Raw genomic sequence first — 41,854 nt, 5'->3', positions numbered from 1 at the left:
ACATGGATCCGCGCCCCCATCCCAGGGCCATGAGGGCTCCGCCCGTGGGACTACTGGTCCCGGTACATCTCCGCGACCAGGAACGCCAGGTCGAGCGACTGGCTGCGGTTGAGCCGGGGGTCACAGGCGGTCTCGTACCGCTGGTGGAGATCGTCGACGAAGATCTCGTCGCCGCCGCCGACACACTCGGTGACATCGTCGCCGGTCAGCTCGACATGGATGCCGCCCGGGTGGGTGCCGAGGGCCTTGTGGACCTCGAAGAAGCCCTTGACCTCGTCGAGTACGTCGTCGAAGCGCCGGGTCTTGTGGCCGGAGGCCGCCTCGAAGGTGTTGCCGTGCATCGGGTCGGTGACCCAGGCCACGGTGGCACCGGAGGCGGTGACCTTCTCCACCAGCTGGGGGAGCTTGTCGCGGATCTTGTCCGCGCCCATCCGGACGATGAAGGTCAGCCGGCCGGGCTCACGGTCCGGGTCCAGCCGGTCGATGTAGGTCAGCGCCTCGTCGACGGTGGTCGTCGGGCCGAGCTTGATCCCGATCGGGTTGCGGATCCGGGAGGCGAACTCGATATGGGCCCCGTCGAGCTGCCGGGTGCGCTCACCGATCCAGACCATATGGCCGGAGACGTCGTAGAGGTGGCCGGTGCGGGAGTCGATCCGGGTCAGGGCCGACTCGTAGTCCAGCAGCAGCGCCTCGTGGGAGGCGAAGAACTCGACCGTACGGAACTCCGCCGGGTCGGTGCCGCACGCCTCCATGAAGTTGAGCGCGTTGTCGATCTCCCGGGCGAGCTGCTCGTAGCGCTGGCCGGAGGGGGAGGACTTCACGAAGTCCTGGTTCCAGGCGTGCACCTGGCGCAGGTCGGCGTAGCCACCGGTGGTGAAGGCGCGGACCAGGTTCAGCGTGGCGGCGGAGGCGTGGTACATCCGCTTCAGCCGCTGCGGGTCCGGAACCCGCTCCGCCTCGGTGAACGCGAAGCCGTTGACCGAGTCACCCCGGTAGGTCGGCAGGGTCACCCCGTCGCGGGTCTCGGTGGGCTTGGAGCGCGGCTTGGAGTACTGACCGGCGATCCGGCCGACCTTGACCACCGGCACGGAGGCCGCGTAGGTGAGGACGGCGCCCATCTGGAGCAGCGTCTTCAGCTTGGCCCGGATGTCGTCGGCGCCGACCGCGGCGAACGACTCCGCGCAGTCACCGCCCTGGAGCAGGAACGCCTCGCCCCGGGCGACCGCGGCCATACGGGCGCGCAGCTGGTCGCACTCACCGGCGAAGACGAGCGGCGGATAGCTTTCGAGCTCGGCGATCACATCGCGCACGGCCTCGGCATCCGGGTACTCGGGCTGCTGCGCTGCAGGCAGGTCTCGCCAGGTGTTGCCACCCAAGGTGGTCTTAGCGTTCAGGGTCACAGCGACCAGGGTACGGGGTCGGGGTGGACACACCTTCGACCGCCCAGAAAGTGAGACACACGGTCCAGACCCATGTCTCGCCGCGAACGGAGTGTTGTATGGTTCGCGCCATGTTCGCGCAACTCAACCAGAACTGGTGGTGGACCGCTCATCCGGCGGCCCACTGACTGCGCGTATCCACACTCGCGAAGGCCGCCCGAGGGGCGGCCTTCTCTCGTTCTCCGGAACGACGGCCGTTCCTCCCGCTCTCCGCCTCGGACCCGGAAGGAACCGCCCTGATGCCCCACGTACCGCAGCACGTCAGCCCGGAGCCGGTGAACTCGACCCCCACCGGTCGGGAGCCGGTCACGACAGACTCCGGCCCGGAATCGGAACCTGCCGCTACCCATCCCGGCCCGGCGACGCCCGCCACCGAGGGCGCCGGCCTGATCGCCGGGCTGCTCGCCGGTGACCGCCCCTTCGCCCTGCTCCACCGCCGTACCCCCGGCCACACCCCGGACACCGTCGAGGTGCTCACCGGGTCCGTGCACGAGGTCTCCACCCTCGCCGAGCTGCCCGTCGGTGACCGTCCCGCGCTCGCGCTCGTCCCCTTCCGCCAGATCCGTGAGCGCGGCTTCGCCGTCCGTGACGACGGCACCCCGCTGAGCGTGCTCGTCGCCGACGAGACGGCGGTGCTGCCGCTCGCCGAGGCCCTCGACCTCCTCCCCCGCCAGGACATCCGGGTCGCCGACGGCGGCTTCGACGTCCCGGACGAGGAGTACGAGGAGATCGTGCGCCGGGTGGTCCGGGACGAGATCGGCCAGGGCGAGGGCGCCAACTTCGTCGTCCGCCGCACCTACACCGGCACGATCCCCGGCTTCGGCCGATCCGACGCGCTGGCGCTGTTCCGGCGGCTGCTGGCGGGCGAGCGGGGCGCGTACTGGACCTTCGTCGTCCACACGGGCGCGCGCACCCTGGTCGGGGCCAGCCCCGAGGCCCATGTGCGGATGAGCGGCGGCACCGTCGTGATGAACCCGATCAGCGGCACCTACCGCTATCCCGCCCAGGGCCCGGACGCCGAGTCGCTGCTGCGGTTCCTCGCCGACCCCAAGGAGCGGGACGAGCTGTCCATGGTCGTGGACGAGGAGCTGAAGATGATGTGCGCGGTCGGCGACCGGGGCGGGGTGGTCGTCGGCCCCCGGCTCAAGGAGATGGCCCATCTCGCGCACACCGAGTACGAGCTGCGCGGGCGCTCCACCCTCGATGTCCGCGAGGTGCTGCGGGAGACGATGTTCGCGGCGACCGTCACCGGCTCCCCCGTCGAGAACGCCTGCCGGGTGATCCAGCGGTACGAGCGGGGCGGGCGCGGCTACTACGCCGGGGCCCTCGCCCTGCTCGGCCGGGACGCCAGCGGGGCCCAGACCCTGGACTCGCCCATCCTGATCAGGACCGCCGACATCGACCCGGACGGCGGGCTGCGGGTGCCCGTCGGGGCGACGCTGGTGCGGGACTCCGACCCGGCGAGCGAGGTGGCCGAGACCCACGCCAAGGCGGCCGGGGTGCTCAGCGCGCTCGGGGTGCGCCCCGGGCGGCCCGCGCGGGAGGACACCGCCCGGCCCCGGCTGGGCGACGACCCCCGGGTGCGGGCCGCGCTCGACGCCCGGCGGGGCTCGCTGGCGCCGTTCTGGCTGCGGATGCGGGAGACGGCCGTACCGACCGGCGCCCACGCCCTCGTGGTGGACGGCGAGGACACCTTCACGGCGATGCTGGCCCATCTGCTGCGCTCCACCGGACTGACGGTGAGCGTGGTGCGGCATGACGCGCCGGGGCTGGCCGAACGGGCGCTGGGTCATCAGGGGCCGGTGGTGCTCGGGCCGGGGCCCGGCGATCCCCGCGATCTCGCGGACCCCAAGATGCGGGTGCTGCGGAAGCTGACGACCGCGCTGCTGCGGGGACGGCGGCACGGAGTGCTGGGGGTCTGCCTCGGGCACGAGCTGCTCGCGGCGGAGCTCGGTCTTGAGCTAGTGCGCAAGGAGAAGCCGTGCCAGGGGACACAGGAGCGGATCGATCTCTTCGGGCGGTCTGAGACGGTCGGCTTCTACAACAGCTTCAGCGCGCGGTGCGACGACGCGACGGGGCGGGAGCTGGCGGCCCATGGCATCGAGGTGGCGCGGGCCCGGCCGTCCGGGGAGGTCCACGCCCTGCACGGGCCGGGCTTCGCGTCGGTCCAGTTCCATCCGGAGTCGGTGCTGACGCTCGACGGACCCGCGATCGTCGCCTCCCTCCTGCCGCACCTCCAGCCCGCGCCGCTGTAGGCCACCGGCCGCGTACCACGGGGGGCCGCTGTAGGCCACCGGCCCCGTGGTACGCCGGTGCCGCGGCCGACGGCGGTCCGGGCCCTGGGGGACAGGGCCCGGGCCGCCGGGGCGGGCGGTCAGCGGCGTACCACGGGCGGGAAGGGCGGTCGGCGGATCAGCCGAAGAAGACGCCGACCTCGTCGTAGAGGGAGGGGTCCACGGTCTTGAGGCGGGCCGTCGCCTCGGCGATCGGCACCCGGACGATATCCGTCCCCTGGAGGGAGACCATCATCCCGAACGCCCCCTCCCGTACCGCGTCGATCGCGTGCAGTCCGAACCGCGTCGCCAGCCAGCGGTCGAACGCCGTCGGGGTGCCGCCGCGCTGCACATGCCCGAGTACCGTCGTCCGCGCCTCCTTGCCGGTGCGGCGCTCGATCTCCTTCGCCAGCCACTCCCCGACCCCGGAGAGCCGCACATGGCCGAAGGAGTCGAGCGAACCGTCCTTGAGTACGGCGTCGCCGTCCTGGGGCATCGCGCCCTCGGCGACGACGACGATCGGCGCGTAGGTGGCCTTGAAGCGCGAGGTCACCCAGGCGCAGACCTGGTCGAGGTCGAAGCGCTGCTCGGGGATGAGGATCACGTTGGCGCCGCCGGCGAGGCCCGAGTGCAGGGCGATCCAGCCCGCGTGGCGGCCCATGACCTCCACCACCAGGACCCTCATATGGGACTCGGCGGTGGTGTGGAGCCGGTCGATGGCCTCGGTGGCGATGGAGACGGCGGTGTCGAAACCGAAGGTGTAGTCGGTGGCGGAGAGGTCGTTGTCGATGGTCTTGGGGACACCGACACAGCGCACCCCGTACTCGTCGTGGAGCCGGGCGGCGACACCGAGGGTGTCCTCGCCGCCGATCGCGATCAGGGCGTCGACCTCGGCCTTGGCGAGATTGTCCTTGACCCGGCGGATGCCGTCGTCCGCCGTGAGGGGGTTGGTGCGCGAGGAGCCGAGGATGGTGCCGCCGCGGGGCAGGATGCCACGGACGGCGGGGATGTCGAGCGGGATCGTGTCGCCTTCGAGGGGGCCGCGCCAGCCGTCGCGGTATCCCACGAACTCATACGAGTACTCCTGGACGCCCTTGCGGACGACGGCGCGGATGACCGCGTTGAGGCCGGGGCAGTCGCCGCCACCGGTCAGAACTCCGACGCGCATGGATCCTTCCCTTCGCCTGAATCCTTCGCCTGATGGGCCCCGGGACACGCCCTGCGGCTCGGTGGCCCCAGGGGGGCGCGCCAGATGACCCTGGCCTCACGCTAATGGTGATCCAGGTCACTTCAGGATGCCCGGGAAGGTCAATTCCCGTACGAGAAAAGTCCGTTGGGGTTCACGCGGCGAGGGAATTCCACCCATACGAGGGATGTGGGCGTCACCACGGGGGTGACGGTGATGACATGGCGTACGCCGAAGGGGTGTGCCCGTCCGAGACGCACGGGGAGGAACGCCAACGGGCCGGGCGGGGGTCGGCGGCCAGGGCGGCGCCGAAGAACGCTCACAAACGCCGACAAACGCTGCTGAGCGCCGACAAACACTGCCGAGCGCTGACGAACGCCGACGAGCACTGCCGAGCGCCGCCGGACGCCACCGGGTACCGGGCGAGCGGGCGGGAAGGCTCGTCACCCGCACACGGGGATCGGGGAAGGCGGTCGGCGAACGCCTCGGTACGGGACCGCCCGCGCGCCCGCTCCGGACCTCGGCCTCCCCGCGCCGGGGAGCATGCCTCGCGCCGGTCCTCACGCGTCGATGTCGTCCAGACCGCGCTCGATGGCGTAGCGGACCAGCTCGACCCGGTTGTGCAGCTGGAGCTTGCCCAGGGTGTTCTGGACATGGTTCTGCACGGTCCGGTGCGATATCACCAGCCGCTCGGCTATCTGCTTGTACGACAGCCCCTTGGCGACCAGGCGCAGCACCTCCGTCTCCCGGTCGGTGAGCCGGGGGGCCTTGGGCTCGCCGTCGCCGGGCGTGGCGGCGGGCTCGGTGGCCAGCCTGCGGTACTCACCGAGGACGAGCCCGGCGAGCCCCGGGGTGAAGACGGCGTCACCGACGGCGGTCCGGCGCACGGCGTCGACCAGTTCCTCCGTACTCGCGGACTTGAGCAGATAGCCCGTCGCGCCGGACTTCACCGCCTCCAGCACATCCGCGTGCTCCCCGCTGGCGGAGAGGACGAGCACCCGCAGCTGTGGCTGGGAGCCGACCAGCTCCTTGCAGACCTGGACACCCGGCAGCAGGGGCAGATTGAGGTCGAGCACCAGCACGTCCGGCACGGCGGCCTTGGCCCGGCGCACCGCCTGCTGGCCGTCGCCCGCCGTGGCGACCACCTCGAAACCGGCCGCCGCGAGGTCACGGGCGACCGCGTCCCGCCACATCGGGTGGTCGTCGACGACCATCACCTTGATCGACTGCTGCTCGCGCTGTTCATGCTGCTCGCGCTGCTCGCGCTGTTCGCGCTGTTCGCTCATCCTTCTCCGCCTTCCCCCGTGGGACCCCGTCGGCGCCCCTCACGCTGGCGGGCCCCGCGCTTACGGGACCCGTGGAACCTTCAACTCGACCTCGGTGCCCTGGCCGGGCACCGAGATCAGCTCGGCGGTGCCCCCCAGATCCCGCAGCCGCCCCCGGATGGAGAGGGCGACGCCGAGCCTGCCCTCGCCCTCGGCCTGCGCCAGCCGGCCCTCCGGGATACCGGGGCCGTCGTCGCGAACCGTGACGATCACCTCGTCGGTCCAGTCCTCCAGGAGGATCCAGGCATGGGCGTCGGGGCCCGCGTGCCGTCCCACATTGTCCAGGGCGGCACTGACAGCGGCCGCGAGCTCCCGCGCCGCCTCGGCCGGGAGCGGCACCGGGGCGCCCGGCTCGGAGAAGGTCACCCGCGCGCCCGCGTGCGGCGCGAGCAGGGCGCGCAGATCGACGGAGGCGGCCGTCTGGCCGGATCCGTCCCCATGGCCGGTCGCATCGGCCGTCCGGACGACCGCGCCGCGCGAGGCGTCCCCGGAGGCGCGGGTCGCCGGGACCAGCCCGCTGGACACCAGGGTGCGCAGGGCGATCTCCTGCTCTCCGGCCAGCCGTCCCAGCTCGGCGGCCTCGCCGCCGATCGCGGTACCCCGCCGCTGGACCATGGCCAGCACCTGGAGCACGCTGTCATGGATGTCGCGGGCCAGCCGCTCCCGCTCCCGGGTGGCGGCCTCGATCTCCAGGGCGCGGGCCAGGGTCCGCTCGGAGGCGCGGGCGACCTCGACGACATAGCCGATGGCGATGGAGGCCACCCAGACCAGCAGCACGTTGTGGAGGGTGTCCTGGCTGGGCTCGCCGCGCTCGACGATGTTGGCGACGGCGACGAGGGAGGAGGCGAACCCGGCCCAGCGCCAGCCGCCCTTGATGGCGAACGCCAGCACCGCCCCCGCCGTCCAGATCGACGGCAGGGTGGGGGCGTCGGCGGTGCGCGCCTGGGCGTCGGCGAGCGGGGTGATGAGGATGCCGGTGAGCGCGATCGTCAGATCGACGGCGAGGAACGGCTTGGTGCAGCGTTCCGCGCCCGAGACCTGGGGCAGGGTCGCCAGCGTCCACACCGCCAGGACGGCGAGGAAGACCATCGCCACCCAGGGGCGCTCGTACTGGTCGCGGGTGGCGAAGAGGAGTACCGCGTAGACCATCGTGATGACGCGGTACGCGGTGAGCGCGCGCCATAGTGGCTGCTCCACCGACATCCGTACGACGCGTTCGCGCTTCACCCTGTGTCCCCCCATGGTGATGTCGTCCCCGCGCGGCATGCGGCGCGGGGTCGCCGTGCGGTGGCCCGTCACCGCGCGGCGTGCTCGTGGCCCTCGGCCGTGTCGCCGGAACCCGGTCCGCCGGGCGTTCCCGCCGGGCGGGCGGCACTCTTCTGCCGGCGTTCTTGCGTCGGCGCTCCCCGGGCAGCGGGGCCCGCGTGTGCCCGGACCCCGGGTCCGTGGGCCGCCCGCCGTCCGGGGCGGGACCGGGCTCCCGTCGGCACAGTCGCTGTTGACTCCCGCCGACTTCTACCGACTCCTCCCGGCTCCCGCCGGTTCCCTCAGGCGGCCGGACGGTCCGTGGCCCCGGCGCCGCCGTCGCGCTCGGTGCCCGGCGTCCGTGTGCCCTGCTCGGTCCGTGCCGTCCGCCCGGCCGTGGCCACCGGCGCGCTCTCGGCCTGCTCGGCCTCGGCCCGCTCGGCCTTCTCCGCCTTCGCCGCGGCCTTCTCCGCCTTCGCGGCCTCGGCGATCTCCCGCTTGGCCACGGTGGCGTAGATGTCGACGTACTCCTGGCCGGAGAGCTTCATGATCTCGTACATGACCTCGTCGGTCACCGAGCGCAGGATGTACCGGTCGCCCTCCATACCGTGGTACCGGCTGAAGTCCAGCGGCTTGCCGATCCGGATCCCCGGGCGCATCAGCTTGGGGACGACCTTGCCAGGCGGCTGGATCTTCTCCGTGTCGATCATGGCGATCGGGATCACCGGCGCCCCCGTCGCGAGCGCCACCCGGGCCAGGCCGCCGGGCTTGCCGCGGTAGAGCCTGCCGTCCGGGGAGCGGGTGCCCTCGGGGTAGATCCCGAAGAGGCCGCCCTTGCGCACCACCTCGATACCGGCCTTGATCGCCGCCTCGCCCGCGCCGCGCCCGCCCGAGCGGTCCACCGGGAGCTGGCCCACGCCCTTGAAGAAGGCGGCGGTCAGCCTGCCCTTCACTCCGGGTGAGGTGAAGTACTCCGCCTTGGCGATAAAGGTGACCTTGCGGTCGAGGACCGCCGGGAGGAAGAAGGAGTCGGAGAAGGAGAGGTGGTTGCTCGCGAGGATCGCCGGGCCCTCGGCGGGAATGTTCTCCAGCCCCTCCACCCAGGGCCTGAAGGCAAGCTTCAGCGAGCCTCCCAGGGAGAACTTCATTGCGCCGTAGATCAACTCGAATGCCTCCTGTTGCTGTCGAACAGACCTTAACCCGAGGTGACCGGCGGGCCCCGCGCCGAGGGGCCTGCGGACCTGGTCGGTGTCAGTCCGGTCGCGTACCGTGAGATACGGGCTTCGGACATGTTCGAAGCCCTCCCCGAGTCCGGCACGCGGACGGGCCCGGCACGCCCGGCCCCGTCCGACGCGCACGAGCCCCAGCCGCACGCACGGAACAGGAGACCCCCGGTGCCCGTCCTTCCCGGAGCCGAGCCCTACCACCACGAGGGTGGAGAGACCGGCGTCCTTCTCTGCCATGGATTCACCGGATCCCCGCAGTCCCTGCGGCCCTGGGCCGAGTTCCTGGCGGAGCGCGGGCTGACGGTCTCCCTGCCGCTGCTGCCGGGCCACGGCACCCGCTGGCAGGACATGCAGATCACCGGCTGGCAGGACTGGTACGCGGAGGTGGACCGTGCGCTGCGGGAGCTGCTCACCCGCTGTGAGCGGGTCTTCGTCTTCGGTCTCTCCATGGGCGGCGCGCTCACCCTGAGGCTCGCGGCCAAGCACGGCGACGCGGTGCGGGGCATCGTCCTGGTCAATCCGGCGAACAAGGTGCATGGCCTGGCCGCCCACGCGCTGCCCGTCGCCCGCCATCTGGTCCGCACCACCAAGGGCCTGAGCGACGACATCGCCAAGGAAGGGGCCCACGAGCTGGGGTACGACCGGGTGCCGCTGCACGCCGCCCACTCGCTGCGGCGGTTCCTGCGCCTGGTCGACCACGAGCTGCCCCAGGTCACCCAGCCGCTGCTGCTGCTGCACAGTCCTCAGGACCATGTGGTGCCGCCGGTCGACTCGGCCCGGATCCTCGGCCGGGTCTCCTCCACCGATGTCCGCGAGATCCTGTTGGAACAGAGCTACCACGTTGCGACGTTGGACCATGACGCGGAGCGGATCTTCGAGGAGAGTCACGCGTTCGTCGGCCGCCTCGCTCCCAGTGTCACGCAGAAGGAGGGGAGTTCGACCGGTGGCTGAGCATGACGCGGACCGTGAGCCGCAGCCCATCGACGAGGAGGCCGCCTGGGCCGCCATCGTCGCGGGATACGGCGAGGAGCCCGTGGACCCGCCGGGCGCGAGACCGTTCCGCTCGGTCGAGGACCTCGCCCTCCTCGAAGACGACACGAAGGACGCCCACGATCTGACAGGGAGAGGGCCGGAGGCAGGGAAGAAGGAGAAGGAGAAGGAGGAGCGGCGCGCGGACTCCCCGGAGGCCACGCCCCCCGAGTCCAAGGACCCCGGGGAGAGCCCGGCGCTCGGCTCCTCCATCGCCTTCGCCCCCGGCGTCGGCGGGGCGGGCCCCCGGGACTACGGCCTGGCCCAGCCCAAGGAGGACGATCTCGACGAGAGCGACGAGGGCCACTTCGTACCGCCGGAGCCCCCGCCGCTGCCGGAGGCCGACACCACCGCCAAGTTCGCCTGGCTGTCGGTGATCGGAGGACCGGTCCTGATGCTGCTCGCGGTCCTCCTCGGCTGGGAGATGACCTGGTGGCTGACGACCCTGTGCGTCGGCGGCTTCATCGGCGGCTTCATCACCCTGGTGGCGCGGATGTCCCAGGGCGACGACGAGGACGACAGCCCGGGCCGGGGCGCCGTGGTCTAGGCAGTGGCCGAACGGCCCGGCCGAGGGGGGCCACCGGGCGGAGCCTGGGCGCCCTCCGGCGGCCGGGCCCTCAGTGGAGCGGGATACGCAGCGCGGCCAGGACCGGGAGATGGTCGGTGGCCGCCGACAGATCCGCGTCGCTGACGCCCGGCAGCCCCCGGGGCACACCGCAGCCGAGCACGTCCACCCCCTTGGAGGCGAAGACGGCGTCGATCCGGCGCCGGGGCGCACGGGCCGGGAAGGTGTGCTCACCGCCCCAGGGCGCCACGGCCCAGCAGTCCTGGAGCCCGGCGGCGATCCGGCCGAAGCCCGGCCCGTCCGCCTCCTCGTTGAGATCACCGGCCACGACGGAGTACGGGGTGTCCAGCGCGGCGACCTGGTCCAGCAGCGCCTCCGCGTGATCGCGGCGCTCCTCCCGGCGCAGGCCCAGATGGCAGCTGACCACACCGATCCGGGCTCCCCCGATCCGTACCACGGCGGTGGCGAAGCCCCGGCGGTGCTGGCCGGGGGTGAGCGGGAGCAGGATGTCCGCGGTCCGTTCGACGGTTACGCGCAGGGAGCACAGCAGCAGGGGCCCGGCGGCGGTGGCGCCGCCGCCCAGGACCACGAGATCGCTCTTGGCGGCGATCCGGGCGGCATGCTTGCGCCAGCGGAAGAAGCGGGGAGCCTCCTGGACGAGGACGAGGTCCGGTGCGCAGGCGCGGATCACCCGGACCAGGGCGTCCTCGTCGTCCCGGAGGGAGCGCACGTTGTAGCCGAGGACGCGGAGGGTGGGCGAACCATCCGTGTCGGTACCGGAGTTGGGGAGCGAGGTGGCCATGGGCGGCACCCTACGGCCCGCCCGGCGCACGGGGCTCGCCCGCCCCGTACGCCACGCCGCGGGCCCCCGGCCCGGCGGTGTCAGCCCTGGCGGGCCAGGTCCGCCGCGCCCACCATGCCCGCCTTGTTGCCCAGCCGCGCGGCCAGCACCTGGGCATGGGGACGCCACTGGCCGCCGATCAGCCAGCGGCGGAAGGACTTGCGGATGGGGTCGAGCACCAGATCGCCCTCGTCGGAGACGCCACCGCCGACGATGAACGCGGACGGGTCGAAGAGCGAGGCCAGGTCCGCCAGTCCCGCGCCCGCCCAGCGGGCCAGCTCGCGGAAGGAGTCGATGGCGACCGGGTCGCCCTGGCGGGCGGCCTCGCTGACATGCCTGCCCTGGATGCCGTCGGGGGTGCCGTCGCCGAGGCCGAGCAGGATGCCCGCGTGCTCGGGGGTGGCGTTGGCGCGCTGCCGGGCGTAGCGGACCAGGGCGCGGCCCGACGCGTACTGCTCCCAGCAGCCCTGGGAGCCGCAGCCGCAGAGCAGACCGTCGGGGACGACCCGGATATGGCCGAACTCGGCCGCCACTCCGAAGCGGCCCCGGCGCAGTTTGTTGCCGATGATGATGCCGCCGCCGAGGCCGGTGCCGAGGGTGATGCAGATGACGTCGCTGTGGCCCTGGCCCGCGCCGAAGCGGTACTCGCCCCAGGCGGCGGCGTTGGCGTCGTTCTCCACGACGACCGGCAGGCCGACGCGCTGCTCGACCTTGTCCTTGAGCGGCTCATGGCGCCAGAGGATGTTGGGGGCGAAGAGGACGGTGGCGCGCTTGTCGTCGACGTAGCCCGCCGCGCCGATGCCGACGGCCTCGATCTCCTGGCCCTTGCCCGCACCTCCCACGGCCGAACAGATCGCGTCCACGATGCCGTCCGGGGTGGCCGGAGTGGGCACGGTGTGTGTCTCCAGGATGGTGCCCTCTTCGTCGACCACTCCGGCGGCGATCTTGGTACCGCCGATGTCGACCCCGATGGTGAGTCCCATATGTCCCTCAGTTTTCGGTCAAGCCCCGCTGGGGGCCACCGTACCCGAGGGAGGGGGTCTCCTTGATCGACACAGACCCGGCGCAGAACCGGCGGAGGCCGGGACGAGAGCGCCGGAGAACATCCGGTGGGCGGCGGGTCCCGGGCGGCGGTCCGGGGCGGCCAAGCCGGAACGGACAGAAGGGGCGGAAGGGGGCAGAAGGTCCGGGTGGAGCGCCGTCCGGATCAGTCGAGGTCGATGCGCCCGTCGCCCGGGCCGGTGCCGTCATCACGGGGGTCGTCACCGCGCCGGCCGTGATCACGCGGGCCGCCGCCGGGACGGTCGCCGCCGGGACGGTCCTCGCTGGGGCGGCCGTCGTCACCACGGTCGGCGGAGGCGGCCTCGTCCGTTCCGGCCCGCCGGGGGCCCTGGTCGGTGGCGCGGTCGGGGTCGGTGGTCCAGCGGCGCTCATGGCCCTCGACCGCCGACCGGTAGGCGGCCAGCAGCTCTCCGCCCGCCGCCGCGAGGTGGTCGAAGATCTGAGGGTTGCGCTCGATGACCGGCTCGACGGCGGACTTCGCCTGGTTCACCAGGTTCTGTACGGCGCTCTGCGCGGCGATCCCGGGCAGCGAGGTCTGGAACTCGGTGACCTTGTCGGCGACGGCGCCGAACAGCTTGCGCAGCTCGTCGGCGGCGGAACCGGGCGGCGCGCCGTACTGGGCACGGCGGCGGGCCCGCTCCTCCGCGAGGTCCTCGGCGCACGCCTCGGCCCACGCGTCGGCGTCGGCGTCGGGACGCTGGGTGGCATCACTCATGGCGTACTCCTGCACGGGGGCGTTGGGTCGGCTCGGGGCTCTCGTACGCTCGACGTTACCCGAACGGGCGCGCGCCGTTCAGCGGCGCTGGAACGGGACGTGAGCTTCCCGCCAGGGTCGGCGGGCGCGGGGCCGGGCCTTCCGGGCGTCCACGGGCCGCGCCCCGGCCACCCGGGCACAGGACCGCGAGACCGCAAGGGCCCCGGACGCGGCCGTCAGGACTCCCGGGGCCACAGTCCCGGGTCCGGAGTGAAGCGGACCCTCAGCGTCCCATCGACCAGCCCCGCGCCGGTGACCGCGCAGCGCCGCAGCGCCGACGGCAAGGGCACGATCCGGCGGAACCGGCCCACCGTGAGTAGCAGTTCATCACCGCGCCGGACCAGCCCCACCTCCCCCTTGACGGCGCCGGGCAGCGGGATGGCCCAGACGAGGATGCCCTCGGCCGCCCGCCGGTCCTCGACCGGCCAGCCGGTGGCGGTCGCGTCGGTGGCGTCGGTGGCCGTGGCGGTCGCGTCGGTGGCGGAGTCAGTGCCGTCGGTGGCGGAGTCGGTGGCGTCGGTGGCGTCGGTGCCGTCGGTGGCGGAGTCGGTGGCGGTGGCGTCCCCCACCAGCGGGGCCAGCTCCGCCAGCGCGGCCCAGGTACGGGGTTCACGGCCCGTGTGCGGAACCTCGCGCAGCGCGGTGCCCGGCGACCAGCACGCGTCCCACTCGCCGACCGTCTTCTCCTGGCGGGCGGCGAGATCCGCGAGGAAGGGGTCGGCGGAGTGGCGTGGCAGCACCCGGTTGGCTATCAGCGTCTCCACCCGCAGCCCATGGAGGGCGAGCCCGGTGCGGGCGGTCCGCAGGGCGTCGGTGGCACCCGGTCCGGGTTCGGCGACCACCCGCAGGGTCAGCCCCGGCGAGCCGAGCAGCCGCTGAAGGTCCGCCAGCTCCTCATCGCGCCGCGCGGCCGTCTCGTACAGCCACCGCGCGGGCATCGGGACCCCGGCGAGCTGGGCGAGGACGGGCCGCAGGGCGCGGGCGGCCTGCCGTTCCGGCGGCAGGAGGCGGCGCAGATAGCGGCGGAGCTGCTCGGGCAGGGCGAGCAGCGCGATGGTCTCGGGCAGCGGCGGCAGATCGGCGACGACGAGGTCCCAGTCACCGGACCTGGCCCCGAGCAGGGCCCGGAGCAGGGAGAACTGGTCGCTCCCCGGCAGCGGGGTCAGCTCCTCGTCCGCGAAGGCGCGGGCGCCGAGCAGATCGAGCGCGGGCCCGGCGTGCTCCTGGAGCGAGAGGAACTCGGCGCGGAAGTCGGCGGCCGGGTCGATCCGGGCGGCCCACAGGCCCTCCGCGACCGGGGTGGGTACGGCGGTGAGCGGGGCGCCGCCGTCGGTGGCGGGCAGGGCGTCGGGGCTGAGCAGCAGGACCCGGCGGCCGGTGGTGTCCGTACCGCGATCACACGGCGCGGACGTACCGGACGTACCGCGAACGCGCGCGGCGGCGGCCAGCGCGGTCGCCGCCGCCATGGTCGTACGGCCCGCGCCGCCGAGGCCGGTGACGAGGACCGTGCGCATCAGACGGCGGGACGGCTCTCGACGCGCTTCTTCAGCCCGTCGAGGGCGCGGTCGATGATGACCTTCTCGGCCTTCCGCTTGATCATGCCGAGCATGGGGATCTTGACGTCGACGGTGAGCCGGTAGGTGACCTCGGTACGGTCGCCGCCGCCCACGGGCACGAGGGTGTACGAACCGTCGATCGCCCGCAGCATCTGCGACTTCACCAGGGTCCAGCTCACCTTGTTCTCGCCCTCCCAGGTGTAGGCGAGGGTGTGGTCGTCCTTGATCGCCCCGGCGTCGAGGACGAGCCGGACCTGCTCGGCGCGGCCCTGGCCGTCCCGGGAGACGATCTCGGCCTGCTTCACCTCGCCGGTCCACTCCGGGTAGCGGTCGAAGTCCGCGATGACCGTCATCACCTCGGCCGGGTCCGCCTCGATGGTGATGCTTGAGCTGGTGTGTTCCGCCATCGCTGCGGCTCCTCACAGTGCGGTACGACCGGGGCTGGTGTGGTGTGCAGGCTATCGCGCCCGGACGGGGCGCCGGGCGCGAGGGGCGGCCCCACGCGGGCACCGGCGGCGGACGCGCGGGCCGCTCACCACTCCAGCACCCACGGCCTGCCCGTCGAGGCGAAGTGCCCCACGTTCACGCACTCCGTCGCCCCCACCCGCATCCGTGACACCAGCGGCTGATGCACATGCCCGAAGAGGGCGTACCGGGGCCGGGTGCGGTGGATGGCCGCCAGCAGCGCCCCGCTGCCGCCCTCGAAGCGGCGGGCGACGGTGTCATAGGTCAGCTCGGGAACGTCCGGCGGGATATGGGAGCAGAGGACGTCGACCTCACCGAGCGCCTCGACCTTCGCCGCGTACTCCTCCTCCGGTATCTCGTACGGTGTCCGCGACGGCGAGGGCAGTCCGCCGCCGACGAAACCGAAGACCAGACCGCCGATCTCCACCCGCTCCCCGTCCAGGACGGTGGTGCCGGGCCGGGCGTACTCCGGCCAGAGGGCGGGGATGTCGACGTTCCCGTAGGTCGCGTAGGTCGGCGTCGGGAAGGCGGCGAACAGCTCGGCGTACTGGCGGCGCACGGCCGACTCGATCGCGGCGTCCCGGGGGATGCCCAGCTCGGCCCAGAGCCGCCGGCCCAGCTCCCGGGCCTCGCCGAAGCGGCGGTCGGTGCGCAGGGAGACGATCAGATCGGCGTTCTCGGCGCCGAAGAGGTCGGGGAAGATCCCCCGGGAGTGGTCGGCGTAGTCCAGGAAGAGGACGAGGTCCCCGAGACAGAGCAGCGCGTCCGCGCCCTCGCCCGCGCGGGCGAGGGCCTCGACATTGCCGTGCACATCGCTGACCACATGGACCCGGGTGCGCCGCTCACTCCGGGTGTCTCGGTTACCTCGCATGGCCGTCACCCTAGGTCGTGTCGTCAAAGTCCCGTCTGTCCGCCGTGCCCTGGCACGCACTCCCCCTGGGCCTCCGGCCCGGGGGTGCCCCCACGCCGCGTTGTCGTCAGTCGCCAATGGCCCCCTGTGCCCTTCGGGCACGGGTGGGGGTGCCCCCGGGCGGAGCCTGGGGGAGTACCCCCGCCGCAGTGACTCTCCCCCTGGACTTCGTCACAGGGGGCGGACGACGCTCCTTTGACGACACTCCCTAAGACGCCCGGATGGAGGGCGGACAGAGGGGTCAGACCGGTCGTTCTTCCAGCTTCGCGCACGCGTGGACTACGCTTCGCGATGCACTTGCCGTGGTGTGTGACGCGGGGAACATCTGGCCGGAACCCCCTACCCGGAACCAACTACCGGTGGGTAACGTCCGGGCAGTCCAACCCCAGCTCATCCCCGGGGGCACCCGCCCGATGGTGGACGGCGGCCGGTGCGCCCGACAGATCCGTGGCGCCGGCGCCCGATGAGGAGCAGCAGTCTTGCGCGAGTTCAGCCTTCCGGCCCTTTACGAGGTCCCCACGGACGGCAACCTGACGGACTTGATCCGCCGCAATGCCGCGCAGCACCCGGATGTCGCCGTGATGGGCAGAAAGACGGAGAACGGCTGGGAGGACGTCACCGCCACCCGCTTCCTCGCCGAGGTGCGCGCCGTGGCCAAGGGCCTGATCGCGGCCGGGATCGCCCCCGGTGACCGGATCGCGCTGATGTCCCGCACCCGGTACGAGTGGGTGCTGATCGACTTCGCCATCTGGAGCGCGGGCGCCGTCACCGTCCCCGTCTACGAGACCAGCTCCGCCGAACAGATCTCCTGGATCCTCTCCGACTCCGGCTGTGTCGCCGCCGTCGTCGAGAACGAGACCCACCTCGCGGCACTGGAATCCGTCCGGGACCGGCTGCCCGACCTGCGCGAGGTCTGGCAGGTCGAGGCCGACGCCGTCGCCACCCTCGTCGCGGCGGGCGCGGAGATCCCCGACACCACCGTGGACGAGCGCAGCGGCCTGGCGAAGGCCGACGACCCGGCGACCATCGTCTACACCTCCGGCACCACCGGGCGCCCCAAGGGCTGTGTCCTCACCCACCGTGCCTTCTTCGCCGAGTGCGGCAACGCCGTCGAACGGCTGAAGCCGCTGTTCCGGACCGGTGAGTGCTCGGTCCTGCTCTTTCTGCCCGCCGCGCACGTCTTCGGACGGCTGATCGAAGTCGGCTCGATCATGGCCCCCATCAAGCTGGGCTGTGTATCCGACATCCGCAACCTCACCGACGATCTGGCGACCTTCCAGCCGACCCTCGTCCTCGGCGTCCCCCGCGTCTTCGAGAAGGTCTACAACGGCGCCCGCGCCAAGGCCCAGGCCGACGGCAAGGGCCCGATCTTCGACCGGGCCGCGCAGACCGCCATCGCCTACAGCCGCGCGCTGGACTCCCCCAAGGGGCCCGGCATCGGGCTGCGGGTCAGGCACGCCGTCTTCGACAAGCTCGTCTACGGGAAGCTGCGGGCCGCCCTCGGCGGCCAAGTGGAACACGCGATCTCCGGCGGCGCGCCGCTCGGCGAACGGCTCGGGCACTTCTTCCGGGGCGTCGGCGTCACCATCCTGGAGGGCTACGGGCTCACCGAGTCCTGCGCCGCCACCGCCTTCAACCCGCCCGACCGGCAGAAGATCGGCACCGTCGGCCAGCCCCTGCCCGGCTCCGTCGTACGCATCGCCGACGACGGCGAGGTCCTCCTCCACGGCGAACACCTCTTCCAGGGCTACTGGAACAACGAGGCCGCCACCGCCGAAGCCCTGCGCGACGGCTGGTTCCACACCGGTGACATCGGCACCCTCGACGAGGACGGCTACCTCACCATCACCGGCCGCAAGAAGGAGATCCTGGTCACGGCGGGCGGCAAGAACGTCGCCCCGGCGGTGATCGAGGACCGCATCCGGGCCCACGCCCTCGTCGCCGAATGCATGGTCGTCGGCGACGGACGCCCCTTCGTGGGCGCGCTCATCACCGTGGACGAGGAGTTCCTCGGCCGCTGGGCCACCGAACGCGGCAAGCCCGGCACCACGGCGGCCGCGCTCCGCGACGACCCCGACCTGCTCGCCGAGATCCAGCGGGCCGTGGACGACGGGAACGCGGCGGTGTCCAAGGCGGAGTCGGTACGGAAGTTCCGGGTGCTGGGGGGACAGTTCACGGAGGAGGCGGGGCATATCACGCCGTCCCTGAAGCTGAAGCGGAATGTGGTGGCGAAGGATTTCGCCGACGAGATCGAAGCCATCTACCGCGCCTAGTTCGTGGGCATGGGTTCCGCCCGGGGCGGAACCCGTGCCCACAAGGGCCCCGGCTACAGGAGGGCGCGGAGGCGGGTGGCGAGGAGGTCCCAGCGCCAGGTGGAGTGGATCCAGGCGCGGCCCCGCTCACCCATGCGCCGCCGCAACTCGGGGTCGAGCAGCAGCTCGGTGACCCGCTCCGCGGCCTCCGCCGCGGAGCCGCCCCGCACCACCCACCCCGTCTCCCCGTCCAGCACCGCGTCCGGCGCGCCTCCGGAGTCCCCGGCGACCACCGGCAGTCCGGTCGCCGACGCCTCCAGGTAGACGATGCCGAGCCCTTCCACGTCGAGGCCGCCGCGCCGGGTGCGGCACGGCATCGCGAAGACGTCCCCGGCCCCGTAGTGGGCGGGGAGTTCGCTCCAGGGCACGGCGCCGGTGAAGCGGACGGAGTCGCCGACGCCGGTGGTCTCGACGAGTCGGCGCAGTTCCCTCTCGTACGGCCCGCCGCCGACGATCAGCAGGACGGCGTCGGGGACACGCGCCAGGATGGCGGGCATGGCCCGGATGAGGGTGTCCTGGCCCTTGCGGGGCACCAGGCGGGAGACGCAGACGACGACGGGCCGGTCGGCGAGGCCGAGGCGGCGGCGGATCTCCTCGCCGCCGGAGCCGGGGTGGAAGGTGGTCTCGTCCACGCCGGGTGGCAGATGCGTCATCCGGGCGGCCGCTTCCGGGGTGAGGGCGGAGGCGATCCGGGAGCGGGTGTACTCGCCCAGATAGGTGATCGTGTCGGTGCCCTCGCCGATCCTCCGCAGCAGTTGCCGGGCGGCGGGGAGCTGGGCCCAGCCCGCCTCGTGGCCGTGGGAGGTGGCGACGATCCGGCGCGCGCCCGCCCGCCGGAGGTCGGGCGCCATCAGCCCGAGGGGGGCGGCGGCGCCGAACCAGACGGACTCGCAGCCGTGTTCCCGCAGCAGCGCGACCGCGCGGCGGGTGACCCGGGGGGTGGGCAGCAGCATGGTGGTGCGGTCCCGGACGACGGTGAACGGCTGTTCCGCGTCGAACGCGGCGGTCGCCTCGGCGCCCTCGCGCCCGCGCTTCCAGGTGGAGGCGTAGACGACGACCTGGTCGGGGTCGAGCCGTACCGCCATGTTGTGCAGGAACGCCTGGATCCCGCCGGGCCGGGGCGGGAAGTCATTGGTCACGATCAAGGTCTTGTGCATCGTCCGCCGACAGTACCGAACGTGCTCCGGCGCGCCGCACGGCCCCGCCTCACCGGCCGGGGGCGTCCCCCGGAGGCATCATGGACCCGCTCAGACGACTCCGAAACCCCGCAGAGCGCGACAAAAAGGGGGCCGTATGGCACGTCTGCGGCAGCTCGCCCTCTGGGCGCTCACCCGTGCCGTGCTGCTGCTCTGGGCGCTCGGAGCGCTGACGTTCCCCGGTCCCGATGTCACCACCGATGTCTCGGTGATCTACCAGGGCTGGTACGCGTCGCTGCGCTCCGGCACCTTCCCCGTGGACGACGTCACCTGGCAGTACCCGCCCGCCGCCGCCCTGCCCCTGCTCTCCCCCGCCCTGCTCCCCTCCCTCGACTATCCGACCGCCTTCTCCCTCCTCGTCCTGCTCTGCGACGCGGCGGTGCTGGCGCTGCTGCGGTACGGGGAGGACCGGCCCGGCCGGTCCCGGCGCGGCTCCTGGGCCTGGGTCTGCGGCGTGCCGCTGCTCGGGCCCACCGCCTATGCCCGCTATGACCTGATGGTGGTGGCGGTCGCGGTCGCCGCGCTGCTCGCGGGGGCGCGGCGGCCCGCGCTGCTGGGCGCCCTCGCCGGGTTCGGGGCGCTGCTCAAGGTCTGGCCGGTGCTGCTGCTCACGGGTGTCGCGCCGGGGCGGTCGGCGCGGCGCGCGGGGATCGCGGCGGGCGCGGTGGCCGCCGCGCTGACCGTGGGGTTCGCCGTGGCGCTGCCGGGTTCCCTCGGTTTCCTCACCGCCCAGCGGGACCGGGGTACGGAGGTGGAGTCGCTGGGCGCGCTGGTCTTCCACGCGGCCCGTCCCCTCGGCTGGCCGGGCCGGGTGGAGCTGCGCTACGGCTCGGTGGAGTTCGTGGGTCCCGCCGTCCCTCTGGTCTCGGCGCTGGCGCTGGCCCTCGCGGTGGCGGCGCTGGCCTGGCTGGCGGTGTGGCGGCTGCGGGCGGTGGTGTACGGCCCGGCGACGCTCTATGACGCGGCGTTCACGGCGGTGCTGCTGCTGACGACGACGAGCCGGGTGATCAGCCCGCAGTATCTGCTCTGGCTGGTGGGTCTGGCGGCGGTCTGTCTGTCCGTCACGGCGAGCCGGATGGCCCTGCCCGCGCTGCTGGTCCTGGCGGCGGCCGGGCTGACGGTGATCGAGTTCCCGCTGCTCTTCGCGGACGTGGTCGACGGGGAGGGGCCCGGCGTGCTGGCGCTGGTGCTGCGGAACGCGCTGCTGGTGGCGGCGGCGTGGGTGGCGTGCGCCCGGCTGTGGCGGGCGGCGCGGGCGGTACGGCGAACCGTAGAGACGGAAGGCGGGACGGAAGGCGGGACGGAAGGCGGGACGGACGGGGAGACGGGGCGGCTGGTGGGGGTGTGACCCCGGACCCGCTCCCCCGCTACCCCGCCGCCTCGCCCAGCCGGTCCGTCAGATGGGCCCGCCAGCCCTCGGTGAACTCGGCCGTGCCCACGCCCAGCACCTCGCGCAGCGCCGCGTCCACCGGTCGCCGGGCCGCCGCGCGGTAGAGCCGGGTCAGCTCCCGGGTACCCCACCGGTCGGCGACCGTCGCGCAGGCGAGCCAGCCGCCCTCGTACGCCCGTGCCAGCGCGTCGGGGCCGCCGCCGAAGGCGAAGTCGGCGGCGGAGGGCAGGGCGGTGGGCGGTTCGCCGCGGGTGACGGCACGGTGGAGCACGGGCGCGGTCTCGGCGGGGGTACGGCCGGTGTCCCGGTGCGCCACCCACTCCGCATACCCCTCGGAGAGCCACATCGGGGTGGTCGCGGTGGTGTGGGCGCGGGTGGCGAGATGGGTGGTCTCGTGGGTGAGCACGATCTGCTGGCCGAACGCGGGCAACTGTCCGTACGCCACCGGGTTGACCACCACCCGGCCGCCGTCGGCGGTGGTGACGGCGGCGACGCCCGCGAACCCGGCGGCGGGCCGGCCCAGCAGGGCGCCCATCGCCTCCAGGGAGGCGGGCAGCAGCACCAGCGGCCGCCGGTCCCACGGCTCGGGCCAGACGGCCGTCACGGCGGGCACCGCCCGGTCCGCGCGCGCCGCCACCGCGCTCACCCGGGCGGGATCCTGGCCGACGGCGAGGACCAGGGCGTGCCGTCCGCGCCCGACCCGGACCGGTCCCTGCTGCCAGAGCTGCGGGAGGGCGCCGGGCGCGGCGCGGTCCCCCGTGACCAGCCAACGGTCGCCGTCCAGCCGGAGTTCCAGCGTCCGGAGGGTGCTGAGGGGCTCGGTGTCCGGGCCGCCGATCCGGTACCGCAGCTCGGCCTCGGCGACGGCCGCGCGCCCCCGGCGCCCGGCGGTGCGCACCCGGTACTCCCAGGTGCTGACGGGAAGCTCCGTACGGTTGCGGAACTCGCGCCGCGCGGTCTCCCGTACGGCGGTCGCCTCCGGCGCGAAGGCCGCCAGATAGGTGTGCTCGTCCCCGGCGAGCGCGGCCCCGGCGCGGCGGTCGAGGGCACGCTGGACCCCGGTCCGGGTCCGCCGGTCGCCGCGCGAGCCGCCGTCCGGGCTCGCTGCGGACTCCGCGCTCTCCGCGCTCTCCGCGCTCTCTGGGCTCTCTGGGCTCTCTGCGCTCTCTGGGTTCTCTGGGTTCTGCGCCGCGTCACAGCCCGCGAGCAGCGCGGGCGCCAGCAGCGCGAGGAAGCCGCGCCGGGGCAGCGGTCCGGGGGCCGCGCGCCCGGCGCCCGGCGCCGTCCGTCCGTGATCAGCCATCGCGCCGATGGTACGGAAGGTGTCCGCGGCCGGGTCCAGCCGGATGGCCGGTATCAGACCCGGGTCACCGACGCGATCGGCATCATCCCGACCGGGTCGTAGCGCACCGACGCCCCCGGGTAGGGCGCGTGGATCACCTGACCGCCGCCCATGTACATCGCGACATGGCTGGCGTCGGAGCGGTAGGTGACCAGATCCCCGGGGCGCGCCTCGGCGAGGGAGACCTGGCGGCCCGCGTAGCGCTGGGCCTGGGAGGTACGGGGGATGGAGACACCCGCCTGCGCGTACGCCCACTGGGTCAGACCGGAACAGTCGAAGCCGCGCGGCCCGTTGGCCCCCCATACGTAGGGCAGCCCCAGCGCGCGCCGGGCGGCGGCGGCAGCGGCGGCGGCCCGGCCGGAGGCGGCGGGCCCGGTCAGTTCCTCGGGGAGCCCCGTCATCCCGGAACCGGCGCCGAAGGCGGCGCGCTCGGCCGGGGGCAGCGCGTTGAGGACCCGGCGCGCCGACGCGAGCTTGGCCGTGACCGCGCGCTTGTGGCGGGCGACGACCGCCCGGGACCGCTCCAGCTCCCCCAGGTCCCGCAGGGCCTCGGCCCGCTGCTGGCCCAGCTGGCGCTGGGCGTGGCGCAACTGGTCGAGCGCGGCACCCTGGCGCTGGCTGACCCGTTCCAGCAGCTCGGCCCGGGTCAGATAGCTGTCGGGGTCGGCGGAAAGCAGCAGGTCGAGGGCGGGATCGACACCACCGGAGCGGTACTGGGCGCCCGCCAGTGCCCCGAGCGCGCCCCGCATCCGGTTCAGCCGCTCCTGGCCGCGCGCGACGGCGTCCTGTGCCCGCGTCACGCGACCGCGCAGCGACCGGACCCGTTCCCCGGCCTCGTTGTAGCGCTCGGTGGCCTGCTCGGCCTCGGCGAAGAGCCGGTCCACCGTGGCCCGCGCGTCCTCACGGCGCTCCCCCGGGTCGGCTCCCGCCATCCCGCCCCCGAGCCCGGCGGCGGTCACCACCACGGTCGCCGACACGGCGGTGACCCTGGCGCTCTGTGTGAGACCCGGCGAGGAGGGCCGTCGATGGGACGCCACGTGCCGCGCTCCCTTCCGCTCTGCGAGGCCGGTTGGCGGCCGTACGAGGGCTGTTGCGCGGCAGACAGTAGCCGGGCGGGAGGGGGGCGGCCAAAGACGCCGCGACGGGCACAGATGTGCGCCCGAGGAGGGGAGTGTGAGGTCATCGGGCGGGCGGGTGCCCGGGGCGCGGGCGGGGAATTCCCTCATTCGGGGGGTGTGTCGCCCGTGGGGCGACAGCGAGCGCCGGAGCCGGGCGGGCGGCCTACGCCCCTGGCCCACATGGCCTGGACGGCCTGGATGACGGGCTACCCGAGGTTCCGGGCCGGCGCGCACGGGACACCCCACGGCGGGCCGGGCCCGGTGCTGACGGACGCGGTACCGACGGACGCGGTACCGACGGCGGCGGGCCCGACGGACGCGGTACTGACGGAAGGCGCGGCACCCGGTGGACGGACGGCCACCCGGCACCGCGCCTCGTCGGGCGCTCCGCCTCGCGTCGGATCAGACCCGGACGCCGAACTGGAACGGCATGTTGTTGATCGACTCGTACCGCACCACCGCGCCCGTGCGCGGCGAGTGCAGGATCTGGCCGTTGCCCGCGTAGAAGCCCACGTGGTGCAGGTCGTTGTAGAAGAAGACCAGATCGCCCTGCTTGAGGTCGCTCTGCTGGTAGATCCGCTGCCCGATGTTGGCCTGGGCCTGGGAGGTGCGCGGAATGGAGACATTCGCCTGGGCGAAGGCCCAGGAGGTGAAGCCCGAGCAGTCGAACGAGTTGGGGCCGGAGGCGCCGTAGACATACGGCGTGCCTATCTTGCTCTGCCCGGCGGCGAAGGCGGCGGCGGCCCGGTTGGAGGCGGAGGCGGTCTTGCCGAGATCCGCGCGCTGGCTGGTGCGGTTGGCGCGGGTCTCCTCCTCCTTGATCTCGGCGCGCTCCTGGGCGCTGAGGGAGTTGAGGAGCTTCTGCGCGGCGGCGAGCTTGCCCTGCACCTCGCGCTTCTTGCCACCGAGGAGCGTGCGGGTGTCGGCGAGGTCGCCGAGAGTCTGCTGCGCCTCCTTGCGCTGCTGGGCGAGGGTGCGCTGCTTGGCCTGGATGTCGGCTATCGCCTCGGCCTGCTTGGCGCCGAGCTGCTCCAGCGTGGAGGCTTTGTCGAGATAGCTGTCCGGGTCGGAGGAGAGCAGCAGCTGGAGCGCCGGGTCCATACCGCCGGAGCGGTACTGGGCGCTGGCGACCGAACCGAGCGAGTCCCGCAGCTCGTTGAGCTCGCCCTGGCCGCGCGCCACCTTGTCCTGGAGGGCGTCGACCTGCTTCTGGAGCTTGTCCTGGCGCTCCTGGGCGCCGTTGAACTTCTCCGTGGCCTTCTCGGCCTCTTCGTAGAGCTTGTCGACCTTGGCCTTGACCTCGCTCTTGCTGGGCTTGGGGTCGGCCTGGGCGGTCTGGGAGGTGAGGGCGACGGCAGCGGCGGCGGTCGCGGTGAGCACGGTCACTCGCGCGCGGCCCGGCTGCTTGGGACGACGGTGGGACGCCACGGAGTCGAGCTCCTTACTTCCTCACGACGCCTTCACTGTCACCCCGGATGGGTGATCAACCGCGCGAAGGTTCGATGGCGACCATAGTGACCCTCTTGTGATCAGTTCAAATCCTCCTGAGAAAAAACTCGATCGCGACGGACATTCTTTACTCGCGTCCCGTGCGCCCACAGCTCACCGATGACCACACAGACCGCCCATCACGGACATCTCCCAACCTCCGCCCGTCGAGCAGGGGTTCACCATCGGCGCCCGAACGGCCGGAAAGCGACGCGAACCCATCACGCCGGGTTACGGGCTCCGCCGGACCGCGCGCCCCCGGCCCACCCGGGGCCCAGCGAAGGGGCGCCGCCACCGTTCCCGGGGCGTCAGGGGACGTCCGGCCGGGCACACCGGGCGCAGCCCGCCCCCGACGTGACCCGGACTCAGCCCCGTCAGACCCGGGAGAGCCGCTTGAGGAGCATCGCCGAGGCCACCGGCCGGGCACCCGCCTTCGCGACCCCGTCCGCCACCTCGCGGTCGGTGGAGACCACCACCACCGGGCGCCCCGGCGGCTCCGCCCGCACCAGTTGCCGGATCAGCTCGTCCGCCGTCACCCCGGCCTTGGAGAAGAGCACCCGTACCCCGCGCGGCGGCGCCAGCAGCACCGGGGCCGCCAGCTCGGCGCCGTCGAAGACGCAGGTGATCTCGGCCCCGCTCTGCGCCGCGAGCACGGAGAGACCACCCAGCAGCCGCAGCCGCTGCTTCTCCAGCGGCATCGTGGGATAGCCGGTCTTGGTGACGTTGTAGCCGTCGACCACCAGATGCACCTGGGGCAGCGCCAGAAGCTGGTCGAGCAGGGCCGGATCGGTCTCGGACAGGGCCCGGGCCGCGATGTCCTTGGGCGACATCCGCCCGGGCGCGACCGCGTCGACGGTGTCGGCCGGACGCGTCGCCGCGGGCGGCAGCGCCAGTTCCCGGCGGAGCCCCTGGGCCGCGTCCAGCACGGTGTCCAGCAGCAGCCGCAGCCGCATGTCCTCGATGGAACGGCCCTCGCGGGCGGCGCGCCGCCCGGCCTCGACGGCGGCCTCGGCCTCACCGAGCCGGGCCTTGAGCCGCCGGTTCTCGCTCTCGGCGGAGGAGAGCTGGGCCGCCGAATCGGTCCGCAGGGTCTCGTTCTCCTCGCTCGCCCGCCGCAGCGCGGCCTCACCGCGCTTGAGGTCGCTCTGGGCGCTGCGGATCTTGCGCCGGAGCGCCTCGGCCTCGCGGCGGACGCTCTCCAGCTCGGCCCGGAGCCGTTCGGTCTCGCTCTTGGTCATACCGCGCGCCTCGACCAGCTCCTCCCGGAGCCGCTCCAGTTCGCGCCGGCCCGCCTCGTCGGCCCGCTCGGCGTCGGCGCGCTGGGCCTCCTCACCGGCGGCGGCGACCAGCTTGACCCACCCGGCGGGGCGCAGCACGTACGCGGCGGCGGCCACATCGAGCGGGTCGGCCGCGGCGGGCGGCGACCCGGCCGTCAGGGCGGCGCTGAGTTCGGGCTGGGCCAGGGCCAGCCGTTCACCGATGCGCTGCCGGAAGACCGGGTCGCCCTCCAGCGCTGCGGCCATCGCGTTGCCCGCGAACTTGGACCGCCGCGAGGGCGTGAACCGGACGTACTGACGGAGCTGCACCGGCAGCTCCCCGGGCGTGAGCCCACCGAAGGCGTCCGAGACCAGGGCCACGACCCGCCTGCGTACGCCTTCCGGCAACGGCCGGTCGAGCGCCTCGGCGGCGTCCCCGGCCGTACCGGCCGGTTCCGCCTCCCGGTCAGGCTGCTCCACGATCCGTCACCCCACTACCCTCGCCGGCCCGGCCGCTCCCGTCAGGAGTCGGCGCCCGGCCTGTCCACCAGTTCGATCTTGTCCACGGCACTGCACCAGCGGCAGCGCACGGACTCGATGGTCTCACTGAGCACCTCGCGCTCCTCGACCGCGGGCTCTCCCGCCAGGTCCAGATGGACGTACTCGACGACCTTGGAGGAGCGGGTCACGTCGAAGCGGGTGAGATTGCCGCAGAGCGTGCAGCGCCAGCGGGTCCGGGCCGTCGGCGAGGGGACCGTCGTCATGGTGGGACCTCTTTCTCCGGGGAGTCCGCCGGGGTCTCCCGAAGTCTGGCGGACGCGCGGTGCTCGCGCGCCCCCGTCTCTCCGGTTCCCCCGGTGCCCCGGTGTCTCTGGTTCTCTCCGTATGACCGGTGGTGGCTCATACGGGGAGCGGATGCCGCGGTGCGCCGTCGAACTGCGGGTGTACTCCCTGTAACTCTATGTCCTCAGGGGCCTCCAGGGGCACGGCGAGGCACTCTGTACCGGTCCGCTCACCTACGCCATGATCTGTCCCGTGATGGATGGGCGACGGGCCGCGAACCGGGCCATGGGCGCGTTCCGCTGGGCGGCGACGGGCCCCACGGTGACCTATGGAGTGATGGCGGTCTGCTGCGCGGTCTTCCTGGTCAGCCCGGTCTCCGGGCTCCATCCCGGATATGGCGGGGGCGAGGGGGCGCTCGCGGCGCAGTCCGCCTACTTCGAACGGTGGGGGGTCATTCCGGTCGAGCTGACGCGGGCGGCCCCCGGTTCTCCGCCCACCCTGCTCACCGCGCTCTTCGTGCACGGGAACTGGCTCCACCTCCTCGGCAACATGCTCTTCCTGCATGTCTTCGGCGCCATGGCCGAGGAGCGGATGGGACAGCTGGAGTTCCTCCTCTTCTATCTGGGGACGGGGGCGCTGGCGCTCTTCGGCTACGCGGCCGCCCACGCCGGGTCCGGGCAGACCCTGGTAGGGGCGTCGGGGGCGATCTCGGGGGTGCTCGGCGCGTTCCTGTTCCTCTTCCCCCGGGCCCGGGTCACCAGCCTCTTCCCGTTCCTCTTCTTTCTGCCGCTGCGCTTTCCCGCCTGGATCGTGCTGGTCTTCTGGTTCGCCCTCCAGTGGCTCGCGGCCTCCGGCGCCGGAGAGGGCGGAGTGGGGGTGGCGTACCTGGCGCATCTGGTGGGGTTCGCCCTCGGCTTCCTGTACGCCTGGGGGCGTTTTCACCGTACGGATAGAGTGAAGGTCCAGTCAGCGGGCACCGAGGGAGACAGTCAGCCGTGATCACCGCGATCGTGCTCATCAAGACCAGCGTGGACCGCATCCCGGAGATCGCCGAGGCGATTGCCGCGCTCGACAGTGTTCACGAAGTCTTCTCGGTCACCGGCACCTACGACCTGATCGCGCTGGTGCGGGTGGCCCGCCATGACGATCTGGCCGAGGTGATCCCCGGGCGGATCAGCAAGATCGAGGGGGTGCGGGCCACCGACACGCATGTGGCGTTCCGTACCTACTCCCAGCACGACCTGGAAGCGGCCTTCGCCCTCGGGCTCGACTCCTGACCCGGCGTCCGACCCGACGTTTCCGACCTGACCGCCGGCCGGACTGCCGACCACGCTCCTGAGTCCCAGCTCACAGGGATCGCGCTGGACGTAAGCGGAAGGCTGAGGCAAAGATGAAGACGTTTTCATCCGCGCCTCATACAGCGGCCTCACCTGGGCCGTCATCATCACGTTCATGGTCTTCTCGCATCGCATAGCGGCCCTCGCCGCCGTCGTCGCGATACCCCTGGGTATCGCGGTGACGAGTTACGCCCTCACTGACAGACCGGACGACCGCAAAGTGCCGCCGAAGGTGGAGCTGCCCACCAGCTCGCTCGCGCCCGGCGTCGTGCCGTCGCCCTCCGACGAGACCGTCGGCCCCCCGGTCAGTGAGTCCCCGTCCACCTCCGGCTCCTCACCCGCCGCCCGCCCCTCGACCCCGCCGCCCGCGCCCAGCGCGCCGTCGCCGCCCGCGCGGCCCGGTGGAGACGACGACGATGACGGCCCCGGACAGGACGATGACGGCCCCGGCGGCGACGACTCCGGTGACGACGGCTGACCCGGTACGCCGCTGGGTGTCGGCGCGCATACGCATTCTGCTCTGGCTGCTGCTGGTGATGGCGGTCGCCCTCGGGGCGGTCGCCACCGTGACCCGTTCGGTGCTGCTGCGGGAGATGGACCACCGCATCCAGGGCCATCTCGTCCAGGAGGCGGAGGAGTTCACCAGCTTCGTCGAGAAGGGAGTGGACCCCGACACCGGCGGCTCCATAACCGACCCCGGCAGGCTGCTCAAACTCTTCCTCGAACGGCAGTACCCCGACTCCGACGAGGAGCTGATGGGACTCCTCGGCGTGCGGGGCGAGACTCCGTACGTCAAGGAGCAGTCGCGCGAACTGCGGATGTCCCATCCGCTGGTCGACGACGACCGGGCACTGACGGAGATCTTCCGCTCCACCAAGGCGACCGGCACCGTGAACCGGCATGTCGACCCGGTCCGCTGGGCCAAGGTGGAGATCGTGTCGAGTCCGCCCTATCCGGACGCCTCCTTCGTGGTCGCCGTCCATCCCGAGGCCGAGCAGGCCAAGGTGAAGGACGTGTTCACCATGCTGCTGGCGATCTCCGGCATCGCGCTGCTGATGACCACCGGGATCGGCTGGGCCGTGGCGGGCCGCATCCTCATGCCCGTACGGCTGATCCGCACCACCGCCGCCGAGCTCAACGAACAGGATCTGACCCGGCGGATCCCCGTCCAGGGCCGTGATGACATCGCGGCGCTGGCGGAGACCTTCAATGGGATGCTGGACCGGCTGGAGCGGGCCTTCGCCGCGCAGCGGGAGTTCGTCGACGACGCGGGCCATGAGCTGAGGACCCCGATCACCATCGTCCGGGGCCATCTGGAGCTGATGGGAGACGATCCGGCCGAACGCGAGGAGACCATCCGGATCGTGCTGGAGGAGCTGGAGCGGATGAGCCGGATCGTGGAGGACCTGCTCCTGCTCGCCAAGGCCGAGCGGCCCGACTTCGTCAGCCGGGCACCCGCCCAGCTCGGGGAGCTGACCGCCGATGTCTTCGTCAAGGCCCGCGCGCTCGGCGAGCGGGACTGGCGGCTGGCCGGGGCCGCCGACGCCGAGGTGCTGGTCGACTCCCAGCGGATCACCCAGGCCATGGTGCAACTGGCGCAGAACGCCGTCCAGCACACCGTGCCGGGCCAGCGGATCAGCATCGGCTCGCGCGAGAGCGAGGGCCTGGTCGAACTGTACGTCGCCGATCAAGGACCCGGAGTCCAGCCCAAGGACGCCGAGGTCATCTTCGAGCGCTTCCGGCGCGGCACCGCGCGGCGCGGCGCCCGCGCCACCGGAGCGGGCCTGGGTCTCGCCATCGTCAAGGCCATCGCCGAGGGGCACGGCGGACGGGTCGAGCTGAGGCCGACCGAAGGTGGCGGGGCCACCTTCGTCCTCGTTCTCCAGGATGTACTCCAGGACCAGACGGACGTGAGGGAGACCGAGCTGTGAACCGCATACTCATCGTCGAGGACGAGGAGCGGATCGCCTCATTCGTCGAGAAGGGCCTCCGGGCCAACGGCTTCACCACCACCGTCGTCGGTGACGGCGACAGCGCCTTCGACTACGCGCTCACCGGCGGCTTCGACCTGGTCGTCCTGGACATCGGGCTGCCCGGCAAGGACGGTTTCACCGTGCTGCGCCAGCTGCGCGAGGCCCGGGTCTCGGTGCCGGTGATCGTGCTGACCGCGCGGGACTCGGTACGGGACACCGTGGCCGGTCTCGAAGGAGGCGCCGACGACTGGATGACCAAGCCGTTCCGCTTCGAGGAGCTGCTGGCCCGGGTGCGGCTCAGACTCCGCACGGCGGCCCGCGCCCCCGAGGTGACGGTCCTGCGCAGCGGCGAACTGACCCTGGACCTGCGCACCCGACGGGCCCGTTCGGGCGAGCGGATGGTGGATCTGACCGCCCGGGAGTTCGTGCTGCTGGAACTCTTCCTGCGCCATCCGGGCCAGGTGCTCTCCCGGGAGCAGATCCTCTCCCATGTGTGGGGGTACGACTTCGACCCGGGCTCCAACATCGTGGACGTCTATGTCCGCGCGCTGCGCAAGAAGCTGGGCGCGGAACGGGTGGAGACGGTACGGGGGATGGGGTACCGGCTGCCGGAGTGAGCGGCCGGGGTTCCAGGTGAGGGGAGGGGCGAGCGGAGGTCCGCTCGCCCCTTTCCCGTCTGTCCCGGCCTTCCTCGTAGGGCCGCCCCCGTCTGTCCCCGTCTGTCCCTGTCTGCCCTCGTCTGTCCTCGGCTTCCTCGTACGCTCGACCCCTCCCGTATGTCCTGACGCTCCTCACCCCGCCCGCCACGTCCCGCGGGCCCGGCGCCCTCCCTGCCGCGGAGCCCGGCGCCGTCCCGCACGGCCCGGCACCCTCCCGCCCGCGGATCCCCCGGCCCCAGGGGCGGAAGGCGTCCGGCCACACCCCCACACCCCCCACCCATGAAGTTCCTCTCATGAATGGCTCATGGAAGGCTCACCGCCCAGGTGAACGCTCTCTCATGTGACCTTGAACCTCCGACAGGGGGTGACGGCCTGTCTGGCCCTCTCCCTCGTCGCCCTGCTCGCCGTCCCCGGCAACTTCCCCGGTCTCGGCACCGACGCCCGGATCACCCTCGCCGTCTTCACCCTCGCGACCGCCGCCTGGATCGCGACCCCGATCGACGACACGTACATCGCGCTCGGCGCGGGACTGGCGCTGACCGCGACCGGGGTGCTCGACAGCGAGGAGCTGTTCGCTCCGCTCGGTGACGACACGGTGTGGCTGCTGATCTGCGCGTTCGTGCTGGCGGCGGCGGTGGCGCGGACCGGTCTCGCCGGGCGGGCGGCGGCGTTCCTGGTCGGCGGCGCCCGGACCGTACGTCAGCTGGTGCATCTGACGACGGCGGCGCTGGTGGTCACCGCGTTCGCGGTCCCGGCGACCTCGGGGCGCGCCGCGCTCGCCATGCCGGTCTTCCTGGCCCTCGCCAAGGTCCTGGCCGACCGGAAGCGACTGGTCGTGATGCTGGCACTGCTCTTCCCGACCGTGATCCTCCTCTCCGCCGTCGCGACCCTGATCGGCGCCGGAGCACATCTGATCACCGTCTCGGTGCTCTGGGAGTCCGTCGGTGAGCGGATCGGCTTCACCGAGTGGCTGCTGATCGGACTGCCGCTGGCCATCGTCTCGTCCCATCTGGCGGCCGAGGTGGTGCTCCTGACGACCACCCGCAGGGCCGACCGCCAGGGGCCGGTCGAGATCACCGCCGAGCAGATCCAGGAACACAGCGAGCAGCCCGTCACGGGCCCCTGGTCGGCCGCGGAGACCCGCTGCGCGAGCCTGCTCGCCACGGTGATCGCGCTCTGGTGCAGCGAACCGCTGCACCGGGTCTCACCCGCCGTCGTCGCCCTGATCGGCGCCGTCGTGGTGGCGTCGCCCGCGATCGGGACCGTACGGCTGAAGGACGCGCTCAAGACGGTGCCCTGGTCGATGCTGCTCTTCATGGCCGCCACCATGGCCATGGGCGTGGCGCTCGCCGACTCGGGCGCGGCGAAGTGGCTGGTCGGCGGGGTGCCGCTGGATCTGTCGCCGTGGGTCTTCCTCGGCGTCGTGGTGCTGGTCTCCACGGCCGCCCATCTCGTCCTCCAGTCGCGCTCCGCACGCTCCTCGGTCCTGGTGCCCCTGGTGGTCGCCGCCGCCGTGGGCGCCGGGGTCAACCCGGTGGCCGCCGCGCTGGCCTCCACCGCCGCCGCGGGCTTCTGCCACACGCTGCCCGCCTCCGCCAAGCCGGTCACCCTCTTCGCGGAGATACCCGGCGTGCCCACCTACACCCCGCGTGACCTGTTGCGGCTCTCGGTCTTCCTGGCCCCGCTGACCGCCGCTCTCGTGCTCCTGTTCGCCGTCGCCGTCTGGCCGCTGCTCGGCGTGCCCGTCCGCTGACGCCCGCTCAACCCTCAAGGAGTTTCCCCATGCTGACCCGCATCGCCGTCGCCCCCAGCGGCTTCAAGGAGTCCCTGTCCGCCGAAAGCGCCGCCGAGGCCATCGCCACGGGGGTCCGCCGGGTGGTTCCCGACGCCGAGATCGATCTGATCCCGCTGGTCGACGGCGGCGAGGGCACCGCCCACGCGCTCGCGGTCGCCAGCGGCGGCCGGCTCGTGCCGCTCTGGGCCACCGGCCCCACCGGGGACCGCGTCGGCACCCACTTCGCCCTCCTCGGCGACGACGAGTCCACCGCCGTGGTGGAGATGGCGGCGGTCGCCGGGCTCTCCCTGGTCCCGCACGACCTGCGCGACCCCAGCGCCACCACCACCTACGGCGTCGGTGAGCTGATCCGCGCCGCCCTCGACACCGGGGCCCGCCGGATCCTCGTCGGCTGTGGCGACTCCGGCACCTCCGACGGTGGCGCGGGCGCGCTCCAGGCGCTCGGCGCCCGGCTGCTCGACGCCGACGGCCGGGAGCTGCCCCGGGGCGGCGGCCGGCTGCGCTCCCTCGACCGGATCGACACCTCCGGGCTCGACCCGCGGCTGTGGGAGACGGAGATACGCGTCGCCTGCAACCCGTTCAACGTGCTCTGCGGCGAACGCGGGGTCGCCCGCGTCTTCGGCCCCCAGAAGGGCGCCACCCCCGCCCAGGTCGAGCATCTCGCGTCGGCCCTCGAACACTGGGCCGACGTTCTGACCCGCGATCTCGGCGGCCGGTTCGACCTCCGTACCGACCTCTACACCGGTCCCGGAACCGGCGCCTCCGGCGGTCTCGGCGCCGGGCTGGCCGCCCTCGGCGCCCAGTTGCTCCCCCGCTTCGACGTCCTGCTGGACCATCTCGACCTCGACGCCCGGCTCGCCCGCGCCGATCTGATCCTCACCGCCGAGGGCGCGCTGGACCACCAGACCCCGCGCGGCAAGGTCCCCGCCGAGGTCGCCCGCCGCGCCAAGCGGTACGGACGGCCCGTGCTCGCCCTCGCCGGCACCCTCGGCGACGGCGCCCACCAGGTGCGCGCGGCGGGCGTCGACGCCTACGGCTCGATCCTGCCCGCGCCGGTCAGCCTCACCGAAGCCCTCAGCCGGGGCGGCGAGTTCCTCACCGACGCCACCGAGCGCGCGATGCGGATGGTGCTGATCGGGACCCGGCTGTCGGCTCAGAACGAGCCGGTGGGGTCCGGGACACACCGGCCGTCCTCGGTGCGGTAGTTCCACCGGGCGCCCTCGGTGACCAGTTCCCGTACGGCCCGTACGAAGCGCTCGACGTGCTCGTCGGGGGTGCCCGCCCCGAAGCTGACCCGGATCGCGTTCAGCGACCGCTCGCCCGGCGCCGCTTCCGGGGCGCCGCACTCCCCCGGCTGCTCCGCGTCGCTGCCGAGCAGGGTCCGCACCAGCGGATGGGCGCAGAAGAGGCCGTCGCGCACCCCGATCCCGTACTCGGCGGAGAGCGCGGCGGCGAAGTGGGAGCTGTTCCAGCCCTCCACCACGAAGGAGATCACGCCGACGCGCGGCGCGTCGTCGCCGAAGAGGGAGAGGATCCGCACCTCGGGGACGGCGGCGAGCCCCTCGCGGACGGTGGCGATCAGCTCCCGCTCCCGCGCCACGAGCCCCTCGAACCCGGCCTCCGTGAGCGCCTTGCAGGCGGAGGCGATGGAGTAGGCGCCGATCACGTTCGGCGAACCGGCCTCATGACGGGCGGCCGTGGTGTGCCACTCGACCGCCACCCCGCCGTCCGCCCGGCGCGCGACCGTACGGGAGGCACCGCCGCCCGCCAGGTACGGCTCCGCCTCCTGGAGCCAGTCGGCCCGCCCGGCCAGCACCCCGGCGCCGAACGGCGCGTACAGCTTGTGCCCCGAGAACGCCACCCAGTCCACGTCCAGTTCCTGGACGGAGACGGGGTGGTGCGGCGCGAGCTGCGCCGCGTCCAGCACGATCCGGGCGCCGTGGGCGTGCGCGGCGGCGGCCAGCTCCCGTACCGGCCACAGCTCACCGGTCACGTTCGACGCGCCCGTCACACAGACCAGCGCGGGCCCGTACGGGTCCCGGTCCGCCAGCGCCCGCTCCAGCGTGGTGACCGCCTCCTGCGGGGTACGGGGGGCGTTGAGGTACGTCACCCGCGCGTCCCGCCACGGCAGCAGCGACGCGTGGTGCTCGGTCTCGAAGACGAACACCTCACACCCGGCCGGGATCACGGCCGCCAGCAGATTGAGCGAGTCGGTCGTGGAACGGGTGAAGACGATCTGGTCACCGTCCCGACAGTCCAGGAACTCGGCGACCGTCGCGCGGCTGTTCTCGAAGAGATCGGTGGAGAGCTGCGAGAGATAGCCCGCCCCCCGGTGCACGCTGCCGTAGTACGGCGCGTACGCGGCCACATCGTCCCAGACCCGCTGGAGCGCGGGCGCGCTGGCGGCGTAGTCCAGCGCCGCGTAGGTGACCTCGCCCCCGGTGACCAGCGGCACGGTGACATCCCGGCCGAGGACGGGCAGCGGGGCGGCGGTGTCGATGACGGCGGCGGCGTGGGCGTGAGCGGACATGACGGAACTCCTGGCGGCAGGGCGGAAGACGGGGACACCCACCGGGCCGGGAGCCGGGACATACCGATACCTCGACCGGCGCCGGAGCGCGGGCATAGACGTCGAGAGGTGTCGGAACTACCCAGGTATGGGACCGAGTACGGACCGGGACGCGCGCGTTCCATCAACGCGACCGCGACCGCGACCAGCCGGGGTGGGGGTGAGAAGGGTGCTGAAGAAGGGGCGTTCAGCCCTAGCGCATTCGCTTGCTCACGAGACTGCTCCCTTGAGGACCAGGACCCCAGGGTTCGCAGGGGTCCGCGCTTGCCGCGGGCCTCGCTGCCAGCGGCCTGGTCTTCACCCGGGGCACCCCGCCACGGACGGAGGGTTGCCGGACAGCGGGCCGGGGCCGTAGTCGCTGTCGCTCATGACCTGCGAGGACGCTATGTCACCCGCCCCACCCCCCGCAACCCCGGCCCACCATCCGGACACCCCTCGGGCCCCAGGCGTCGGCCCGGGGCCCGAGGGGTGGGGCGGCCGGTCAGGCGGTGGTCGCGGTGATCCAGCGGGTGAGGGAGGTGGCGGCCGCGCCGGAGTCGAGGGACTCCGCCGCCCGCCCCATCGCGTCCGAGAGCTGCGACGCCAGCGGCGCCGCCGTCGGATCCAGCGCCACCAGCGCGGCCGCCGAGTTCAGCAGCACCGCGTCCCGTACGGGCCCCCGCTCCCCCGCGAGCAGCCGCCGGGCGACATCCGCGTTGTAGGAGGCGTCGGCGCCCCGCAGGGCTTCGACCGGGACCAGGTCGAGGCCGACATCCCGGGGGTCGAAGCGCTCTTCCCGGACGGCCCCGTCCCGTACCACCCAGACCCGGGAGGTCGCGGTCGTGGTCAGCTCGTCCAGGCCGTCGTCGCCCCGGAAGACCAGCGCGGTGGAGCCGCGTTCGGCGAGGACGCCCGCGAGGATCGGCGCCATGCGGGCGTCGGCGACGCCGGTGGCCTGGGCGGTGACCTTGGCCGGATTGGTCAGCGGGCCGAGGAAGTTGAAGGTGGTGCGGATGCCGATCTCGCGGCGGGCGGCGGCCACATGCCGCAGCGCGGGGTGGAACTTCACCGCGAAGCAGAAGGTGATGCCCGCCTCTTCGGCGACCTCGGCGACGCGCCCCGGCGACAGTTCCAGGTTGACCCCGAGCTTCTCCAGGACGTCGGAGGCGCCGGAGGCGCTGGAGGCGGCGCGGTTGCCGTGTTTGACGACCTTCACGCCCGTACCGGCGACGACGATCGCGGACATGGTGGAGATGTTGACGGTCTTGGCGCCGTCACCGCCGGTGCCGACGATGTCGACGCTGGGTCCGGGGACGTCGATGAGGTGGGCGTGGGCGTACATGGTCCGGACGAGTCCGGAGATCTCCTCGACGGTCTCGCCCTTGGCCCGCAGGGCGACGGCGAAGGCCGCGATCTGGGCGTCGGTGGCCGCACCGCTGAGGATGCGGTCCATCGCCCAGGCGGTGGCGTCGGCGCTCTGGTCGCGCTGGTCGAGGAGGGCGTTGAGAACGGTGGGCCAGGAGTGGGCCAGCCCGCTGTCGCCGCCTGCCGGGGTCTCAACGCTCATGGTCCGCTCCAGGGTCCATCGAATCGACTGGGAAGTGTCCCGAACGGGGGACACCGTCCACCCTATCCAGTGCGGGGAACGGCGAAGAGCCCCGTCCGGCGGTTGGACGGGGCTCCGCGCTGTGGCGATCAGTCGGTCAGTCGATCCGTGTGATCAGTCGATCTCTCGATCTGTCTGAGCCTCTGTGGCTCGGTGAACCGGTGTCCCGGCCTCGCGGCCGGTGCGGTGACCGGCCGGAGGGGCCGGTCACCCGCGATCAGTGGTGGCCGTGGCCCTCGCTGATCTCCTTGTACTCCTCCGGCGTGGCCTTGGGGATCTGGTTGCCCTCCCCGTAGAAGCCCTTGCTGAGGCTGACCCGGGTCTTCTCGATGATGCCGGGCTTGCGCTCGACACCGTTCTCGTCGACCGTCGGGCCGAGCTCCAGCGGCTTGGGCTGCTCATGCGAGGTGAGGGTGTAGAGCGCGCCCTGGCTGAGCGGCTCGTGGACCTCGATGAACTCACCGTGCGGCAGTCGCTTGATGATGCCGGTCTCGCGACCGTGCAGCACCTTGTCGCGGTCGCGGCGCTGGAGACCCAGGCAGATGCGCTTCGTGGCGATGAAGGCGAGGACCGGTCCGACGAAGAAGAAGATCCGGACGAACCAGGTGATCGCGTTGATCGACAGGTTGAAGTGCGTGGCCCAGATGTCGTTACCGCCACCCACCAGCATGATGAAGTACGCGGTCAGCCAGGCCACACCGAACGCGGTCCGGGTCGGGGCGTTGCGCGGGCGGTCCAGGATGTGGTGCTCGCGCTTGTCGCCGGTGACCCAGGACTCGATGAACGGGTAGACGGCGATGGCGGCCAGCATCAGCGGGAAGACCAGCAGCGGGATGAAGACACCCAGGACCAGGGTGTGACCCCAGGCGTTGATCTCCCAGCTGGGCATCACACGGACCAGACCCTCGGCGAAGCCCATGTACCAGTCCGGCTGGGCGCCGGTGGAGACCAGGTCCGCCCGGTAGGGGCCGATACTCCACACCGGGTTGAGCGTCGCGATGGCGGCGATCACCGAGATGACACCGAAGACCAGGAAGAAGAAGCCTCCGGCCTTGGCCATGTAGACCGGCAGCAGCGGCATGCCGACGACGTTCTTCTCGGTGCGGCCCGGACCCGCGTACTGGGTGTGCTTGTGGTACACGACGAGGATCAAGTGGGCCACGAGCAGACCCAGCATGATGCCCGGCAGCAGCAGGATGTGGATCGAGTAGAACCGGCCGACGAAGTCGTGGCCCGGGAACTCCCCGCCGAACAGGAACATCGAGATGTACGTGCCGACGACCGGCACGGACAGGATCGCGCCCTGCATAAAGCGGACACCGGTGCCGGAGAGCAGGTCGTCCGGGAGCGAGTAGCCGGTGAAGCCGGTGAACATGCCGAGGACGAGCAGCAGGAAGCCGAAGAGCCAGTTGACCTCGCGCGGCTTGCGGAACGCGCCGGTGAAGAAGACGCGCATCATGTGCACCATCATCGCGGCGACGAAGATCAGCGCGGCCCAGTGGTGGATCTGCCGGATCAGCAGGCCACCGCGGACATCGAAGCTGATCTCCACGGTCGACGCGTACGCCTCCGACATCCGCACGCCCTGCAACGGGACGTACGAGCCGTGGTAGACGATCTCGTTCATCGACGGCGAGAAGAACAGCGTCAGATACACACCCGTGAGGATGATGATGACGAAGCTGTAGAGGCAGATCTCACCGAGCATGAAGGACCAGTGGTCCGGGAAGATCTTGCGCATGTTGGCCTTGGCCAGGGTGTAGATCCCCAGCCGGCCGTCGGCCCAGTCGGCGACGCGCTCGCCCGCGGGCGCTTTGCCCTTGGCCTTGGTGGCCTGGGTCTCGGTCACAGTGCTCATCCGCGCTCCCAGAAGGAAGGACCGACGGGCTCGTCGAAGTCACCGAGCGCGTGGAGGTTGCCCTCAGCGTTCACACCGATCCGCAGCTGCGGCAGTGCGTGACCCGCGGGGCCGAAGATGACACGGGCTCCGTCGGAGAGGTCGAAGGTGGACTGGTGGCACGGGCAGAGCACGTGGTGGGTCTGCTGCTCGTAGAGGCTGATCGGGCAGCCGACGTGGGTGCAGATCTTGGAGAACGCCACGATGCCCTCGTGGGACCACTCCAGCTCCCGCTTGTCCTTGATGTCGTCGGGACGGATCCGGACGATCATCAGGGCGGCCTTGGCGATCTGGGACTGGAAGTTGTGGTCTTCCTCGGTGAGCCCCTCGGGCATCGCGAAGACCAGCGAACCGACCGTGATGTCCTCGGGACGCAGCGGCTGGTGCGTGTTCATGTTGATGAGCTGCTTGCCCTTGGCCCACAGGGTGGAGCGGAGCTTCTTCTCCGGCAGCGGACCGAGGTCACGCAGCAGCACCACGCCCGAGAGCGGGACCAGCGCCAGCGCACCGAACATGGTGTTGCGCACCAGCTTGCGGCGGCCGAAGCCGGACTCTTCGGCGCCCGCCTTCCAGTCGGCCATGACCTTGGCCTTGACCTCGGGCGACGCCTCGATCGGGTGACGCTCGTCGGCGACCTCGACATCGGACATCAGGGTGCGGGCCCAGTGGACCGCGCCCGCGCCGATGAAGAAGAGCGCCGCGCCCAGCGTCAGGCCGAGCGAGAAGTTGAGCGCGCTCACCCGGCCGATGGGCCAGATGTAGACGAGCTTGTCGACCGGGAAGATCACGAAGCACGCGATGAAGGCGACGGTCGCGAGCATCGAGAGCACGAAGAAGAGTGCCACGGTGCGCTCGGACCGCTTGGCGGCCCGCTCGTCGATGTCCTGGATACGCGGCTTGTGCTCGGGCAGACCCGGGTCGGCGAACGGGTTGTCGTCCGTCCGGTGGGCTACGGCGGTGCTGCCGTGCCCGGCCGCGTCGTGCGCGGCGGCCTGCTCTGACGGCAGGTTCTCTGGAATGTCTTGGCTACTCATGACTTCTTGGCCTTAGCGGTGTGGGCACCGACCCAGACGGCGACTGCGATGAGCGCGCCCAGACCGAAGATCCAGGCGAACAGACCCTCGACGACCGGGCCGAGACCGCCCAGCCTCAGACCGCCGGGGTTGGCCGCCACCTTGGGGTCGTTCATCTCCTCGACGTAGGCGATGATGTCCCGCTTCTCCTGCTCCGGCAGCACGCCGTCAGGATAGGACGGCATGTTCTGCGGGCCGGTCAGCATGGCCTCGTAGAGGTGCTTGGCGCTGACACCCTCCAGGCTGGGGGCGTACTTGCCGTTGGTCAGGGCGCCGCCCTTACCGGTGAAGTTGTGGCACTGGGCACAGTTGGTACGGAAGAGGTCACCGCCCTTGGCGATGTCGGCACCCTTGGGGCTGTACTGCTTCTCGGTCGGCGTGATCGGGCCGGCGCCGAGGCCGGCGATGTACGCGGCCATCTGGTCGATCTCGGCCTGCGTGTAGACGACCTTCTTCTTGGGCACCTGCGCGCCGGGCTGCTGGGCCGGCATACGGCCGGTGCCGACCTGGAAGTCGACGGCGGCGGAGCCGACGCCGATCAGGCTCGGGCCGTCGGTCGTGCCCTGACCACTGGTTCCGTGGCAGCTGGCGCAGCCGACGGTGTAGAGCTTCTTGCCCTCCTCGATGGCGAGGGACTGGGCGGTTTCATCGGCCTGCGCCTTGTCCGCGGGCGCGAACGCGGCGTACAGCCCCCCCGTGGCCGCCAGCGCGATAAGGAGGACGACGAGCGCCGCCAGCGGATGGCGTCGTCGTGCGGAGAGCTTTTTCACGGATTACCCCGGTGTCAGGATTTTCTGCGTCGATGCTTCTGGGCTGAGTACGTCGGGCAACGGGTGCCCGTGCCGTTACTTGATCATGTAGATCGTGGCGAAGAGGCCGATCCAGACGACATCGACGAAGTGCCAGTAGTAGGACACGACGATGGCGGAGGTCGCCTGCTCGTGGGTGAATCGCCTGGCCGCGTACGTCCGCCCCAGGACCAGCAGGAAGGCGAAGAGTCCGCCCAGCACGTGCAGTCCGTGGAATCCGGTGGTCAGGTAGAACACCGATCCGTACGGGTCAGACGAGAGGGAGAGCCCGTGCTGGACCAGCTCGGTGTACTCGTACACCTGGCCGCCGATGAAGATCGCGCCCATGATGAACGTGACGATGAACCACGTCCGGAGCTTCTTCACGTCACCGCGCTCGGCGGCGAAGACGCCGAGCTGACAGGTGAGGGAGGAGAGCACCAGGATCGTGGTGTTCGTCAACGAGAACGGGAAGTTCAGGAGGTCGGCCCGCTCGGACCAATACTCGGCGCCTCTCACTGAGCGCAGAGTGAAGTACATCGCGAAGAGGGCCGCGAAGAACATCAGCTCGGAACTGAGCCAGATGACTGTTCCGACGCTGGTGAGGTTCGGCCGATTGACCGACGGGTGCGCGTGCCCGGTTTCTACTGTCGTTGCTGTCGCCACGACCGACATTATGTCGGTCGCTTATCCCGCCCTCACTCCGGGGGGTGCCGTTCGGTGTGTCCGTGGCACTGATAGTGGACCGTTCCAGTGTCGTTCCCGGTCGGCCGCCTGATCACGGTGTGCCCGAACGGCCCATCGAAGGCGTGTCCGAACCGCTGCCCCGGGGCAGTTGGAACGAGTAGCATCCGGCCCACTGGTGCTTGATCCGACACGTGGTCCGAGAACAGCGAACCGTCGAAGTCACGGAGGAACGATGCAGCCGACCGCCACCGTGCTGGTCTACAGCGATGACGCCAACACCCGCGAACAGGTGAGGCTGGCCACGGGACGCAGGCCCGCGGCTGACGTTCCCCCGGTCGAGTTCATCGAGTGCGCCACGCTCCCGGCCGTGCTCGCCCGGCTCGAAGCGGGCGGGGTGGATGTCTGTGTCCTGGACGGGGAGACCGTCCCGGCGGGCGGGATGGGGGTCTGCCGCCAGATCAAGGACGAGATCTTCAACTGCCCGCCGGTGCTGCTGCTGATCGGGCGGCCCCAGGACGCCTGGCTGGCCACCTGGAGCCGGGCCGAGGCGGCGGTGACGCTGCCGGTGGAGCCGGTGGAGTTCGCGGAGGCGCTGGCGGGGCTGCTGCGGGGCCGTCTGGCCGGGGCGGCATAAGAGTGCCGTAAACCCTTCCGTACGCCCTGGGAGGCCCCTCAGGGCCCTTCTGACCCACGCGTCGGACACGCCCGTGCCCGGTGCCCCCGACGGGGA

At 72.2% G+C, this 41,854-nt stretch carries 37 protein-coding genes and 1 riboswitch; of the genes, 14 read left to right on the top strand and 23 right to left on the bottom strand.

Annotation, left to right across the window (positions count from 1 at the left end):
• Positions 1-50 precede the first annotated feature (50 nt).
• Positions 51-1,400, bottom strand: a complete 1,350-nt coding sequence (locus ACFVIM_RS07605; protein ID WP_384299720.1) for a class II 3-deoxy-7-phosphoheptulonate synthase — start codon at positions 1,398-1,400, stop codon at positions 51-53.
• 98 nt (positions 1,401-1,498) lie between these two features.
• On the opposite strand from ACFVIM_RS07605, the gene ACFVIM_RS07600 reads away from it, so the two are divergent.
• On the top strand, positions 1,499-1,567 hold the full coding sequence (locus ACFVIM_RS07600) for a trp operon leader peptide (RefSeq protein WP_384299724.1): 69 nt from the start codon (positions 1,499-1,501) through the stop codon (positions 1,565-1,567).
• Between the two features lie 111 nt (positions 1,568-1,678).
• On the top strand, positions 1,679-3,694 hold the full coding sequence (locus tag ACFVIM_RS07595) for a chorismate-binding protein (protein WP_384299719.1): 2,016 nt from the start codon (positions 1,679-1,681) through the stop codon (positions 3,692-3,694).
• 157 nt (positions 3,695-3,851) lie between these two features.
• On the opposite strand, the gene ACFVIM_RS07590 is transcribed toward ACFVIM_RS07595, so the two are convergent.
• The 4 genes from ACFVIM_RS07590 to ACFVIM_RS07575 all read right to left on the bottom strand — a co-directional run bounded on the left by ACFVIM_RS07590 (position 3,852) and on the right by ACFVIM_RS07575 (position 8,616).
• A complete protein-coding gene (locus ACFVIM_RS07590; RefSeq protein ID WP_384299718.1) occupies positions 3,852-4,880 on the bottom strand; it encodes a 6-phosphofructokinase in 1,029 nt (342 codons plus the stop codon).
• Positions 4,881-5,458: 578 nt separating this feature from the next.
• Positions 5,459-6,112: a response regulator gene (locus ACFVIM_RS07585; protein WP_384299723.1), complete on the bottom strand. Its 654-nt coding sequence runs from the start codon at positions 6,110-6,112 to the stop codon at positions 5,459-5,461.
• Positions 6,113-6,244: 132 nt separating this feature from the next.
• Positions 6,245-7,465, bottom strand: coding sequence for a MacS family sensor histidine kinase (gene macS / locus ACFVIM_RS07580; protein ID WP_384299717.1), 1,221 nt, complete (start codon positions 7,463-7,465; stop codon positions 6,245-6,247).
• A gap of 305 nt (positions 7,466-7,770) precedes the next feature.
• The gene (locus ACFVIM_RS07575; protein ID WP_384299722.1) at positions 7,771-8,616 is read right to left on the bottom strand and encodes a lysophospholipid acyltransferase family protein; all 846 of its coding nucleotides are present in this window, start codon (positions 8,614-8,616) and stop codon (positions 7,771-7,773) included.
• Between the two features lie 246 nt (positions 8,617-8,862).
• Between ACFVIM_RS07575 and ACFVIM_RS07570 the strand changes: the two genes are divergently transcribed.
• Together ACFVIM_RS07570 and ACFVIM_RS07565 are read left to right on the top strand one after the other, a co-directional pair.
• Positions 8,863-9,645, top strand: a complete 783-nt coding sequence (locus tag ACFVIM_RS07570; protein ID WP_384299716.1) for an alpha/beta hydrolase — start codon at positions 8,863-8,865, stop codon at positions 9,643-9,645.
• On the top strand, positions 9,551-10,270 hold the full coding sequence (locus tag ACFVIM_RS07565) for a hypothetical protein (protein ID WP_384299715.1): 720 nt from the start codon (positions 9,551-9,553) through the stop codon (positions 10,268-10,270). The genes ACFVIM_RS07570 and ACFVIM_RS07565 overlap by 95 nt, the downstream gene beginning before the upstream one ends.
• Positions 10,271-10,340: 70 nt before the next feature.
• Here ACFVIM_RS07565 and ACFVIM_RS07560 read toward each other — a convergent pair whose 3' ends face one another.
• The 6 genes from ACFVIM_RS07560 to ACFVIM_RS07535 all read right to left on the bottom strand — a co-directional run bounded on the left by ACFVIM_RS07560 (position 10,341) and on the right by ACFVIM_RS07535 (position 15,837).
• On the bottom strand, positions 10,341-11,090 hold the full coding sequence (locus ACFVIM_RS07560; RefSeq protein ID WP_384299714.1) for an endonuclease/exonuclease/phosphatase family protein: 750 nt from the start codon (positions 11,088-11,090) through the stop codon (positions 10,341-10,343).
• A gap of 80 nt (positions 11,091-11,170) precedes the next feature.
• Positions 11,171-12,112 carry an ROK family glucokinase gene (locus ACFVIM_RS07555; protein WP_384299713.1) on the bottom strand — a complete coding sequence of 314 codons (942 nt, stop codon included), beginning with the start codon at positions 12,110-12,112 and terminating at the stop codon, positions 11,171-11,173.
• 224 nt (positions 12,113-12,336) lie between these two features.
• Positions 12,337-12,906: a DUF5304 family protein gene (locus ACFVIM_RS07550; protein WP_384299712.1), complete on the bottom strand. Its 570-nt coding sequence runs from the start codon at positions 12,904-12,906 to the stop codon at positions 12,337-12,339.
• A gap of 215 nt (positions 12,907-13,121) precedes the next feature.
• Positions 13,122-14,459, bottom strand: coding sequence for an ArsA family ATPase (locus ACFVIM_RS07545; protein ID WP_384299711.1), 1,338 nt, complete (start codon positions 14,457-14,459; stop codon positions 13,122-13,124).
• Complete coding sequence (locus ACFVIM_RS07540; RefSeq protein ID WP_384299710.1) at positions 14,459-14,908, bottom strand: SRPBCC family protein; 450 nt, start codon at positions 14,906-14,908, stop codon at positions 14,459-14,461. The genes ACFVIM_RS07545 and ACFVIM_RS07540 overlap by 1 nt, the downstream gene beginning before the upstream one ends.
• A gap of 125 nt (positions 14,909-15,033) precedes the next feature.
• Positions 15,034-15,837: a metallophosphoesterase gene (locus ACFVIM_RS07535; protein ID WP_384299709.1), complete on the bottom strand. Its 804-nt coding sequence runs from the start codon at positions 15,835-15,837 to the stop codon at positions 15,034-15,036.
• A gap of 518 nt (positions 15,838-16,355) precedes the next feature.
• Here ACFVIM_RS07535 and ACFVIM_RS07530 point away from each other — a divergent pair.
• Complete coding sequence (locus ACFVIM_RS07530) at positions 16,356-18,149, top strand: AMP-dependent synthetase/ligase (protein WP_384299708.1); 1,794 nt, start codon at positions 16,356-16,358, stop codon at positions 18,147-18,149.
• A 53-nt stretch (positions 18,150-18,202) separates the two neighbouring features.
• On the opposite strand, the gene ACFVIM_RS07525 is transcribed toward ACFVIM_RS07530, so the two are convergent.
• Positions 18,203-19,345 (bottom strand): glycosyltransferase family 4 protein, encoded by a 1,143-nt coding sequence (locus ACFVIM_RS07525; protein ID WP_384299707.1) that lies wholly within the window; start codon positions 19,343-19,345, stop codon positions 18,203-18,205.
• Between the two features lie 136 nt (positions 19,346-19,481).
• On the opposite strand from ACFVIM_RS07525, the gene ACFVIM_RS07520 reads away from it, so the two are divergent.
• A complete protein-coding gene (locus ACFVIM_RS07520) occupies positions 19,482-20,732 on the top strand; it encodes a glycosyltransferase 87 family protein (RefSeq protein WP_384299706.1) in 1,251 nt (416 codons plus the stop codon).
• Between the two features lie 19 nt (positions 20,733-20,751).
• On the opposite strand, the gene ACFVIM_RS07515 is transcribed toward ACFVIM_RS07520, so the two are convergent.
• From ACFVIM_RS07515 to ACFVIM_RS07495, 5 genes are all read right to left on the bottom strand, one after another.
• Positions 20,752-22,077, bottom strand: coding sequence for a hypothetical protein (locus ACFVIM_RS07515; RefSeq protein ID WP_384299705.1), 1,326 nt, complete (start codon positions 22,075-22,077; stop codon positions 20,752-20,754).
• A 53-nt stretch (positions 22,078-22,130) separates the two neighbouring features.
• Positions 22,131-23,153 carry an NlpC/P60 family protein gene (locus ACFVIM_RS07510; RefSeq protein ID WP_384299704.1) on the bottom strand — a complete coding sequence of 341 codons (1,023 nt, stop codon included), beginning with the start codon at positions 23,151-23,153 and terminating at the stop codon, positions 22,131-22,133.
• A gap of 483 nt (positions 23,154-23,636) precedes the next feature.
• Positions 23,637-24,662, bottom strand: coding sequence for an NlpC/P60 family protein (locus ACFVIM_RS07505; RefSeq protein ID WP_384299703.1), 1,026 nt, complete (start codon positions 24,660-24,662; stop codon positions 23,637-23,639).
• A 434-nt stretch (positions 24,663-25,096) separates the two neighbouring features.
• Positions 25,097-26,458: an NYN domain-containing protein gene (locus ACFVIM_RS07500; protein WP_384299702.1), complete on the bottom strand. Its 1,362-nt coding sequence runs from the start codon at positions 26,456-26,458 to the stop codon at positions 25,097-25,099.
• 41 nt (positions 26,459-26,499) lie between these two features.
• The gene (locus tag ACFVIM_RS07495; protein ID WP_384299701.1) at positions 26,500-26,742 is read right to left on the bottom strand and encodes a hypothetical protein; all 243 of its coding nucleotides are present in this window, start codon (positions 26,740-26,742) and stop codon (positions 26,500-26,502) included.
• Positions 26,743-27,016: 274 nt separating this feature from the next.
• On the opposite strand from ACFVIM_RS07495, the gene ACFVIM_RS07490 reads away from it, so the two are divergent.
• The 7 genes from ACFVIM_RS07490 to ACFVIM_RS07460 all read left to right on the top strand — a co-directional run bounded on the left by ACFVIM_RS07490 (position 27,017) and on the right by ACFVIM_RS07460 (position 33,730).
• Positions 27,017-27,760, top strand: coding sequence for a rhomboid family intramembrane serine protease (locus ACFVIM_RS07490; protein ID WP_384299721.1), 744 nt, complete (start codon positions 27,017-27,019; stop codon positions 27,758-27,760).
• Complete coding sequence (locus ACFVIM_RS07485; RefSeq protein WP_384299700.1) at positions 27,757-28,038, top strand: Lrp/AsnC ligand binding domain-containing protein; 282 nt, start codon at positions 27,757-27,759, stop codon at positions 28,036-28,038. The genes ACFVIM_RS07490 and ACFVIM_RS07485 overlap by 4 nt, the downstream gene beginning before the upstream one ends.
• Positions 28,039-28,213: 175 nt before the next feature.
• Positions 28,214-28,576, top strand: coding sequence for a hypothetical protein (locus tag ACFVIM_RS07480; protein WP_384299699.1), 363 nt, complete (start codon positions 28,214-28,216; stop codon positions 28,574-28,576).
• Positions 28,515-30,029 (top strand): ATP-binding protein, encoded by a 1,515-nt coding sequence (locus ACFVIM_RS07475; RefSeq protein WP_384299698.1) that lies wholly within the window; start codon positions 28,515-28,517, stop codon positions 30,027-30,029. Before ACFVIM_RS07480 ends, ACFVIM_RS07475 begins: the two co-directional genes overlap by 62 nt.
• Positions 30,026-30,688 (top strand): response regulator transcription factor, encoded by a 663-nt coding sequence (locus ACFVIM_RS07470; protein WP_384299697.1) that lies wholly within the window; start codon positions 30,026-30,028, stop codon positions 30,686-30,688. Before ACFVIM_RS07475 ends, ACFVIM_RS07470 begins: the two co-directional genes overlap by 4 nt.
• A 382-nt stretch (positions 30,689-31,070) precedes the next feature.
• Entirely contained in the window at positions 31,071-32,483 is a 1,413-nt protein-coding gene (locus tag ACFVIM_RS07465; protein WP_384299696.1) for an SLC13 family permease, read from the top strand.
• 29 nt (positions 32,484-32,512) lie between these two features.
• Complete coding sequence (locus ACFVIM_RS07460) at positions 32,513-33,730, top strand: glycerate kinase (protein ID WP_384299695.1); 1,218 nt, start codon at positions 32,513-32,515, stop codon at positions 33,728-33,730.
• On the opposite strand, the gene ACFVIM_RS07455 is transcribed toward ACFVIM_RS07460, so the two are convergent.
• The 6 genes from ACFVIM_RS07455 to ACFVIM_RS07430 all read right to left on the bottom strand — a co-directional run bounded on the left by ACFVIM_RS07455 (position 33,679) and on the right by ACFVIM_RS07430 (position 41,112).
• Complete coding sequence (locus ACFVIM_RS07455; protein WP_384299694.1) at positions 33,679-35,055, bottom strand: aminotransferase class V-fold PLP-dependent enzyme; 1,377 nt, start codon at positions 35,053-35,055, stop codon at positions 33,679-33,681. The two genes, ACFVIM_RS07460 and ACFVIM_RS07455, sit on opposite strands and share 52 nt — an antisense overlap.
• Positions 35,056-35,349: 294 nt before the next feature.
• Positions 35,350-35,467: riboswitch (SAM riboswitch) on the bottom strand.
• Between the two features lie 108 nt (positions 35,468-35,575).
• Positions 35,576-36,640, bottom strand: coding sequence for an anthranilate phosphoribosyltransferase (gene trpD, locus ACFVIM_RS07450; RefSeq protein WP_384299693.1), 1,065 nt, complete (start codon positions 36,638-36,640; stop codon positions 35,576-35,578).
• A gap of 256 nt (positions 36,641-36,896) precedes the next feature.
• The gene (locus ACFVIM_RS07445; RefSeq protein ID WP_384299692.1) at positions 36,897-38,537 is read right to left on the bottom strand and encodes a cytochrome bc complex cytochrome b subunit; all 1,641 of its coding nucleotides are present in this window, start codon (positions 38,535-38,537) and stop codon (positions 36,897-36,899) included.
• Positions 38,534-39,610 (bottom strand): Rieske 2Fe-2S domain-containing protein, encoded by a 1,077-nt coding sequence (locus ACFVIM_RS07440; protein ID WP_384299691.1) that lies wholly within the window; start codon positions 39,608-39,610, stop codon positions 38,534-38,536. The genes ACFVIM_RS07445 and ACFVIM_RS07440 overlap by 4 nt, the downstream gene beginning before the upstream one ends.
• Positions 39,607-40,419 carry a c-type cytochrome gene (locus ACFVIM_RS07435; protein ID WP_384299690.1) on the bottom strand — a complete coding sequence of 271 codons (813 nt, stop codon included), beginning with the start codon at positions 40,417-40,419 and terminating at the stop codon, positions 39,607-39,609. Before ACFVIM_RS07435 ends, ACFVIM_RS07440 begins: the two co-directional genes overlap by 4 nt.
• A 75-nt stretch (positions 40,420-40,494) precedes the next feature.
• Entirely contained in the window at positions 40,495-41,112 is a 618-nt protein-coding gene (locus tag ACFVIM_RS07430; RefSeq protein WP_384299689.1) for a heme-copper oxidase subunit III, read from the bottom strand.
• 244 nt (positions 41,113-41,356) lie between these two features.
• Between ACFVIM_RS07430 and ACFVIM_RS07425 the strand changes: the two genes are divergently transcribed.
• Positions 41,357-41,758 (top strand): hypothetical protein, encoded by a 402-nt coding sequence (locus tag ACFVIM_RS07425; RefSeq protein WP_384299688.1) that lies wholly within the window; start codon positions 41,357-41,359, stop codon positions 41,756-41,758.
• The last annotated feature ends 96 nt before the right edge of the window (positions 41,759-41,854 follow it).

Origin of the sequence: Streptomyces sp. NPDC057638 (genome assembly GCF_042800315.1) — a bacterium.
GTDB lineage: Bacteria > Actinomycetota > Actinomycetes > Streptomycetales > Streptomycetaceae > Streptomyces.
This window is presented reverse-complemented; position numbering and strand designations above follow the sequence as displayed.

Bases quoted from the DNA above. Each gene is read 5' to 3' on its own strand.
- ACFVIM_RS07595 (WP_384299719.1), top strand. From the start codon at position 1,679: ATGCCCCACGTACCGCAGCACGTCAGCCCGGAGCCGGTGAACTCGACC.
- ACFVIM_RS07590 (WP_384299718.1), bottom strand. From the start codon at position 4,880: ATGCGCGTCGGAGTTCTGACCGGTGGCGGCGACTGCCCCGGCCTCAAC.
- ACFVIM_RS07585 (WP_384299723.1), bottom strand. From the start codon at position 6,112: ATGGTCGTCGACGACCACCCGATGTGGCGGGACGCGGTCGCCCGTGAC.
- macS (WP_384299717.1), bottom strand. From the start codon at position 7,465: ATGGGGGGACACAGGGTGAAGCGCGAACGCGTCGTACGGATGTCGGTG.
- ACFVIM_RS07575 (WP_384299722.1), bottom strand. From the start codon at position 8,616: ATGAAGTTCTCCCTGGGAGGCTCGCTGAAGCTTGCCTTCAGGCCCTGG.
- ACFVIM_RS07565 (WP_384299715.1), top strand. From the start codon at position 9,551: ATGACGCGGAGCGGATCTTCGAGGAGAGTCACGCGTTCGTCGGCCGCC.
- ACFVIM_RS07560 (WP_384299714.1), bottom strand. From the start codon at position 11,090: ATGGCCACCTCGCTCCCCAACTCCGGTACCGACACGGATGGTTCGCCC.
- ACFVIM_RS07555 (WP_384299713.1), bottom strand. From the start codon at position 12,112: ATGGGACTCACCATCGGGGTCGACATCGGCGGTACCAAGATCGCCGCC.
- ACFVIM_RS07550 (WP_384299712.1), bottom strand. From the start codon at position 12,906: ATGAGTGATGCCACCCAGCGTCCCGACGCCGACGCCGACGCGTGGGCC.
- ACFVIM_RS07545 (WP_384299711.1), bottom strand. From the start codon at position 14,459: ATGCGCACGGTCCTCGTCACCGGCCTCGGCGGCGCGGGCCGTACGACC.
- ACFVIM_RS07540 (WP_384299710.1), bottom strand. From the start codon at position 14,908: ATGGCGGAACACACCAGCTCAAGCATCACCATCGAGGCGGACCCGGCC.
- ACFVIM_RS07535 (WP_384299709.1), bottom strand. From the start codon at position 15,837: ATGCGAGGTAACCGAGACACCCGGAGTGAGCGGCGCACCCGGGTCCAT.
- ACFVIM_RS07525 (WP_384299707.1), bottom strand. From the start codon at position 19,345: ATGCACAAGACCTTGATCGTGACCAATGACTTCCCGCCCCGGCCCGGC.
- ACFVIM_RS07520 (WP_384299706.1), top strand. From the start codon at position 19,482: ATGGCACGTCTGCGGCAGCTCGCCCTCTGGGCGCTCACCCGTGCCGTG.
- ACFVIM_RS07515 (WP_384299705.1), bottom strand. From the start codon at position 22,077: ATGGCTGATCACGGACGGACGGCGCCGGGCGCCGGGCGCGCGGCCCCC.
- ACFVIM_RS07495 (WP_384299701.1), bottom strand. From the start codon at position 26,742: ATGACGACGGTCCCCTCGCCGACGGCCCGGACCCGCTGGCGCTGCACG.
- ACFVIM_RS07490 (WP_384299721.1), top strand. From the start codon at position 27,017: ATGGATGGGCGACGGGCCGCGAACCGGGCCATGGGCGCGTTCCGCTGG.
- ACFVIM_RS07480 (WP_384299699.1), top strand. From the start codon at position 28,214: ATGGTCTTCTCGCATCGCATAGCGGCCCTCGCCGCCGTCGTCGCGATA.
- ACFVIM_RS07475 (WP_384299698.1), top strand. From the start codon at position 28,515: ATGACGGCCCCGGACAGGACGATGACGGCCCCGGCGGCGACGACTCCG.
- ACFVIM_RS07460 (WP_384299695.1), top strand. From the start codon at position 32,513: ATGCTGACCCGCATCGCCGTCGCCCCCAGCGGCTTCAAGGAGTCCCTG.
- ACFVIM_RS07455 (WP_384299694.1), bottom strand. From the start codon at position 35,055: ATGTCCGCTCACGCCCACGCCGCCGCCGTCATCGACACCGCCGCCCCG.
- trpD (WP_384299693.1), bottom strand. From the start codon at position 36,640: ATGAGCGTTGAGACCCCGGCAGGCGGCGACAGCGGGCTGGCCCACTCC.
- ACFVIM_RS07445 (WP_384299692.1), bottom strand. From the start codon at position 38,537: ATGAGCACTGTGACCGAGACCCAGGCCACCAAGGCCAAGGGCAAAGCG.
- ACFVIM_RS07440 (WP_384299691.1), bottom strand. From the start codon at position 39,610: ATGAGTAGCCAAGACATTCCAGAGAACCTGCCGTCAGAGCAGGCCGCC.
- ACFVIM_RS07430 (WP_384299689.1), bottom strand. From the start codon at position 41,112: ATGTCGGTCGTGGCGACAGCAACGACAGTAGAAACCGGGCACGCGCAC.
- ACFVIM_RS07425 (WP_384299688.1), top strand. From the start codon at position 41,357: ATGCAGCCGACCGCCACCGTGCTGGTCTACAGCGATGACGCCAACACC.